Source organism: Photobacterium sp. 53610, assembly GCF_036409375.1.
Taxonomy (GTDB): Bacteria; Pseudomonadota; Gammaproteobacteria; order Enterobacterales; family Vibrionaceae; genus Photobacterium.
The window spans coordinates 461,372-511,669 of sequence record NZ_JAXOFS010000003.1 but is presented as its reverse complement, the minus strand read 5'-3'; the positions used below and the strand labels follow the sequence as shown (position 1 = coordinate 511,669).

Here is a 50,298-nt window from a genome sequence, read left to right as displayed (position 1 = left end):
AAATCTGACGGCTCCGCCTTCGAAGGTTCGAATCCTTCTCCCTCCACCATCTTTTAAGCCAGTGCATTGCACTGGCTTTTTTCTTATGGCTTCCTGTCAGATTTCTTCCACTGACCCATCTCACTTCTGCGACTTTGAGAATTCTGTGCCCGGCACAGCACGCATGCTCAAAAAACCGCCACAAAAAAGGACTAAACTCAAACCAACAATAACTGTGATCCTTATCACTCCAAAGCCGTATGAGGACCGTGGTATGCCTGATAAAGTCCATAAACTGAACCTGACACCGCCTCCATGGCCGACCATGCGCGTTCTGGTGATTGATGATCAGCACAGTGCACAAAGTCTGATGAAAGGCATGCTCCTGCAAATTGGCATTCGTCATATTGATACCGCCTCAAACTATCGTGAAGCGATTCATCATTGCCAGCACACGGCCTACCAGCTGATTCTCGTCGATTATCATCTGGATCACATGCTGACCGGCAGTGAACTCATCAGCCTGCTGCGTAAAAAACAATTACTGAGCCCGGAATGCGGACTGGTCATTTTTTCTGCCGATACCAGCACCCGGGTTGTTCTCACGGCACTGGCTGTTGAACCTGATGCCTTTCTGACACTGCCGATGCCTGTGATCAGCCTGCAAAACAAGCTTTGTCAGGCATGGCAAAACAGTCAGGCACGTCACCCAGTCTATCAGCGGTTAACAGCACAGGGACTGACAGAAGGGATCCGGTACTGCAAGCAGCAACTCCTCAAACATGGTCCGGATTACCAGCTTGAGCACCTGCTGCTGGATATGCTGATGGAGAACAAAGACTGGTCTCAGGCAAACCGCTACGCCAGCCTGTTCAGGAAATATCACCCTTCCGTGAAAGTCTCACTGACTGAAGCTCGCCTGTATACTCAGGCGGGAGACAAGAACAAAGCGATTCAGCACCTACAACAGTTGCTCGAAAAATCCCCGCTGTGCCTGGAAGCACTGGATTTACTGGCAAACTATCAGGCTGAAAATAAGGAAGTGCTTGCGGCACTGGCTACCGCCCAGCGCGCGCTGAAACTATCTCCTTCCGCCAGCCACCGGGCGCTGAAGGTAGCACAGCTGGCTGCGAAAACTGGCCAGAGTGAACCCTTGATGCAGGCAGGTATGACACTGGCAACGCATCTGCCCATCATCGATATCGGGTGGATCATCTGTCTGGCTGAATTCAGTGATACCTTTGAGCAACTGTACTTCACGACGCCCTCTGCGCAGACCAAACGACAGCTCAAAGTGCAGTTAAACAAAATCACGCAGCGGGCCCGTCATCGTCTGCTGCCTGCCCAGCGTCACTTTCTGTACTGCTTTCAACAGCTCGTACAGGCACGCCTGTTGCTGGCACAAGGTTCCGCACTCAAAGCAAAGCGCCGGTTGCTGCTTGGCCTGTCAGGCTATTTCAGCTGCATTCATAAATTACCGTCTGTCATTCTGGCTGAAGCGCTGCCACTGCTTTTGCAATTGGGCGAGACTGCCCTGATTGCCGATGCCTGTCAGGCTCTGAAACACAGAGACCGTTTCGACGGACACAGCCGGCACCGCTTGCAGGCACTGCGAGAAAACAGTCTCGCATTTGACGCCCTCAGATGGCTCGAAACCACGCTGAAAACAGCACAAGCCGCAAGATTAACCCGACCTGCACAAGCGTTGTTTCATTTTGAAACCATTCTCCGCGACTACCCATTATGCAGTGAGGCCCACCTGGGCCGTATTGACTGCCTGCTCAGAATGCCGGGCACTGTTCCTCCCGGGCTGTACCGCCAGAGCCTGAACGCTGTCTGCATGATGCCGCTTCCCGCCGAACAGGCAGCCTGGCGGCATGCCTTAAGTACCGAACTGAAAACCGGAAAACATCTGAGCCATCTGCCTCAAACGGGTCCGCTTTACCGGGAACTGCCGCCCATCCAGATCACCACCTGGTCTCCGCTGCTGCACTAATCTCAGAAATCCCGGCCGTGCGGCGAGTCCAGATCAAGTGCCGGGCCTGCTGGCACAACGCCGGTCGGGTTGATCATCTGGTGACTGAAATAGTAGTGGCGTTTTATCTGCTCAAAATCGGTTGTTTCTGCCACACCCGGGATCTGATAGAGCTCTTTCAAATAACCCTGTAAATTCGGATAGTCCGCAATACGCTGCTGATTACACTTAAAATGACCAACATAAACAGCATCAAAACGGATCAGGGTTGTGAATAATCGCCAGTCCGCTTCCGTGATTTGCTCTCCTGCCAGATAGCGGTTTGATGCCAGATGCACATCGACTTTATCCAATGCGCTGAACAGCTCAGAAAATGCCGACGCGTACGCAGCCTGCGTGCTCGCAAACCCGCAGCGGTACACACCATTATTGATATTCGGATATATGAAATCATTCCAGCGGTCAATTTCATGCCGGAGCGCCAGCGGATAGTAATCATCGTGATTACCGGTGATCGCATTAAATGCCGTATTGAGCATCCGGATGATTTCAGACGATTCATTACTGACGATGGTCTGGGTTTGCTTGTCCCACAGCACAGGGACTGTCACTCTGCCGGTGTAATCCGGTTTGGCTTTTGAATAGAGCTGATGCATAAATTCAAATCCATAGAGAGGCTCTGGCTCAGAAAACTCCCAGCCGTGTTCCAGCATGTCCGGGTCGACAACCGTTACCCCAATATGCCCGGCCAGCCCTTTCAGCTGACGGAAGATCAAAGTCCGGTGTGCCCAGGGACAAGCCAGTGAGACGTACAGATGATATCGTCCGGATTCCGCCGGAAAGCCTTGCTGCCCCTCTGGACCCGGCGCTCCGTAGGCTGTCAGCCAGTGGCGGAATCCCGCATCTTCACGCACAAATTTGCCGTCGTGCTGCTCAGTCTCATACCATACATCGTGCCAAACACCCTTGATGAGCTTTCCCATGATTACCTCGTCGTGAGTCGATTTATTCACCATTATAAGGAAGGTATTTTCATCCGTCGGCGCAGAAAATCCGGCAAAGATCATCAGGATATTCGAACGGACTTTTACAGCGCTTACGCTCATTCAGGCACTATGCTAGGATGACCACATTTCCCACGCTGACAGAACAGAATTCAAATGAAAGTCATCTCATTTAATATCAATGGATTAAGAGCAAGACTCCACCAATTGCAAGCCGTCATCGATAAACATCAGCCGGATGTCATTGGTCTGCAGGAAATCAAAGTTCATGACGAAGCTTTCCCGTTAGAAGACGTTGAAGCTATGGGCTATAAGGTGTATCACCATGGCCAGAAAGGACACTATGGTGTAGCGCTGCTGTGCAAACAGGAACCGGTTCATGTCCGCAAAGGCTTCCCGACTGATGACGAAGAAGCACAGCGCCGGATGATTATGGCTACTTTTGAGCAGGCCAACGGTAAGCAGGTCACCATCCTGAACGGTTATTTCCCTCAGGGTGAAAACATCAATCACGAAATCAAATTTCCGGCCAAAGAAAAATTCTACGCGGATCTGATGACCTATCTTGAGGCGCATCACAGCAGCGATGAAGAGCTGATCGTCATGGGTGACATCAACATCAGCCCGATCGATCTGGATATCGGTATCGGCCCGCAAAATGCCAAACGCTGGCTGCAGACCGGAAAATGTTCATTCCAGCCTATTGAACGCGAGTGGCTGAAAAAGCTGCTGGACTGGGGGTTTGTCGATACTTTCCGTCAGCTGCATCCGGATGCGGATGACAAGTTCTCATGGTTTGATTACCGATCCAAAGGGTTCGACGACAACCGTGGTCTGCGCATTGACGTGGTTCTTGCGACCCCTTCACTGGCAGCGCGCTGCCATGAAGCTGGGATTGACTATGAACTGCGCGGGATTGAAAAACCGTCCGACCACGCACCGATCTGGTCTGTATTCGAATAATCCGGGTATCTCCAATCATCGCACCAATACAGAAAAGCCAGGGATAACCCTGGCTTTTTGATTGACCGGACACAGTTGAATCAGCTCAGCGCTTTCATATGGCGCAGATACCTGCCTTCCAGTTTGCGGAAAGTCCAGATCACGGTAAATGTCAGCACCATGTAACACAAACCGGCAAACAGGAAGGATTCGAACGGTGCGTAATAGCGCGAGTTCACAATCCGGGCAGCGCCGGTCAGATCGATAATCGTGACGATACCTGCCACGGCGGAGCCATGGATCATGAAAATCACTTCGTTACTGTAAGCAGGCAGGGCACGACGCAGCGAGCTCGGCAAAATAATGCGGCGGAATGCCTGCATGTGACTCATTCCGTAAGCTTTCGCGGCCTCGACTTCTCCTTTCGGCATGCTGTTAATCGAGCCCCGTACAATTTCTGCGGTATAAGCAGCGGTATTAAGTACAAAAGCCACCAGCGCACAGAACCAGGCATCTTCCCAGAGGGTGCCCTGAACATTCATAAACTGGCTGACACCGTAATAAATCAGGTACAGCTGCACCAGCAGAGGCGTTCCGCGGAAAAAGTAAATATATGCCCAGGCCGGACCGTAGATCACAGGATTCTTGCTGTTCCGTGCCACCCCCATCGGAATGGCAATCAGAAGACCAATCACCAGCGCCAGCGCAACCATCCAGAGGGTCGTATAAAAGCCTTGCAGGTACAGCTGCCAGCTGTCTGTCAGAATACTAAAGTCCATCTCTTACCTCGTATGGATACTAAACCGACGCTCTGCCCACTTCAGTGCAGAAGTAGAAAGCGAGGTAAACACCAGAAACAGCACAGCGATTGCCATATAGAACGTAAATGGCATCTGGGTGGTACCGGCAGCCAGTGCCCCCTTCCGTACCATGTCATCCAGACCGATAATCGAAACCAGTGCCGTAGTTTTCAGCAGAACCAGCCAGTTATTCCCGAAGCCCGGCAGCGCATGCCGGATCATCTGAGGCAGCAGGACTCGGCGGAAAGACATCGCACTGCTCATGCCATAAGCTTTCGCAGCTTCCAGTTCCCCTTTATCCACCGCCATAATGGCACCCCGAAAGGTTTCCGCCATATAAGCACCGAAGATGAAACCTATGGTCAGAATACCGGCAACAAAGGGACTGACCTCAATATAATCGGGCAGGTAAGATGTCCATTCATGAGCCGGATCCGACGAGGCGAAGTAGTTGTTCAGCCACTCATTGATGCCGTAAAGGCTGTTGTTCAGCAGAACCTGACCGCCGAAAAAGATAAGCATCATCAGCACCAGGTCCGGGATACCACGAATCACCGTGGTGTAAGCCGTAGCCGTCACTCGGGCGGTACGGTATCGGGAGAGTTTTGCCAGTGCACCCAACATGCCCAGCGTCATCGCCAGCAGCAGTGACAGCAAGGCAACCTGCAAGGTTATCCATGCGCCTTCAACCAGCGACCATTCGTATCCTTTTAAATCCAGCAAGGGGTCACTCCTTTAAACTGCAAAGGGTTTGCCATGTAAAAAGTACCGAGCCACCTGTGACCCGGCACTCTCTGATTCATATCGCGTATTTCACCGGGAGACGCATTATTGTCTCGTTACCGGGGGTTACTCACCGTAAACATCGTATGAGAAGTATTTATCCTGAATCTGTTTATAAACACCTTTCTCACGCAGTGACAGAATGGCTTTATCCAGCTTCTCAGTCAGGTCTTTGTCCTGCTTACGAGTCGCAATTCCGAAACCGTCACCGAACCATTTCGGATCAGTCAGCGAAGGACCAATGAATTCATAACCATCGCCGCCATCTTTATTCAGCAGACCTTCTTCCAGCGCAGAAGCATCTCCAAGAACCGCTGCGATACGACCCGCTTTCAGATCCAGATACGCATCATCGAATGAGCCGTAACGAACAATCTCAACGGAATCACCATAGTTGTCTGTCAGGTACTTATCGTGCGTAGTTGCACGCTGAACACCAATTTTCACGCCCTTCAGGCCGTCTTTCGAGAAGTCCAGCTGCGTGCCTTTTTTGGCCACGTATTTATTCGGAATCAGAGCATACTTGTGGGTAAAGTCGACTTTCTTTTTACGCTCATCCGTGATCGACATTGCGGCAATGATGGCATCGTACTTACGGGCCAGCAGAGACGGGATGATACCGTCCCAGTCCTGAGCGACGATCTTACATTTGGCTTCCAGTTCTTGACACAATGCATTGGCCATATCGACGTCAAAACCTTTCAGCTCACCACTGGGTTCAGTCCAGCTGAACGGAGGATAGGCGCCTTCGATACCAAAACGAATTTCTTTCCACTCTTTCGCCTGAGCAGAGGTCACACCCAGAGCAGAAACGACTGCGGCAGCCAAAATCCATTTTTTCATTGTCTTACTCCTGTTGTATTTGCAACAACCCGCCATGTCGTCCGGGTTGAAAGATTCGCTGAATCAGCGAAGTTGTGAGTTATGTCGGTTTGAGTAAAACTCAATCCATATTTTAGTAAATCGACGAAATAAATTGCTTTAATCTTTCTGAGTCTGGGTTTTGGAACAGTTTTTCGGGTGCACCCTGTTCTTCCACCAGCCCCTGATGCAAAAACATCACCTGATTAGACACATCTCGTGCGAATGCCATTTCATGCGTCACCACCAGCATGGTCCTGCCTTCCTGAGCCAGATCCTGCATTACACCCAGCACCTCCCCGACCAGTTCAGGGTCAAGCGCCGAAGTTGGTTCGTCAAACAGCATCACTTCAGGATCAACCGCCAGTGCCCGGGCAATCGCAGCACGCTGCTGCTGACCACCAGACAGATGTCCGGGATAATAATGACGTCTCTCGTACAGGCCGACTTTCTTCAGAAGGGCTTCTGCTTTTTCAATCGCTTCGGCCTTCGGTACGCCCAGTACATGAACCGGCGCCTCAATTACATTCCCCAGAACCGTCATATGAGACCAAAGATTAAAGCCCTGAAAGACCATCGCCAGCCGGGAGCGGATACGCTGAACCTGACGCTCGTCCACAGGTAAGAATTCACCGCGACGGTTGTTTTTCATTTTAATGAGTTCACCGTTGACCCAGATTTCACCCTGAGTCGGTGTTTCCAACAGGTTAATACAGCGAAGAAACGTACTTTTACCTGAACCTGATGAACCAATAATGGAGATCACATCTCCCCGGTGCGCTGTCAGTGAAATCCCTTTCAGCACTTCGTTCTGGCCAAAAGATTTATGTAAATCCTTTACCTCAAGCGCTACTGCATCTGTCATGCGCTTTGTCTCCTGTTGCTTTGTCAAACCCACAGACTGCACTGAAAACTAATCATGCAAATCTGGCTGAATGTACTTAATACTGCCCGCACAAACCTTTATGCACAGCGACAGTAACCTTCAAACCGACACCATTAACACAGTGCCAACATATAAAGAACGGAGAGAACTGATTCTGAAAACGATTCAATGTTTCACACAATTTCTTTATACAGGTAACTTTATTTTATTATCAATCAATTAGAGGACATTCCGTTCTTTCTGCTACAACTGCCTTTACTGCAGAGAGATAGTCTGTTTTCTCATCCCTTTGTCGAAGGTATCACCACGAACTCAGATTGACAACATTTTGTTAACGTTCGGATTTTAGCATTATCAGATGAATAAATCGCATATTTAATCATTAAACACTGCCAATTGATTATTCTGCGAACACAATAGAATCTCATTAATTATAGATAGAAACCCAGTTTCATAGATGTTCCTTTTCTGCCTCTCCGGCCAAAAACAAAGGTACATATGTCAAACACCGGGAAAATAAAGCAACACCGGACGTTCCAGGAAGTCAGAATCAGGGAAGGTATTTGTCGGGTTGCCTTGAAATGTAATCGTTCCCATCTGATGACAGCACCAACGTCTATGCCGATTTCCCCGGATGAGCTGATTTCTCAGACCATCTCAAAGTGGGAAAACATGCAGATTGAGTAACTGATAATGTGCTTCCTAAAGAGCCAGAAAATTAGCCAGAACTTGACGGCGCTTACAGATTTGCCAACATCCGGCATCCTCAAAACTATTCCCGGCATGAAAAAGGGTGATTGTCTCGTCCCTTCCGATGCCCCTATCCCCCGCCAAAAGAACACAACTTACGTAAATTAATTACACAACCTTGTCAGAACGCCCGTATTTCTCGGGACAAAAGATGCATTTCCGTAGTTTTCCTTCATTTGAGAGAAGTGAATGATCAGGATCAAATTTGCTGGGTAAGAGCGGGAGTAAACTAACACCATAATCAATATTCGATGCCAGATGTGCATCCGTACCGGACTCAGGCCCGATCCCCGGTACATATAAAAAGAATTTCTGACTTGTAGAACGAGGCCCGCTATGTCATCAAACATTCAATACGGTGACGTCCATACCGAGGTGGAAACCGATAGTTATTCGGCTCACCATCAACCTGCCAGTGCATTTCCAAACCGCTCACGCTATCTGGATCATGAACTGCAGATCATGAAACCCCGTCGATGGGGACTCAACCTGCCCGGCCGGGATTTCCGGTTTGAGTGGGAAGATTTAGTCCCGGCCATTGCCGGAACCATCGGCATCATCGCCATGTATTCCGCCGTGATGTCTTCCTATGCGGCCGCATTCGGCCTGGGCCCTGACTTTGTGGTTGAAAACGTGCGGGTCGAGATGCTGGTGTCCGCATCCCTCTTTTGTATCCTTGTTTCCGGCTTTTTAAACCCGCGCGCCAACCTGGCCGGTAACCATGGCCCGATGATCCCGATGATTGGCATGATTGCCGCCGCAGGTGGTCACCCGCTGGCACTGGGGATTCTACTGGGCGGTTTCGGCCTGGCGCTCAGCCTGTGCAAAGGGGGCTCAAGACTGGTCAAACTCACCAGTGACGGCGTTGCCGGTGGCCTGCTGATCTTCCTGGGCTTTGTCGGCTCGACCGGCCAGATCAAAAGCCTGCTGAGCTGGGGCAGTGAGATCAACATGGGTTATGTCGCCGTGCTGATTCTTTTTGTCAGTATTGTGCTGTACGCGTTTCTGGCCCGTATCGGCAAACGCTGGCTGGCAATTCCGGTCTGTGCCGTCACCGGAGGCATCATTGCCGCAGTGATGGGGGCGCCTTTCGAATTTCATACCACTCCGGGACTGCCAAACCTGAATCCGGCTTACTGGTGGGGTTCAACTGAAACCGGCTGGAAACTGGGCTTACCGACCATGGAGCATTTCATCGCTTCCTTACCGTTTGCCCTGCTGGCCGTTGCCATGTGGTCTCCGGATTTTCTGGGCCACCGCATTTTCCAGGAAATGAACTACCCTGAGAAAACCGACAAGGTCTTAATGGATGTCGACGACACCATGACCGGCTGTTCTGTCCGTCAAATCGTTGGGGCAGCCTTTGGTGGCGGGAATGTCACCTCATCCTGGGGCACCTATATGATCCCGGCCGCAATTGCAAAACGTCCGATTCCGGCGGGTGCGATTTTACTGGGCAGCATCTGTATTGTTGTCGCCATTATCGGCTACCCGATGGACATTGCGATCTGGCCACCGGTCATGACGATTGCACTGCTGGCCGGGGTATTCCTGCCACTGCTGGAAGCCGGTATGCAAATGGTGAAAGACGCCAAATCCAGCCAGTCCGCCGGGATCTGTATCTTTGCCTCGATGGCCGTCAACCCGGTCTTCGGCTGGGCGGTCACCATGCTGCTGGATAACAACGGCCTGATTGGCGACAAAGATCGTCCGAATCACCTGACACTGGCTGACCGCCTGATTATTCCGGGTCTGACACTGATTGTCTGTCTGGGTGCCATGCTGGCAGTCGGCATGATTCCGGGTATCCCTGCGCTGCTGGGATAATCCTGAAGAATATGAAATATTTAGCATAGCCGTGCGGCACATCAAAGCCCGGCTCAGTGAAAACTGAAATACTGATACACATGCAGCCGCTGCACAATCGGTGCAGCGCCTGTAACACTTTCTACTGACGAATAACAGGTAGGTATACTATGGCAGACCAATTTGCTAACGCTTGGGAAAGCTTTGCTGCGGGTGACTGGCAAAACGAAGTCAATGTCCGTGACTTTATCCAGAAAAATTACACCCCTTACGAGGGCGATGAAGCATTCCTGGTCAGCGAAGGCACGGCTGCAACCCAGCAGCTGTGGGCAAAAGTGATGGAAGGCATCAAACAGGAAAACGCAACCCATGCACCTGTTGACTTTGATACCTCGGTCATTTCTACCATTACCGCTCACGACGCCGGCTACATCGATCAATCGCTGGAAACCATCGTCGGTCTGCAAACCGAAGCACCGCTGAAACGTGCCATCATCCCGAATGGTGGGATCCGGATGGTGGAAAGCTCCTGTAAAGCCTACGATCGCGAACTGGATCCGCAAGTGAAGAAAATCTTCACTGAATACCGCAAAACCCATAACCAGGGCGTGTTCGACATTTATACCCCGGACATCATGAAATGCCGTAAATCCGGTGTGCTGACCGGTCTGCCGGATGCGTATGGCCGTGGCCGTATTATCGGTGACTACCGTCGTATCGCGCTGTACGGTATTGATTATCTGATGCAGGACAAATTTGCACAGTTCACTTCTCTGCAAGCGAAGTTTGAACAAGGCGAAGATCTGCAAATGACCATGCAGCTGCGTGAAGAAATTGCAGAGCAGCACCGCGCCCTGGGCCAGATGAAAGAAATGGCAGCTAAATACGGCTTCGATATTTCACGCCCGGCGGAAACGGCTCAGGAAGCCATTCAGTGGACCTACTTCGGTTATCTGGCTGCCGTGAAGTCTCAAAATGGTGCCGCGATGTCTCTGGGTCGTACCTCGACCTTCCTCGACATCTATATTGATCGCGACCTGAAAGCCGGCAAGATCACCGAAGAACAAGCTCAGGAAATGATTGACCACTTCGTCATGAAGCTGCGGATGGTCCGCTTCCTGCGTACGCCTGAGTATGATGAGCTGTTCTCTGGTGACCCAATCTGGGCAACCGAATCCATCGGTGGTATGGGTGTTGATGGCCGCACGCTGGTATCGAAAACCAGCTTCCGCTTCCTGAACACCCTGTACACCATGGGCCCAAGCCCAGAGCCGAATATCACGGTGCTGTGGTCCGAAAGCCTGCCTGAAGGCTTCAAGAAGTTCTGTGCCAAAGTGTCCATCGACACCTCATCAATCCAGTATGAGAACGATGACCTGATGCGTCCGGACTTCGAATCTGACGATTACGCCATTGCCTGCTGCGTCTCGCCAATGGTGGTCGGTAAGCACATGCAGTTCTTCGGTGCCCGTGCCAACCTGGCCAAAACGCTGCTGTACGCAATCAACGGCGGTGTGGATGAGAAACTGAAAATCCAGATCGGTCCGAAGTCAGCGCCAATGGCTGATGACGTGCTGGACTTTGACAAAGTCATGTCAAGCCTGGATTCTTTCATGGACTGGCTGGCGACCCAGTACGTCACCGCACTGAACTCGATCCACTTCATGCACGATAAATACAGCTATGAAGCGGCTCTGATGGCGCTGCATGACCGTGACGTCCGCCGCACCATGGCTTGTGGTATCGCGGGGCTGTCTGTTGCGGCCGACTCCCTGTCTGCGATTAAGTACGCCAAAGTGAAACCGGTCCGTGACGAAAACGGCATTGCCACCGACTTTGATATTGAAGGCGATTATCCGAAATTCGGGAACAACGATGCCCGGGTCGATGACATTGCCTGCGATCTGGTTGAACGCTTCATGAACAAGATTCGTCAGCTGAAGACCTATCGTAATGCTGTTCCGACTCAGTCTATCCTGACCATCACTTCAAACGTGGTGTACGGGAAGAAAACCGGGAACACGCCGGACGGTCGCCGTGCAGGTCAGCCGTTTGCACCGGGTGCCAACCCAATGCACGGCCGTGATGAAAAAGGTGCGGTCGCTTCACTGACCTCTGTCGGTAAACTGCCGTTCGCACATGCCAAAGACGGTATTTCTTATACCTTCTCCATTGTGCCGAACGCACTGGGTAAATCCGATGATTCTCGCCGCGCGAATCTGGCAGGTCTGATGGATGGTTACTTCCATCATGAATCCGGCCTTGAAGGCGGACAGCACCTGAACGTGAACGTGCTGAACCGTGAAACGCTGGAAGATGCGGTGAAACATCCGGAAAAATACCCGCAGCTGACTATCCGGGTTTCCGGCTATGCGGTACGATTCAACTCACTGACCACAGAGCAACAGCAGGACGTGATTGCACGAACCTTCACTGATTCTCTGTAAGACTGTACCGGGCGGGAAACTGTCCGGTCATCTTGCTCCCCGCGGCTTCCCGGCCGTGGGGAATATACCCAAGTGACCACCGGAACCTGTCTCTTCTGAGCTGCCATCCTGAGGTGACTTGGGTATATTATTGAATAGCGACACCAAGCATTATCGGGGAGCGCGCATATGTCCGTAAAAGGCCGCATTCATTCATTCGAGTCTTGTGGAACAGTTGATGGGCCAGGGATCCGGTTCATCGTTTTCATGCAGGGCTGCCTGCTGCGATGCCAGTACTGCCACAATCGCGATACCTGGGATCTGGAAGACGGCCGTGAAGTGACCGTCGATGAACTCATGAAAGAAGCACTCTCCTATCGCCACTTTATGAACGCCTCCGGAGGTGGTGTCACAGCCTCCGGCGGAGAAGCAATTCTGCAACCGGAATTTATCCGCGATTTCTTCCGGGCTGCGAAAGCCGAGAACATCCATACCTGTTTAGATACCAACGGTTATGTCCGCAAGCATACACCCGTCATTGATGAGCTGCTGGAAGCAACGGATCTGGTCCTTTTGGATCTCAAACAGATTGATGATGAAATTCATCACGATCTGGTGGGCGTTCCCAATAAACGGATTCTGGATTTTGCCCGCTACCTGCACAAAATCGGCCAGAAAACCTGGATCCGTCATGTCGTGGTTCCAGGGTTCACCGATACCGAAACGTCCGCCCGACTGCTGGGCGAATTTATCAAAGACATGGACAACGTTGAAAAAGTCGAACTGCTGCCGTATCACCAGCTGGGCGCCCACAAATGGGAAGCGATGGGTTATGACTATCCGCTGGAAGGCGTCAAACCACCATCGAAAGAAGTGATGGAAAAAATCAAGGGCATCCTGTCGGAGTACCACCCGAACGTGATGTACTGAGCTCGCTGAATCAACGGTGAACCGAACGGCTTCCGTATGGTTCCCGGATAAATGTCCTGCCGGTGCAATCGACTCTCGTCACTCCCGCACCGGCGGGCATCCAACCCCGATTCAGCTCATTTATCCTGCCGGAAAATATAATCCCGATCCGCAAACGTCCGGACCCATTCCGGCTTATAAACCACCAGCAAGGTGGTCGCCATGCCGTTCAGTAACGCCTCAGGAAACAGCAGCAAAGGGATCAGAACCAGATAATTATCAACGATATACTGCCAGCGAAACTCCCCTTCCAGCCAGATCCAGCTCCCCGTCAGCAGCATATGAACCACCTGTGACAGTGCCCCATTAAAAAAAGCAGCCACAAAAATATAAACAAACAAATGACGCGGCAGATAACGGTAACTCAGCAAAAAGACACCATAACTGGCCAAAGCCGGCGCGACCACGCCCGTCAGATTCACCAGCCCAAGATCCTGCCACGCCACAAGTCCGAAAACAGCCAGCAGGATACCCGGTAAAACACTGATCCAAATCGCAATCCGCCAACCGTGTGACAATGTCAGAACAGTCAGTGCCAGAAAATGGACCTGAAGCCCGTCGACCAGTCCGGCACGCAGACTCCATAACAAAAACAGGGCAACAGCCGAGCCTAGCACCAGATGCTGATAGTCTTTCTCCTGTCTGAATTTCGGATAGAACTCTCTGGGATACGAGGCAAGCAAAATCAAAAGCCAGACCGCCCAGCCTATCCAGGAAAGTGTTGTCATCAGTTACATCCTTGTCATCGAAATCACGGTATAGATAGCCCAAATGCCCGGCGGCACAATTATACATCCGCAGCACCGATCATTTGACGAAAAAAATCAGGAATACCCTGTCAGATCAATAGCTGTGCGGTACATCCTGCTAAGCTGTAAACAGTGAAAAAATTGCAGGACATTGCTATGGAAATGACAAACGCCCAACGCCTCATTCTGTCGAATCAGTACCGTCTGATGGCTCAGCTTGATTCAGACAACGCCGCCAAATATGCCCGTCTGCAAACCATTGTCGAACGGGGTTATGGTCTGCAACTGCGAGAGCTGGACAAAGACTTTGGTGCCATTCCCGAAGCTGAATGTAAAGAAATCATCGAAGTGATGGAAATGCACCATGCCATGCAGGAATCCTGTAAGCAGTTGTCCGCAGAAAATCAGCAGCAGATTGACTGCCGTCGGCTCACGTTTCTCGGTTTTGACGCCATCAGCGAACCTCAGCAAATGCACTATGTTCGCTTCCTGGCTGAAGTTGAAAAACTGTATCCGCATTTTCTGCCCTCTGAGCACCACTTCAACAGTCATGTGCCGATGCAGAGCAAATACCGCCGTATGCTGACCGTCTGGCAGAAATGCCCTCGCCAGTATCATTTGTCAGCGACTGAAATTCAGCAAATTCTCAACGCCTGAGCCAGGCAACAAAAGTTACGGAGATTACAAAATTCATCTCCGGGGTGGCAGCACACGCTGCCCCCATCACTCTTTCTCTCATTCACATTGGTATTCATGACGAAAATACGTCAGAGTATTGACACATCTTTTTGCAAATTAAACATTGGCGAATTCTGATGTTCCGGTAGATTTGTGTGATCTAAAACATGCTTTAAGTGAGTTTGGGTCAAAACAGGCCCAAGTAAGCGATCCGGCACAGGAAAATCGATAAGCAATGAATACTTCAGAAAACCGTTTCTGAATTTCCTGTCCCGATAGCAGCAAACTTATATATAAACGCATCAACACGATTCTGCTGATACCTGTAACCAGGCTACACCGGAAAGATGGTTACACACTGAATATCTGTTGTTACATTCGAAAGGACTCGGGTCATGTTATTCAGGCGATTCATCGTACTCATTCTGATCTCCGGCACCGCCTTTGCCGGAAGCAGGGAACAACTGGTGATCCTGACCACTGACAATCCGGCTCTGCTCTCCCCCGGCGTTGAGCTTTTTCAGCAGCATTACCCAAATCTGGATGTTCAAATCCTGCAGCGTCATGAAGCCGATGCTCTGGCCATGCTCTCGGCCCCAAACCATGACGTTGATGTCGTGTCCTCATCATCAATCCGGCTCTTCAGGCCCCTGACAAACCACAATGCTTTGATCCCGGTTGCCCGCCTTACCCCTCACAAAAGCCCGATGGATACAGAATATATTGCGGTTCTGGGGTATTCCGGTTATGGCCTGATCTGGAACCAGCGTCATCTGGATAAGCATCAGTTACCTGCACCACAACGACTGGAAGCCCTGACCGATCCGCTCTACTACAACCATTTGGTCATGAGCAGCCCCTCGCGCTCCGCCACGACGCACCAAATGATCGAGAAGCTGTTGCAACGACATGGCTGGGATCACGGCTGGGGACTGCTGTTGCAGGTTGGCGGGAATCTGGACAGCGTTTCAGCCAGCAGCGAAAAGGTCAGTCATATCGTCGCCAGTGGTCAGGCCGACGTTGGTCTGGTCATCGACAGTGATGCCAAGGCACAGCATGCCCTGTTTCCATTCGTTCATTTCCGCTACCAGCCGGACAGCCTGATCCTGCCCGGTTATCTTGCGGCGCTTTCAACTGACTCGTCTTCCCCGTACGGGAAAAACTTTGTGCAATTCATGCTTTCAGAAGTGGTGCAGAAACAGATCGAAGAGGCGCCGCTATATAAGCTGCGACGACACGCGCGGCCTCAGTTTGAAGTCGCCACGTTCCCGCTCAATCAGGAATTACTGCATCAGCGCGCCATCCTCGTCCAGCAATTGTTCGACATCAGTATCAGCAAACAGCTCCCCTTATTAAATCAAGCCTGGCATATGATTCATGAGGTCCGCCGACTGCCCGGTCTTGAGCCACAGCAGGCAACCCAACTCGCACGAGCGGTAACACTAGCATCGACCCCGGTGATACGGCACGAACAGGCACATCAGCCCGCTTTCGCTGCCTTGCAGGATCCCAGTCGTCACACGGATTCGGCACAAAAACTTGAAAGCTTGCAGGATGCAATGAGCCGTCAGTTACAGGAATCAATTCAGCTGACTCAGGCCATCCTCTTCTCTCAGAAGCAGGTGCCGTAATGCTGAAACGAAAAACGATTGGCAACCGGTTAATCAGTGCTATCAGCCTGATGGCTTTCCTGAGCATTGGCGTCAGCTTGATTGCTCTGATTACCTGGGAAAGCCTGGATGATCAGATTGATGCAATCGTCAGCAAAAACCTGCCCACGCTGCGTGCCAGCTACCATCTGGAACGTGATACCGCAGCACTGAAAGATACGCTGCATAAAATCAGCTTCAACAAAGATCATGCACGCCACGCCGAGCTGAAACAAAAAATTACTGAGGAAGCTGCGCAAATTACCGAGTCCATTGCCAATACGGCCAGCCTGGCCTCATATCCGGCACTGAAAATCGAACTTGAAACCCTGCTCAGTGATATCGAGTCCTACACCAAGCTGCTGAATAAAAGGACCAGCTTGCTGCTGACACTGGCTCAGTCGGAAGCCCGGCTGAACTGGCTGCATCAGAACATCGTTGAAGAGCTGGTCCCGATCCGGCAGGAACTGGAATGGCAGCTGACACGCCTGGATCCCAAGCAGCTGGATGACGGGAAAATCCGGGCAAACATTGATGAATTTTCCCTGTTACAGTCCATCACCATTCAGGAAAACGAACTGCATCAGCTGGTCAAAGATATCTTCCAGCAATATCAAAACCGGGATATTTCCAATAGCTTTCAGTATCTCGGCCACAAGACCGAGCAACTGAAAAGCATGGGCGATGTACTCAGCCACTATCCGTCGACCCTGCTTTTTCTTCAGCACCTCAATGAATTGGTGAGCCTGGTTGAACCCGGCGGTCCGGTGGAAAGACAGCTGCAGACTCTGTCCAGCCTGCAAAAATCTGTTCACATCTATGATAAGCGAATTCAGAACCGCCTGGTTTATCAGGAAGAACTCATTCAGGCCATGGTTGATCAGGCAGACAGCTCGCTGCTGGCACTCAATGATCATACCCGGCAGTCGGTGATCATCAGCAGTTACATCTTATTGGGCGTGGTCCTGCTGGCGATTACATTATCTGTCCTGCTTTCTGTCTATCTGGTCAGCCGGGGGATCGTCACTCGGCTGAACCAGCTCAGCCACGACCTCTATGCCGTGGCACACGGCGATCTGAACGCGACCATTCAGGTTGACGGTGATGATGAAATCGGTCTGCTGGGGGACAGTCTGCGTCAGTTCCGCCAGCAGATGCTGGAAATGCAGCAAACCAATGCCCTCAACCTGATCAATAATACCCAGGCCAGTATCATTACCTGTGACCTGTCCGGTGTTGTGGAGTCAGTCAACCCCAGTGCACAGGCCCTGTTTCAGACCGGCTCCATTCCCAAAGGGCACACCTTATGGTCCCTCTTCAACCACAACACGGAAACACGCCTCAAGCGCCTGTTTCAGAAAGGAAGCCTTTTACAAACGAACAGGGCCTGCAGCCTGACCATCAGGCATACACAGCATCAGGAGCCGCGTTACTTGCGGCTGGACTTCCGTCATTTCAATCAGGGACATGAAGACAAAGTCATCATCACGATGACAGATATTACAGAACAGGAAAGTGCAGCACGCTGGCTGGAAGGAATGGTACATGAAAAAACAGAGTCTCTGACCAAACGAAACCGCCAGTTAAAAGCAGAAATTGAAGACCGGAAACGGATTGAAGCCGATCTGCGGTCAACTCAGGACGAACTGATTCAGGCTGCAAAAATGGCCGTGGTCGGTCAGACCATGACCTCACTGGCTCATGAACTGAACCAGCCGCTATCGGCCATGTCAACGCACCTGTTTGCCACGAAAATGGCCGTCAGTCAGGACAATTATACCCAGCTGCCCGCCAGTCTGGATAAGATGGAAAGCCTCACGGAACGGATGGGCCGGATCATTTCCAGCCTGAGAAATTTCGCCAGAAAACAGTCTGCCAACCGTGCTGTTCAGGCGATCGATATCCAGCAGTCGCTCTGCCATGCCCGGCAACTGATCGAGAGTCGCCTGAAAATACAGCAGACTACGCTGCAGTACCTCGTCGACACCCCCTACCAGGTCCTGGCGGATCCGGTTCAGTTTGAACAGGTTCTGGTGAACCTCTTCGTCAACAGCTGCGATGCCGTAGCGGGCTGTCATACCCGGGAAATCCATGTCGATGTGCTCGACAATCATTCAGACAACCAGTCACTCAGACTGGCTGTCTGCGATACCGGCCCCGGATTTGCGGCCAGTATCATAGAGAAACTCTTTGTTCCCTTCACCACCACCAAAGATGTGGGACTCGGGCTGGGATTAAACATTTGCCGTTCCATCATGAACAGAATCGAAGGCAATATTTACCTTGCTTCAACATTGCAAGGAGGCGCTATGGTCGTTTTGGAGTTAAAGAAGTATGACGATTAACGATAACATTGAAGTGCTGATCATTGATGACGATCAGGATGTTGTAGATGCCTATCAGCACCTGCTTGAGGTGGCTGGTTATCAGGCAAAAACGGCCACAGACCCACTGCAGGCTCTGGCCCTGCTGCACAAAGACTGGCCCGGGGTTGTGATCACGGATATGTATATGCCGGGCACCAGTGGTAAAGATGTCTTACATCAGGTCAAAGCGCTGGATGACAGTTTACCCGTCATTATGATTACCGGGCACGGCGATATTCCCATGGCCGTTGATGCCCTGAAAAATGGTGCCGTCGATTTTCTGCAAAAACCGCTGCAACCCGCCGAACTGATCACCCTGCTTGAGAAACACCTGCCGCAGCGAAAGCAACTCGTCTCTCACCGCAAGAGAGTGCAGCAAACAACCCATGATGTCCTGCTGGGGGACAGTCCGCGTATCGAGAGCATCCGCGAACAAATCACCCTGGCGGCCAATAACAATAAAGACGTTCTGATCGAAGGTGAAACAGGCACAGGCCGCCACACCGTTGCCAGTCTGCTGCACCAGCACAGTGACATCAGCCAGGGACCATTGATTAAGCTGTGTGGCTCCAGAGTGGAGCGGACCCCGGATCTGCAACGGGCCATGATTAACGCGCGTGGCGGCAGCATCTGTATTAACAACCTGCCTGCCATGCCGCCGGAATCACAACGCTGGCTGTGCCGATTCTTACTCGAACAGGAGCGGTTGGGAAAACGGGAAGTCAGAGTGCTGGCGATTCTCGAAGGTACCGCAGAAGGTGCCGTGGAAAATGAGTCTCTGGTGCCGGAGCTGTTTTACTTCCTCAGCCAGGTTCGTTTTATCATGCCACCACTGCGCCAGCGGGTCAGTGATATCACGCCTTTATTCAAATACTTCCTGAATGCCAGTTGCCAGAAGCTGAATAAACAAGTCCCGGTGATTGATAAAGCCTATATCAATACCCTCAACCGCCATCAGTGGCAGGGAAATGTGCTTGAACTCCGCAACGTCGCTGAGCTCTATGCCATTGGTATCGTGAAGCTGACGGGGCAGGAACGTACTAAGCCCTTAGCACAGATGAGCAGTCCGTTGGACGATTTGATCGACAGTTATGAGAAACGGGTCATTGAGGATGCGCTTTACCTGTTCAGCGGCCGTATTAATGAAGTCTCGAACTACCTGCAAATTCCGCGTAAAAAGCTCTATCTGAGAATGAAAAAGCACAGTCTCGATAAAGCAGACTACAAAGCAAGATAAGCGGGACAAGCCCGAAACAAAAAAAGCCGGAGCACTGCCCCGGCTTTTTCGTCACTGAATTCGGGAAATCAGAACTCGTAACGGATTCCCAGCTGATAGAAATCTTCCTCCGCATCACCGAAGTCAGCACCGCCATTGGTGCCATTATCTCCATCACGGAAGACATAGCTGGCAAACAGTGAAGAACGGCTGGTGAGGTGATACTGAGCTTCAAGGGTCGTGTCTTTCAGTTCCAGTTCATCCCCATCCGTGTTCTCCAGGCTGCGGTAACCACCACGCAGGGTCCAGTAATCGTTCAGATCATAGATGGCAACCACTTCCCACACTTCATCTTTACTCTTATTGGCAGCTCCGGTATCCAGCTCATCTTCGGAGTATTCTGCACCCAGAGAGATTGCACCAATCTTATAGGTGGCACCAATCCCCCAGAAGTTATATTCGTTGCCGTCTTTATCTTCACTGTACTGATAAGCCAGTACTGGTGCCAGGCTGCCGCCTTCACCCAAGTCCAGGGTATATCGGGCCGCCGCATTCATACCGTAGTCCAGTACTTCGCCAAAACGGTTGACGTCATTATTGCCAAAAATATAGGCAACCGAGAAATCCAGTCCGTTCACACTGTTCTGGTACTGCAGCGTGGCGTCCTGACGGAAGACCTGTACGGCTGTACCGTCAACCCGGTTGGCCTGACGCGCTGTTGCAATATCAGACAGAGCGAACACGTCCACGATATCGGTGAACATAATGAGACCAGACGCCACACGGCCACCCGTCACTTTACCCAATTCCTTGCCGTCGATACCCGCCCAGACATAACGAGGAGACAGGCTGTCATCGCCTGAGTTTTCAGCTTCAGCTGCACCCACCTGATACTCAGCCCAGCCGATCACAGAAAACTGATCATTAATTGGCTGTGAACCGCCCAGTCCGATACGGGCATCGAATTCACCATTCGTATCATTTTCGTTGGTGTCTTTGTCTGTGATGTTATATCCCAGACGGCCGTACACATTCACTTCGCTGCCATCTTCTCCTTTGTAGATATTGGCTGCGTAGCTCGCACCACTGACACATAAGCTGGAAATAATTGCCGCTGCTAATGTTTTTTTCATCTTTGTTTCCTTGAGTCAATATCCGGGGCTTCCGCCAAATCATCAGGGTCACCCGAAGCGCAAAAAAAAAGGCTGGAAACAGCAGAAGCGGCCTCAGGGAAAGGCAGTTAAAGCCTGAAGCCGGCTCCATTAAATCTTCACAACCTCAAAAGACAGCATAGAGCAGAGATTCACTATATGCACAAACAGAGTAACTTCTTTCCCTGAATATGCCCTTAATAAAACTGTGCCTGTTTCACATTGATCTGCTTAATATTTTTCTGTGAAAAAGATCACTTTTTTCTTTAGCCCGATCGATTATAAAACCAGACCGCAGCGGCCGGTTTTCGGGTTCTCTGCCCGGATAAAACAAGGTACAATCCTGCGTTTTGACACTCGGTGCTCTCTCATGCCTTATCAATGTCCTTTATGCCATCAGCCTCTCGAACACCGGGAAAATTACTGGCGGTGTCAGCAAAACCATCAGTTTGATCAGGCCAAAGAAGGCTACGTCAATCTCATGCCGGTTCATCATAAAAGTTCGAAAAATCCCGGCGACAACAAAGAGATGATGCAGGCCAGAAGAGCATTTCTTGAAGCAGGCCATTATGCGCCGATGAAAGACAAAGTGGTTGCGCTGCTCCACCGGTATGCGCCGGCGAACAGTCACCGTCTGTTGGATATCGGTTGCGGGGAAGGCTACTACACGTCCGCGTTCACGGCTTTAAGCGACCAGCATCCGGCACTGGCAGTACACGGGCTGGATATCTCAAAAGTTGCGGTCCGGTACGCAGCAAAACGCTACAAAGATTGTCATTTCTGTGTTGCTTCCAGCCATCGCCTGCCCTTCGCCGATCACAGCCTGGATGCCATGGTGCGCATCTACGCGCCCTGCAAAGCCGCTGAAATTACCCGCACTCTGAAACCGGGAGCGATTTTGCTGACCGTGACCCCGGCAGCACGACATCTGCATCAGTTAAAAGCCCAGATCTATGATGAGGTCAGGCCGCATGATATTCCGGCAGAATCTCTGCCCGGTATGTCACTGATCCACGAAGAGCAGTTACATTACGAAATGACACTCGACGGCAAAGAAGCCACCGCCCTGATGCAGATGACCCCGTTTGCCTGGAAGACCCCGGATTCGGTCTGGCAATTCCTGGCCCAGCAGCAGGCGTTTCATTGCGAGGCTGATTTCACACTTCGCGTTTATCAGTTGTCGGAAGCTGAAATCTCGCAACCTAATTGAAATTAATTCTCATTACTATTGAGTGTTCTGCCAGTCTTCTCTATCATAGCGTCCATGAAAGAACACACTGAACCGTCCATACTGTGACTGATACGAAGTCAGTACGACGATTCAGGAGAAAGGATGATATGCATGAAGACTGGCTATGCCTTTATACTGACAGCCCTGCTCAGTGGCTGTACAACACCGTCAGCACCGGTTAAACAAGCTCCGCCTGACACATTTTATGATTACACCATTCGCTCACCTCAAGGCGCCTCTCTGACAGAGCAACAGCTTGCTGAGGCGTTGTCTGACGCCGATATTGTGCTGGTAGGAGAATGGCACAGCCATCCGGGAACCCACCTGTTACAAACCCGTCTGCTGGCAGCCATGTATGCCAATCGCCCTGCCCTGGCTCTGTCGATGGAGCAGTTTACCCGGGATAAACAAAGCGTCGTAAACCAGTACCTCAATGGTGAAATTGGTGAACAAACGCTGATTCAGCAAGGCAATGCCTGGCCAAACTATGAATCAGACTACCGTCCGCTGATTGAATTTGCCCGTGAACATCATCTGGATGTCATTGCCAGCAATGCGCCGAAATCGATTGTGCGTTGCGTCGGCCGCTACGGTCCCGATTACCTCAACCGTCTTCCTGCCTCAGAGCGCCAGTGGGTTGCTCAGTCACTTACACTGGAAAATGACCGATACAAAGAAAAATTCACTGCATCTATGCACCATGGTGATCAAGCCCAAACCGAGCGACAATTTGCCGCCCAGACCGCCTGGGACGACACCATGGCCGAAAGCATGGTCGACTACCTGCAAACCCATCCCGGCCACCAGATTCTGCACATCGCCGGTCGGTTCCACACGGCAGAAGGACTAGGAACAGCGTCCCGCATTGCAGCCCGTCATCCCGGACTCAAAGTTGTCATGGTGACTCCGGTCACCCAGGACAGCCCCGTTGCCGAAGGTTCACCTGATTTTCAGGTCGAAGTCCATCCCATGCCGCAACGCTATGTGCAGGAAGCCAATATGAAAGTGGCCTTCTCCAACCTGAAACAGCGCAGCAGTCAATTGACCTGTCTTAGTGAATAATCCCGCGCTCCCCCGGCAGCCGATATCCGGCTGCCTGTTACACCTCCCCTTCTTGTGCATCAACCGTTTCATTCCTGAAGAAATTGTTCACAAAACATGCAACGCGCCAATTTCCGTCACTGCGAGTGAGCGGCAGTTCACTGTAATCACAAAAATACCAATAAAAAATAAGTCACCAAATACCAAGTAAAACGTCTAACTTTTGACCAATAAACAGCCATGAAAGCAATATATAAAACCAACCAATAACCAAAACTCAGTTTATCACCCCCAAACCTTGTTACATTGTTGTTAATTTTTGGATGTTCTTTCTTTTCCCATTGAGCTAAAACATTATGCCAATGACGGGTGTTTTTGATGGCCCAGCCAGTGGCCCGTCTCGTTATCACACCAGAACAAGGATTGGATTATGAAGGGAACCAAACTGCTTTCTGCGGCCTGTATTGCTGCAGCATTGGCGCTCACAGCGACGCCAACGCTGGCTGAGATGGCAAAAGTTGCCGTTTCACAGATCGTTGAACACCCGGCGCTGGACGCAACCCGTCAGGGCTTATTGGATGGCCTGAAAGAAAAAGGGTACGTAGAAGGCAAAAACCTGGAATTCACCTATCAGACGGCTCAGGGTAACCCGGCTATTGCAGTACAAATTGCCAAGCAGTTTGTCGGTGAACAGCCCGATGTTCTGGTTGGCATTGCCACACCGACCGCCCAGGCCCTGGCTGCAGCCACCCGTTCAATTCCCGTTGTTTTCACTGCAGTCACCGATCCTGTCGGCGCCAAACTGGTTCGTAATACCGAGAAGCCGGAACGCAACGTGACCGGCCTGTCAGATCTCTCTCCGGTTGCACAGCATGTCGACCTGATTAAAGAGATCCTGCCAGATGCCAAGCGAATTGGTGTGATTTATAACCCGGGCGAAGCCAACGCCGTCGCTCTGGTTGACCTGCTGCGTAAAGCTGCAAAAGAGAAAGGCATGGAGGTCGTTGAAGGCACAGCACTGAAGAGTGCAGACGTGCAGTCAGCCGCTCAAATCGTTGCTGCGAAATCCGATGCTCTGTACGCCCCGACAGATAACACCGTCGCCAGTGCCGTTGAAGGACTGGTCAATGCTGGTAACCAGGCGGGGATTCCTGTGATTGGAGCATCCACAACTTATATTGAAAGTGGTGCACTGGCCGCACTGGGCTTTGACTATTATCAGGTTGGTGTTCAGACCGCCGACTATGTCGATGCCCTGCTCAAAGGCAAGAAAGTCTCTGAACTGCCAGTCAAAGTCGCGGTCGGTTCCGACCTGGCCCTGAATGAAAAAGTGGCAGCGAAACTGCACATCACTTTGCCGAAATCACTGGTTAGCCGCGCAACCTCAATCACCAAATAACTACACATCTCTCAGGCACCGGCCGACCCGCCGGTGCCAGCAAGGAATAAGGAGCAGTTGATGTCTTTCTTTGCTTTGATCGGTACGCTGGAAATCGGCTTGGTTTATGGCCTGGTTGCTCTTGGCGTTTATCTCACTTTCCGTGTTCTGGATTTTCCGGATCTGTCTGTTGATGGCAGCTTCCCGATGGGGGCCGCTGTCGCTGCGACCGCAATTATCGCCGGAGTCAACCCTTGGCTTGCGACAATGCTGGCGGTGCTGGCCGGAGGAATGTGTGGTCTGGTGACCGCTTTTCTTGCCGTACGTTGTGGGATCCTGCACCTGCTGGCCAGTATCCTGACGATGATCGCCGCTTTCTCGATCAACATCCGTATTATGGGGCGTCCGAACCTGGCGCTGCTGGGCGATGACACCATTCTGACCCCATTCGAAAACTTCGCTTTTGACACCGGAATGGATGCCGGCCTGATCCGCCTGGCGGTCATTCTGGCACTAGTGATCTTCAGCGGCTGGTTTGTGGTTCGCCTGCTGGCCAGTGATTTTGGCCTGGGACTGCGCGCTACCGGCGTAAACAGCCGGATGGTCAGTGCCCAGGGTGGTAATACAGCCCTTTACACCTACTTTGGTCTGGCGCTGTCAAACGCATTTGTCGGTTTCTCCGGTGCGCTGTTTGCACAAACCAACAACTTCGCCGACGTGACCTCCGGGGTCGGTACCATTGTAGTCGGTCTGGCTGCGGTGATCCTTGGTCAAACCCTGATCCCGGGCCGTAAAATCTGGGTAGCGGTTGTTGCCGTAATTCTGGGCTCCGTGCTTTATCGTCTGGCGGTCGCGTTTGCGCTGAGTACCGGCATGTTCGGTCTGAAAGCCTCCGACCTGAACCTGATCACCGCAGTTCTGGTTGCGCTGGCGCTGATTGCACCGAAGATGAAGCGCAATTTTCAGCGGAAGAAAAAACAGGCCGTTGCCACAAAAAAGAAGCTCGCGTAAGCCGGACCAGAAGGTAAGAACACTATGATTGAACTCAACAACATCCGCGTTACCTTCAATGAAGGCACCATTCTTGAAAATCAGGCATTGCGCGGGGTCAACCTGACGGTCCCGGAACGCCAGTTTGTGACTGTCATCGGCTCAAACGGCGCCGGTAAATCCACCCTGCTGGGTGCCATCAGCGGGGAAACCCCGATGTCCGACGGGAAAGTGGTTATCAATGGCGTTGATGTCACCAGCAAAGCGGTGCATGAACGGGCACAGTATGCAGCCCGGGTCTTTCAGGACCCGCTGGCAGGAACCTGCGCCTCACTGACCATTGAGGAAAATATGGCGCTGGCCATGCAGCGCGGCAGCCGCCGTACCTGGAAGCTGGCCTTGTCGTCACAGCGCAGAAAACTGTTTCAGGAACGGATCAGTATTCTGGGCCTGGGACTGGAAGACCGGCTGGGAGACAGCATCGGCCTGTTATCCGGCGGACAGCGTCAGGCTGTCAGTCTGGTCATGGCGACGCTGGCTGACAGTAAGCTGTTGCTGCTTGATGAACATACAGCAGCACTGGATCCAAGAATGGCCGCTTTCGTTCTGGAACTCACCAAGCGCGTGGTCGAGGAATTTGACCTGACTGTGATGATGGTGACTCACTCCATGAAAGATGCCCTCGCCTATGGCGACCGGACCGTCATGCTTCACCAGGGGAATATTGTACTGGATGTGGCAGGTCAGGAGCGGGCCAATATGGACGTGAAACATCTGCTGGAGATGTTCAGCAAAGTGCGGGGCGAAGAGCTGGCTGACGACAGCCTGCTGCTCAGCTGATTCATCAGCTTCGACTCATGAGGCGGAATTTGCCGCCTCATCTTTTTCTGCACTTCCTTGCCACTTCACTGTTCCTGCGCAGATTTACGCAGGACAGCCCCCTGATACCCCCCCAATTCAATGTAATTGATCGGTTCTCCTGTACTGCCGTCATAAAATACCTGCTCATAAGTACCGGGCAGGGAAATGCGCATCGGTCTGGTTTCCAGAAAGCTTTTTTGCCCGGCCTTTTGGATTGCCCGGTAAACCACCAGCCCATGTTCATACCGCCGGGCAATCACCCCTTCTGCCGGCTGTTTGCTGAACCAGCCGCTGCGATAGAGCCAGAACCAGTTCGCAGGCAGCATCTGATGCGGCCCTAACACCGGCTTTCGGCTGTCTCCGCTGAACGGGTCCGCCTGCCACCAGACGACTTTATACCCTTTCGGCGGAGCAACAGGTTTCCCCAGATCGACCCTCAGCATCCCGGATGGCTGATAGACCCAGTTCTTGGGCAAGCCGGGGCGATACCAGTCCCGCACCGTCGTATTGGTGCTGTCATAAGTCTGGCTGTTGCCCCAATTGTGGTAATACGTCAGCCCCGGCTGATTGAACAGGTAATAGAGTGCCAGTCCGGTTTCCGTATCACGCGTCCAGGCATTACTGTCACTGGGGTGTAAATCGCTGTAACCGTCTCGCATCGAAACCATCAGCACACTCTGTACCCCGTCTGCACTCAAAGAAAATTGCTGCCAGCTTTGCTGCAGCTTCGCCAACCCCATCGCCGGGGAGATCAAACGGGGCCGCACCCAGATGTCCACCAATCCTTTCAAGGCAGCTTCCGGTGCATTTTGCTGCCACAGCGAGAGCCCTGAGAATTCGGCAGCAAACACTGGCGGCGAAAACTGATGTTTCATCTTGTTCAGTAATGCCACCAGCATTTCAAAATAGCGGTCTTCGGCCTCTGCTGTCCCTGCCACCAAAGGCAGCTCCAGTAACTGCCCCCCGCTGTCGACCGAGATATTGCTTCCAGCCAGTAATGGCTTCAGTCGTGGCAGGTAGCCACCAGCGACGCCCTCACGGCGCCAATGGTATCGATACCATCTCATCAGCAAAACCTGGATTGCCGGATCGCTCAGATTCGCCCGGTATACACAAGAAGATGCCGGGCGGCGGCCACTGACAAGCACCCGGGCCTGATAGGGAAAGCGGGCACTCGCGGAAGGATTGACCCTGCTCTGGAATTCATCGTCGCTGAGCAATCCGTTCTGATCTTTGTCATTCACCGGGTCCCAGCCGGGAACAAATAAACCATTGGTATCCTGAACCAGCCAGGGCTGTAACCGAACCGAAGCGACACGGGTTTCCTGCGGCCAGCGCAATGCGATCGTCCAGGCAGCCTCTGATGTGGTTCCCGTCAGCACCGCTGGCTGCCATCCGTCTGGCATGGTCAAATAGCCCGTAAACAGGGTTTCGCCCTGTTGCTGCCATCGCACATCAAGCAGCTGCCAGCCAATGGGGCTTTGCCACAGTACTTGCATTGGCGGCCTGCCGGCTTCCAGCTCAAGTACCGTGAACGGATCATCTGCCATCAGGATCAGGGACTGTGATTCCACCAGAGATACCGGCAGGTTTGCCGTGCTGAACTGGCCGTTCAGCTCAGTCCAGAACTGCCGGGGCTGCGGCTCAGGCAGTTCCGGAAAGGGGGATGACGCAGAATCCTGCCAGGACAGGCGGGTATCTTCGGCATAATGCAGAAACAGGCGTTCTGGCTCCACACCCGCCAGTCCTGCCTGACGGTAAAGCCATTGACGCTGTTCATCCGGATGACAGGACAGATTCTGGAGCTGAAACGGAAGGAGTACGTGGCTTTGCTGATTGAGCGCCGGAGACTGCCAGCTTCCGAGCACCAGATCAGCATGGTGCAGTTCCCACTGTTTTACGGCTTCTGCCGAGTGAAAGCGTGACGTCGTCAGCGGTTCTTCCCATCCACCGGGAAAGAGCCACGCAGCTCCCGTTGACGGGTAAACCTGTGCCTTCACAGCACAGGTCAGCAAAATCATCAGTAAACAAATCAGTCTTCCGCAACGCATTCTGCTCCCTCAAGGCAGCGGGAATCAGCTTTAGCTTAGCGTGAAAGACGATACGATGAAGGGTTAAAAATTGGACAAAAAAGCCGTGCACAATGCACGGCTTCACAGAAGGCTTCACTTCGGGACTACCAGCCCATCCAGTGGCCCAGCCCCCACAGCGTAATCATGGCCATGAAACCGGCCAGGATGTCATCGACCATGATCCCCACGCCACCATGGACATTTTTATCCAGCCAGCTGATCGGCCAGGGTTTCACCATGTCGAAGAAACGGAACAGAATAAAACCGCTGATCACCCAGGGCAGGCTCATTGGCGGAGCAATGGCCATCGTGATCCAAAAGCCGACAAATTCATCCCAGACAATACTGCCATGGTCATGAACTCCCATGTCCTGCGCAGTTCTGTGACAGATGTAAATGCCCGCCAGCGCTGCGATCAGGGTGATCCCAAGATAAGCCGCGTAAGGCAACTGGATCAGCAGATAGTAAAACGGTACCGACGCCAGCGTTCCGACTGTACCGGGAATGACAGGTGACAGGCCACTGCCAAATCCGGTTGCCAGCAAATGCCAGGGGTTACTCAGTTTGATATACAGTTTGGGATCTCGCACAACTTACCCCGAGAAATGATCGTATCCATGCAGCTGCCAATCAAGCGGCAGCCCGTTCCTTTCAAGTGTCACACTGTCTCCGGCCCGGATGTTTCCGATACAAGTCGCCTTCACGCCTGCATGAGACAAAGCCACATCCAGTGCACCACGGTGATGGGCCGGAACCGTAAAACAGAGTTCGTATTCTTCGCCGCTGGTGAGTGCCAGTTTCCCGGCAGCATCCTGATCGCCGCCACAGAATGACATCAGTTCAGCAGACAACGGCAGACGGTCAACATCAATCACCGCGCCGACATCCGACCGGTTGAGGATATGGCCCAGATCGGCAATCAGGCCGTCAGAAATATCCAGCGCAGCCGAGGCTATTCCACGCAGCGCTTGTCCGGCTAACACCCGGGGCTGCGGCTGATAATGCCGGTTCAGCAAATGCTCCGCCAGCTCAGGCTTAGTGCCCGTGACCTGCTTCAGTAAGACGGCCAATCCTGCCGCACTGTCACCGAGATTACCGGTGACATAAATCAGATCACCGGCACTGGCGCCGTGCCGGGTCAGCGCTTGCCCCTGAGGTACAAAGCCATGCACCGTCAGCGTCAGGCTCAGCGGTCCCTTGGTCGTATCACCGCCAATGAGCTGAACCTGATAGTAATCAGCCATCTCAAAAAAGCCGTCACAGAAGCGGGCCAGCCAGGATTCGTCCGCTTCAGGCAGAGTGATTGCCAGGGATACCCAGGCCGGTGTCGCCCCCATGGCCGCCAGATCACTCAGATTGGCTGCCAGTGCTTTCTTTGCCACCAGTGCCGGGTCCATACCCGCCAGAAAATGATTCCCGCATATCAGAGAATCGGTACTGACGGCCAGCTGGCAGCCAGCCGGGACTTCAAGCAAAGCACAGTCGTCGCCAATCGCCAGCGCAACATCACTCCGCTGAACCGGCTGACGGGCAAAATACCGGGCGATTAAATCGAATTCGTTACTAGCCATAGAAGGTCAGAAGTTCTTGATGGTCGTTGTACCCAGAAAAAAGGCCAGCAGAGCTGGCCTCAGTTTCGTTTTCAAAAAACGATTATGTTTTTTTACGCAGAACAGGTGCAAGTTTATCCAGCACACCATTCACAAACTTGTGACTGTCTTCAGCACCGAAAACTTTCGCCAGTTCGATTGCTTCGTTAATCACAACTTTGAACGGTACGTCTTCACGTTTCATGATTTCGTACACGGCCAGACGCAGCAGCGCCAGTTCCATCTGATCCAGATCCTGCAGCGGACGCGACAGATAAGGACGCATCTTGCTGTCCAGTTCCTGATGGTTCAGCACCACACCGGTAAACAGATCGCGGAAGTACTCCACATCGGTCTGTGGTGCAGCCAGAACAGGCGCTTCAGCCTGATGTGCTTCTTCTTCAAACTGTTCGCCAGACAGAAAATGCATTTCGATATCGGCAGCATTTCCTTTGGTGATTTGCCAGGAATAAATGGCCTGGACGGCAAAGTGTCGTGCGTTACGACGTGCGGCTGGTTTCACACTAACCCCCATTAGGATTCAATTTGGGACAGGACGTTTACCATCTCAAGCGCGCTGAGTGCAGCCTCTGCCCCTTTATTACCAGCCTTGGTACCGGCACGCTCGATGGCTTGTTCAATTGTGTCTACAGTCAGGACACCAAATGAAACCGGAGTGTTGTACTCCAGAGCCACCTGAGCCAGACCTTTATTACATTCACCGGCAACATACTCGAAATGCGGAGTACCGCCACGGATCACAGAGCCCAGTGCCACGATGGCATCATAACGGTCGCTTTTCGCAACTTGCTGGGCGACCAGAGGCAGCTCATAAGCACCAGGACAACGTACAACGGTAATGTTGTCGTCGCTTACCTGTCCCTGACGTTTCAGTGCGTCCAGCGCACCTTCCAGCAGGCTTTCATTGATGAAACTGTTGAAGCGACTGATAACGATAGCAATTTTTGCGTTGGGTGCCGCGATGGCGCCTTCGATTACCTTCATGGGCCTTCCTGTGACTATGTCTTTTCTTTCCGGATTGAGAAACCGCGGGAGTCTATCACAATTTATACGTGATACCAATTGACTTCACTGTCAAGTCATAAACCGCGGTAAAGTGCGATCCCGATTCCGGCACAGAGATGAATGAAAACAGTATGTTAAACGTATTTCAGGTTCAGGAGCACACCGCTCCTTTCCCCTTAGTTACAAATATATTCCACCACTTCCAGCCCAAAGCCGGACAGTGAATGGTAGCGCTGATTACTGGACGACAGCAGGCGCATCTTGCCAACCCCCAGATCAGCCAGGATCTGCGAACCCACACCCACCTGGCGTGACGGGTTCTTCGGATTCAGCTTCACTCCCGGCTGGCCGTCAGCCTGCGAAGCCATATGTTTCACTTTGGTGATGATGCCATCCTGAGTTTCATGACGATTCAGAATCACCATCACCCCGCCCTGGTCAGCAATCCGCTGCATCGCTGAAGGCAAAGTCCACTGGGACGCGCCTGAATGCAGAATGTCTTTAAAAGTATCCTGCAGATGCACCCGTACCAGCGTCGGGTTATCTTGCGAGACATTGCCTTTCCGCAATGCATAGTGGATCTGGTTGTCGATCGTATCACGGTAAGTGATCAGGTCGAACTCACCGAATTCTGTCGGCAGCACGCACTCGGCCACACGTTCTATCGTTGTCTCGTTGTTATTGCGATACTCAATTAAATCCGCAATGGTGCCCAGTTTCAGGCCGTGCTGAGCCGCAAACACTTCAAGATCCGGACGACGGGCCATGGTGCCATCCGGATTCAGAATTTCGACAATCACACTGGATGCTTCTAATCCGGCCAGACGGGCCACATCGCAGCCCGCTTCTGTATGACCAGCACGAGCCAGCACACCGCCTTCCTGTGCCATCAGCGGGAAAATATGTCCCGGCATCACAATGTCTGCCGGTGAGGCATCTTTGGCAACCGCTGCCTGTACGGTCCGGGCACGATCAGCGGCAGAAATACCGGTTGTCACCCCACGGGCAGCTTCAATGGAAATCGTGAAATTGGTACTGAATTGCTCGGTGTTGTCCTGCACCATCAGCGGCAGTTTCAGCTGCTGGCAGCGCGCCTGGGTCAGCGTCAGACAGATCAAACCCCGGCCATGGGTCGCCATAAAGTTAATCGCATCAGGTGTGATTTTTTCTGATGCGATAATCAGATCACCCTCATTTTCACGGTCTTCGTCATCCATCAGAATGACCATTTTGCCCTGACGGATATCTTCGATAATTTCCTGTGCGCTGCTTAACGCCATGTTGCAATCCCTCACCTTAGTTATTCTTTATGATAGCGGTTTAGCCGAGAAAGCCGCTCCGGGCCAGAAGTTCCATGCTGAGCTCTGACGAACCGCCAGCCTGTGCTGCTTTCTCTCCCAGCATCAGACGCTCCAGATAACGTGAAATGACATCCACCTCCAGATTCACCCGGCGGCCGGGTTTAAACCCGTCCATCGTGGTTTCGCCAGCTGTATGCGGCACGATCGTCAGCTTGAATTCCGCACCCCGCACTGCGTTTACGGTCAGGCTGATCCCATCAATGCTGACAGAGCCCTTCTCAGCAATGTATTTTGCCAGATGATCCGGCGCTTTCACCCAGAATTCAATGGCCCGGCCGGTTTGCGTGCGGGAAATAATTTCCCCCACATCATCTACATGGCCCGACACCATATGGCCGCCAAATCGGGTCGTCGGCAACATTGCCTTTTCCAGATTCACCGCCTGTCCCGGTTTGTAATCTTTAAAAGCAGTCCGGTTCAGTGTCTCCAGTGAGACATCTGCAACATACCCTTGACCGGTGAGGGCCACCACGGTCAGACAGACGCCGTTGGTGGCAATACTGTCACCCAGCTTGACATCAGACAGATCCAGCCGGCCACTGTTCACCGTGACGGAAATATCCTGCCCTTTCACTGTCAGCGCCTGAATCGTGCCAACAGCTTCAATAATACCTGTAAACATCCTAATACTTCCTTACTCTACGGCGCAGGTGTTTTGATACTGCCGCGAATGCGAATATCCTGCCCGACCATCCGAACGTCCTTCAGAACCAGTGACGGCACTTCTGACATCGCAGACAGGCCGTGCAAATCCATCAGGCCGCGGCTGTCGCTGCCCATCAGTTTCGGGGCCTGATACAGGATCAACTCATCCACCAGCCCGGCACGAACTAAAGCACCGGCCAGACCGGCGCCTGCTTCTACCCAGAGATGATTGATATCCTGACGGGCCAATGCCTGCATCAGCGCCGTCAGATCCAGCTGACCATTCTCCTGCACCGGGACAACCAGCTGTGAGACATTTTCCGGCCATGAAAGCGTATCTGCCTGCCCGCGGGCCAGCAGCACTTTCCCCGGCAGAGAAAACAAACGTTGTGTGGACTGAAGACGATTATGACTGTCGATAATCACCCGAACCGGCTGTCGCAATTCAGGCTGAGGATACTCGGATTGCGTCCGTTCCCCCAGCTCCTGCCAGCGAACATTCAAAGACGGGTCATCCGCCAGAACTGTGGCGCTGGTCGACAAGATCGCACCTGACTGCGCACGAAATCGCTGAACATCCGCTCTGGCTTCAGGACCAGTGATCCACTGGCTGTCACCATTGGCCAATGCTGTTCTGCCGTCAAGACTGGCTGCCAGCTTGAGCTGAACATAGGGCAACCCCGTTTTCATGCGTTTGATAAAGCCCGGATTGAGTGCCAGTGCATCAGCTTCCAGCAATCCTGTTTCGACTTCAATTCCAGCGTCTCTGAGCATGGTGACACCCCGGCCTGCAACCTGCGGATTCGGATCAACCATAGCGCAGATCACCCGGGAAACCCCAGCCGCAATCAGCGCTTCTGCACAGGGGGGGGTTCTACCGTAGTGGGAGCAAGGCTCCAGCGTGACATATGCCGTTGCGCCCCGGGCGTTTTCCCCGGCAGCACGCAGTGCAAAGACTTCCGCATGCGGTTCCCCGGCACGATAGTGAAAGCCTTCACCAATCACAGTGTCATCTTTCACGATGACGCAGCCGACATTCGGATTAGGGGCAGTGGTGAAACGGCCACGCCGGGCCAGACTGATGGCGCGACGCATCATGGCGTGATCGGTCGGTGTAAACATCTTGAATTATTTTTCCAGTTTGGCGATCGCTTCACCAAATTCCCGGATGTCTTCGAACGAACGGTACACAGAGGCAAAACGAATATAGGCGACTTTATCCAGTTCGATCAGCGCATCCATCACCAGGTTGCCGATCATATCGGATTTCACTTCGCGCTCTCCGGTCGCACGCAAGCGGGATTTGATCGTATTGATCGCTCGTTCAATGTCATCTGCACTGACCGGACGTTTTTCCAGTGCACGTTCAATGCCACCACGCAGCTTTTCTTCGTTAAACGGCTCCCGGCTGCCATTGGTTTTAATGACATGCGGCATCACCAGTTCAGCGGTTTCAAAAGTTGTATAACGCTCGCTGCACGCCAGGCACTGACGACGGCGCCGGACCTGATGACCGTCAGCGACCAGACGGGAATCGATTACTTTGGTGTCATTGGCACCACAAAACGGACAATGCATCTTGCCTCCTCAATTTCGTCGACTCAGTGTAACCCAAATCAACTGTCTTGAGAGGCGCAAAGCTAAATTTTTTATCAACAAAAACGGCATCCGATGGATGCCGTTTCACTATTCTGACCTAAATGTTGGTCTGTATTCAGCCTGACCTACTTACGCGTAAACTGGCAGACGCTTACAGATATCCAGCACTTTCGCTTTAGTTGCATCGATCACGTCCTGGCTCTCGATGTTGTCCAGCACGTCACAGATCCAGTTCGCCAGTGCTTTCGCGTCTTCCGTCGTGAAACCGCGACGGGTGATCGCTGGTGTACCGATGCGGATACCTGAAGTCACGAAAGGACTGCGAGGATCGTTAGGTACACTGTTCTTGTTCACAGTGATGTTCGCTGCACCCAGCGCGGCATCAGCTTCTTTACCTGTAATGTTCTTATCAATCAGGTCAACCAGGAACAGATGGTTCTCGGTACCGCCGGAAACGATCTTGTAGCCACGCTCCAGGAACTGACCCACCATGGCTTTGGCGTTATCAACAACACGCTGCTGGTAAGCTTGAAACTCAGGCTCCATTGCTTCTTTGAACGCAACGGCTTTGGCTGCGATGACATGCATCAGCGGGCCGCCCTGACCGCCAGGGAAAACGGCTGAGTTCAGTTTCTTGTACAGCTCTTCACCTGCATTTGACAGGATCAGACCGCCGCGAGGACCAGCCAGTGTTTTGTGCGTTGTTGTGGTCACTACATGTGCGTGCGGTACAGGGTTCGGGTAAACACCCGCAGCAACCAGACCTGCAACGTGCGCCATATCAACAAAGAAGTAAGCACCAACTTTGTCTGCGATTTCACGCATGCGCTTCCAGTCAACAATCTGAGAGTAAGCAGAGAAACCACCGATGATCATTTTCGGCTTGTGTTCCAGCGCCAGCGCTTCCACTTCTGCGTAGTCAATCTGACCTTGCTCATCGATACCATAAGGAATGATGTTATACAGCTTACCGGAGAAGTTCACAGGAGAACCGTGAGTCAGGTGACCACCGTGTGCCAGGCTCATGCCCAGAACGGTATCGCCGGCATTCAGCAGGGCCATGTAAACCGCACTGTTTGCCTGAGAACCTGAGTGTGGCTGAACATTCGCGTATTCAGCACCAAACAGCTGGCATGCACGATCAATTGCCAGTTGCTCAGCTTTATCTACATACTCACAACCGCCGTAGTAACGCTTACCCGGGTAACCTTCTGCGTATTTGTTGGTCAGTTGTGAACCCTGGGCTTCCATTACACGCGGGCTGGTGTAGTTCTCAGAAGCAATCAGCTCAATGTGCTCTTCCTGACGGGCTGTTTCTTCCTGAATGGCCGCAAACAGTTCCGCGTCATAATCAGCAATATTCATGTCACGCTTTAGCATCAGTCTCTCCTGACTCAGATAGTTCTCAAATTCGCTCACCTAAGTATCTGACAAAGTCAGACTCTTAGGTCAACGGGAAATAATCTGCATTTTTCCCGATTAGTGCTGAAAACACAACCCCAGACACCACGGCAACGCAAACGTTTTCGTCACGCCAGCAGATAAGTCGGCATTTTAGCGAAAATACTCCTTTTCAGATAGCCCCGAAATCGTTTTTTTATCCCCTTTTTTGTTCGTTTTTCTCATCTGGAAGATGAATTTCTTTCAAGTTTGCACAAACATCCATCAAAAAAATTACATCGTAAAATGTGAACGCAACCATAATGCGAAAATAATGATTTACAAAACCGTAAATTTTAAATTACAAACTGTATTTCTTTACCTTCAGCTCCGGGATTCATTTTTTCCAGCCACGCTATAACATATCGCGCGCATTTCCCCTCCAGTGCCGTCGCACTGACGTCACGCAGTATCAGAGGGGTATTTTTGGAGGTATCGATTGAAACACCGCGGCCACTCTCGCAAAGAAAACCTGATTGCCATTCTGACTGGCACATTCATTGTCGCGCAAGGCGTTTTTTTCTTACAACAGGCAAACTTACTGACAGGCGGAACAACCGGCTTAGCGCTGCTGATGACCCACTTTACAGATTTCAGTTTCGGTCAGCTGTACTTTGTCGCGAATATTCCGTTTTACATCATGGCCTGGTTCCGCATGAACCGCAGCTTTGCACTGACCAGTGTGTGCTGTGGAGCGCTGGTTTCAGTCATTACAGACAACCTGCACCATGTGGTGGCTATCAGCCAGTTTGATCCGGTTTACTGTGCCGTGATTGGCGGCTTGCTGATGGGATTGGGAATGTTGATTCTGTTCAGGCATAACACCAGCCTGGGCGGGTTTAACGTATTGGTGCTTTATCTGCAGGAAAAATTCGGCATTTCAGCAGGCAAGCTTCAGATGGGCATCGATATCTGCATTCTGATTTGCTCTTATTTCCTGATGACACCGACTATTCTGCTGTTGTCACTGCTGGGCGCTGTGATGCTGAACCTGGTTCTGGCCATGAACCACAAACCAGGCCGGTATCACGATGGCAAAGCCACCGCGGCCGTGACGAACGACTGATTACACAACGACTGGCTCATGCAGCAAACCGGCATGAGCCAGCTTGTCCAGCAAGACATCTTTTGCCTGACGGCGTAAGTCGCGATCCAGCGCATTGATATTTACCGCGAGCTGCAAAGGCTTCCCTTCCGCACACTCAACCTGCAGTTTCAGCTGATTTTTCACCATGGATACCGCAGAAATCTGAGAAAAAGGAATGCGATAGCAACCAAGCCAGGGATTGGGGGTGATAAACAACGCTTCAGGCGTAACCATCAGTGCCGTTTTCTTTTTCCCTGCCAGATTCCGGGCAAAAATAACCAGACCTGCCAGCACAGCCAGGCCGCCTAAAGGCATCCCCACAATCATCATCAGAATCCCGACGCCAGCCAGTCCGAAGGCCAGCGGATCTTCATCGCAAAAACCAAATTGCGGGTTTTCCGGCTTCAGTTCAGATTTCACATCCTGTACCTGCCGCAGCCGCCAGCGCTGCGCATCAGCCCAATAGCAAATATGGAAAATCAGCCCCAGCGGAAAAAGTACCACTGTTGCGAACAGGACCAGACACTTCCCCAGGAAAGCAGACTTTGTCAGCAGCTTCAGACTCAGAATCTGAGCAAAAACCGCCGCTGCTGCCAGCCATGGCCAGTATGACCATATTTCTGAAGAAATCGGGAGGACAGAAAAGGGAAAAAACTTCGGATTTGAGTGAATCAGTTTCGACATCAAAGGTGCAACGACGATCACCACTGCCGCAGCTGTCAGTACGGAGATGGCAAGGCCGCCATAAGTCGACAGGGACACGCGTTTCATGATGACTCTCCTTGCAGACATTGAAATAAACTTTCGGCCGTTGCGTCATTCCGATATCCGCGAAGACAGCCTAAGGCAACAATGCGACAGGGAAAATTGGATATTAAATGATCAAATCAACAATCAGAGACCGCTTCACAATCAGAGAACATCAAAAAAAGCACAGCCCCGGACAAAGCCGGGGCTGCAGCGGTGGGAGACATTGTGCGTCTCCGGAAATTCTTGCATAAATACAATCAGATGGCGTCTTCGTCTTCTTCACCGGTACGAATCCGGACTACGCGTTCAATATCAAACATGAAGATTTTACCGTCGCCGATCTTACCGGTTTGCGCCGTTTCAATAATCGTCTCGACACACTGCTCTGCCACATCATCACTGACCACAATTTCCAGTTTTACCTTCGGCAGAAAGTCGACCATATATTCCGCGCCACGGTATAACTCCGTGTGGCCTTTCTGGCGACCAAACCCTTTGACTTCGGACACAGTCATTCCCGTGATCCCCACCTCTGCCAGGGCCTCACGCACATCATCCAGTTTGAATGGCTTTATAATGGCTTCGATTTTTTTCATCTCACAATATCCTTTGCTGAGGGTCTGTTGACCCTGAGGTCTGCTGCCCCCGGGGCGGGGTCTCGGCGTGCAATCACCGATACCGGAAAGCCCCCATTATCACCGATTTTTCATTGAAAACTCAACGGCTCGCTGACAGACGGCCCATGATTTCCGAGCCGCCGGTAATTCCCGTCCCCATAAAAAAACCGCTGCACCTGGCAGCGGTTTGAGAATCAGCTGTCCGGCACGCAGCCAGCAGTGTTTTAGCCCAGATTGACACGGGCATTACGGAACATCCGCATCCACGGACTGTTCTCATTCCAGTCGTCCGGATGCCAGGAGTTCGCCACGGTACGGAAGACCCGCTCCGGGTGCGGCATCATGATGGTCACACGGCCATCCTGAGTCGTCAGACCGGTGATCCCATTCGGTGAACCGTTCGGGTTGGCCGGATAGTTCTGAGTCACCTTACCGTAGTTATCGAGATAACGCAGGGCAATGGTGCCAGACTGCTCAATCGCAGACAGGTGTTCCGCATTGCGTACTTCAACCCGGCCCTCACCGTGAGATACGGCGATTGGCATCCGGGAACCCGCCATCCCGTTGAAGAACAGCGAGTCGCTCTGCTGAACTTCCACCAGACTGAAACGTGCTTCGAAGCGCTCAGATTCGTTGCGGACAAAGCGCGGCCACAAATCTGCACCCGGGATCAAGTCACGCAGATTGGACATCATCTGGCAACCATTACACACGCCCAGTGCGAACGTATTGTCACGATGGAAGAAACGCTCAAACTGATCACGTGCCATGCTGTTAAACAGGATGGACTTCGCCCAGCCCTCACCGGCACCCAGGACGTCACCGTATGAGAAGCCGCCACAAGCCACCAGACCGTTAAAGCCGTCCAGCTCAACACGACCGGACAGAATATCGCTCATATGCACGTCACGGGCATCGAAACCGGCGCGGTCAAAAGCCGCCGCCATTTCAACATGGGAGTTCACACCCTGCTCACGCAGAATCGCCATCTTCGGACGCGCACCCGTCGCAATAAACGGCGCGGCGACATCTTCATTAATGTCAAAGCTCAGTTTGATGTTCAGGCCCGGGTCCTGACTGTCTTTCTTGGCTTCGAATTCCTGCAGGGCACCCGCTGGATTGTCACGCATAGCCTGCATCTGATAAGTCGTTTCAGCCCAGATTGTACGCAGTTCAGTCCGGTTCTGTTCCAGTACCCTATCGTTGCCGTTCCAGATACGCACGACATCTTCATCGACGACCGTACCCATCACATGGCTGCAGGCTTCCAGACCGAATTTCGCCAGCACATGCTCCACATGGGCCAGATCTTCCGTACGTACCTGCAGCACCGCGCCCAGCTCTTCGTTGAACAGGGCCGCCAGCACATCATCACAGGCATCAGCATCTGTGGTGTTCAGGTCGACTTCAACCCCGGTGTGACCGGCAAAGGCCATTTCAGCCAGCGTCACGTACAGACCACCGTCACCGCGGTCATGGTAAGCCAGCAGCTTCCCGTCGCGCAGCAGACTCTGAACGGCATGGAAGAAGCCTTTCAGCAGCTCAGGGCTGTCCACATCGGCTGGCTGGTCACCCAGTTGCTTGTAAACCTGTGCCAGCGCGGTCGCGCCCAAACGGTTCTTACCGCAACCCAGGTCAATCAGGATCAGGCTGGATTCGCCCTGGTCTGTCCGCAGCTGTGGTGTCACTGTTTTACGGACATCTTCCACACGGCCGAAAGCGGTGATAATCAGGGACAGCGGAGAGGTGACTTCTTTTTCTTCACCGTTCTCTTCCCACTTGGTCTTCATCGACATGGAGTCTTTACCGACCGGAATCGTCAGACCCAGCGCAGGACACAGCTCTTCGCCGACGGCTTTCACCGCTTCATACAGACCAGCATCTTCGCCCGGGTGACCGGCCGGAGACATCCAGTTTGCAGACAGTTTAATCCGCTTCAGATCGCCGATGTCGGCACTGGCAATGTTAGTAATCGCTTCACCGACGGCCAGACGGGCCGAGGCCGCAAAGTCCAGCAGGGCAACCGGCGTGCGCTCACCCATTGACATGGCTTCACCATGGTAAGTGTCGTAGCTTGCTGCCGTCACCGCACAGTTCGCAACCGGTACCTGCCAAGGACCCACCATCTGGTCACGGGCAACCAGACCGGTCACCGTGCGGTCACCAATGGTGATCAGGAAAGTTTTCTCGGCAACGGCCGGCAGGCGCAGCACGCGGTGTGTCGCTTCTTCCAGCACAATACCGCTGCGGTCAATGGCCGTTCCCTGTGCTTTTTGTGAGGTCACATCACGATGCATTTTCGGCGGTTTACCCAGCAGAATATCCATCGGCATATCAATCGGCGTATTGTCGAAGTGGCTGTCATCCAGTGTCAGATGACGCTCTTCTGTCGCTTCACCCACAACCGCATACGGTGCACGCTCGCGCTGACAGATAGCATCGAATACGGCCATCTGTTCCGGTGCAACTGCCAGTACATAACGTTCCTGGGATTCGTTACACCAGATTTCCAGCGGACTCATGCCCGGTTCATCGTTAGGTACATCACGCAGCTGGAACTTACCGCCACGCTCACCGTCGTTCACCAGCTCAGGCAGAGCATTCGAGATACCCCCAGCGCCGACATCGTGGATAAAGGCAATCGGGTTGTCATCGCCCAGCTGCCAGCAACGGTCGATCACTTCCTGACAGCGACGTTCCATTTCCGGGTTTTCACGCTGAACCGAGGCAAAATCCAGATCTTCGGCTGACTGGCCGGAAGCCATGGAAGAGGCCGCGCCGCCGCCCAGACCGATATTCATCGCCGGGCCGCCCAATACGATCAGCTTGGCACCGACTGGAATTTCTTTCTTCTGAACGTGCTCATCACGAATATTCCCCATACCACCGGCAATCATGATTGGCTTGTGGTAACCCCGGATTTCTTCGCCGTTATGAGAAGAAACCATTTCTTCATAGGTCCGGAAATAACCCAGCAGGTTCGGACGTCCAAACTCGTTGTTGAACGCCGCGCCGCCCAGCGGGCCTTCCAGCATGATATCCAGCGCCGTCACAATTCGGCCCGGCTTGCCAAAGTCGGTTTCCCAAGGCTGCTCAAAACCCGGAACGCGCAGGTTTGACACGGTAAAGCCAACCAGACCAGCTTTCGGCTTACCGCCGATCCCGGTTGCGCCTTCGTCACGGATTTCACCACCGGAACCGGTCGAAGCGCCCGGCCATGGGGAAATGGCTGTCGGGTGGTTGTGGGTTTCCACTTTCATCAGGATATGAGCCGCTTCCTGATGGTAGTTATACTGACGGTTTTCCGCATCCGGGAAGAAACGACCCACTTCAGAGCCCACCATGACTGCAGCATTATCTTTGTATGCTGACAGAACGTAATCGCTGTGTTGCTCGTAGGTATTTTTGATCATCTTGAACAGCGACTTTTCCTGATCGACACCGTCAATCGTCCAGTCTGCATTGAAGATCTTATGGCGGCAGTGCTCGGAGTTCGCCTGTGCGAACATCATCAGTTCGATGTCGTTCGGATTCCGGCCCAGTCTGGTGAAGTTTTCAACCAGATAATCAATCTCGTCTTCAGCCAGTGCCAGCCCGAGAGACAGGTTCGCTTCTTCCAGCGCCTGACGGCCACCGGACAGAATATCCACACTCTGCATCGGCGCAGGTTCAGCGTGTCGGAACAGGGCTTCTGCCTGACTGAAATCATCAAACACGACTTCCATCATGCGGTCATGCAGCAGACCTTGCAGCGTTGTTTGCTGGGCCTCGCTCAGCGCAGAGGAGGTCGCGACATAATAAGCCGTACCGCGCTCAAGACGTTTGATTTGTTGCAGACCACAGTTACGGGCAATATCCGTTGCTTTGGAAGACCATGGAGAAATGGTGCCTGGACGTGGGGTAACCAGCAGCAGCGTGCCGCTTGGTTCATGCTCGGCAATCGTAGGGCCATAGGTGAGCAGGCTGGTCAGGGTTTCCAGTGCCTGGCTGTCGAGCGGCGCAGCCAGCTCAGCAAAGTGCATGTACTCGGCATAAATACCTGTGACAGGCAGACCCGAGGCTTGGCAACGCGCCAGCAGTTTATTGACACGAAACTCAGACAGTGCGGGTGAACCACGCAAAATTTCCATGTGCGTACGACTCTCGATTAGCAATTGAATGAAGGTGATATTGGCCTGATCCCCACCCCGGGAGCCACGTCAATGCCACCTTGTTCAGCGCTGATTTCCCCCTTCGGTTCAGAGGAACGGCGGTAGTATACGGGAAAAGCGGGTGTGACGTAACACCTGACGCAACCGTTTGCGCGATTTTTTTTTCAATCCGTCGCCGATCGACAGCGATCTTTGACCACCTGCCCAAAAATGCGCAAATTTTCACCTATTATCCGGTCGCCGGATAAGATCAAATGGGGCTCAGCTTTGCCCGGAATGCGACCTTTGGTATAAAGGACCACTAAATAGACAGATGAGCATGAATTATTGAGACGGTTAGCTTTTTCCGCCAGACTGCGGAACCTGGTCGCTATCTTATTGACAAGCTTGATATTATCGGGATGTCAGTGGGAAAATGACACCCGCACAGAGTTGGAACGGATCCGCGACAGTGGCGTCCTCCGCGTCGGGACACTCAACAATCAGATTTCCTACTACATTGGTCCGGACGGCCCGACCGGACTGGACTATGACCTTGCCCAGCGTTTCGCCGACAAGTTAGGCGTCAAACTGGAAATGCAGCCGGTCTTCTCTCTCTCAGGTCTGTTCCCGGCCCTGACCCGCGGCGATGTCGATCTGCTCGCCGCCGGGCTGACCATGACACCGGAACGGGTCCGGTCTTTTCGTGCGGCACCCGCCTACTACTATGCCAGTCAGATTCTGGTCTATAAGAAAGGGGAGTGGCGCCCGCGTGATGTCGACGATCTGGCCCAGAATAAAGGCCAGCTGGTTGTCGTGCGGGATTCCAGCCATGAAAAGAACCTGCTGGAGCTCAAAAAAGATCACCCGGCCCTGACCTGGCATGCCGTTGATGAAGTCGACAGCGAAGAGCTGCTCAGACAAGTCGCTGTCGGCGAACTGGATTATACCGTCGCTGATTCTGTGGATGTTGCCCTGAGCCAGCGGATTCATCCGGATATCGCCGTTGCGCTGGAACTGACCGATGATCAGCCGATCGGCTGGTTCCTGAACCCGAGCAATGACGACAGCCTGTATGCGCTGCTGATTGAATTTTTCGGCGAGCTCAAACAGAGCGGCGAACTGGCGAAACTGGAAGAAAAGTATTTCGGCCATGTCGATCAGTTCGACTATGTCGATACCCGGGCATTTCTGCGCGCTCTGGAAAGTAAACTGCCGCGCTGGGAAAGTATCTTCAAAAAGTACGCCGACGAGTTTGACTGGCGCCTGCTGGCGGCGCTTTCTTATCAGGAATCGCACTGGAACCCGAGGGCCGTTTCTCCGACAGGTGTCCGCGGCATGATGATGCTGACACTGCCAACCGCGAAATTAGTCGGTGTCCAGAACCGTCTGGATCCGGAACAAAGTATTCGCGGGGGAACGGAATATCTGAGAAAAATGATCGCCCGAATCCCGGACAGCATTGAACCGCATGAAAAAGTCTGGTTCGCGCTGGCGTCATATAATGTCGGATATGGCCATATGATGGATGCCCGTCGTCTGACCAAGAAGCAAGGGGGTAACCCGGACGCCTGGAGTGATGTCAAACAGCGGCTGCCGTTACTGCGCCAGCGGAAGTTCTACCGCCAGACCCGCTATGGTTACGCACGCGGTGATGAAGCCCTGCTCTACGTGGAAAATATCCGCCGGTACTATCAGAGCATCATCGGCTATGAACAGGCACACAGCCAGCCCCTGAACAGTGAAGGGATCCGGCTGGTTGACGACTGGCAGACCATTGCCCCGGTTGAAACGAATGACAACGGGACGACCCTGCTTGAGCAGGCGGCAGACAATGCTATCGAAGCCGTGATCGAAAACACCCAGCCTCAAAAAAACGTGAGTCGCTGATCAACCCCGACCGGGGGGCTGCCAGGCCACCCGGCATTTAATCTTCCTGATGATTGTCCTGCGGTTCTGCAAGCCGGCTGGCTTGTTTCAGTGCTTTTTTCTCGGCACGGCGCCGTTTAAAAAAGGCCTGCAGCTGCTGACGGCATGCATCTTCCAGCATCCCACCCTGAAACGCCACATGATGATTCACCCCGGTATAACTGAGCATGTTCATCACACTGCCCGCTGCACCGGTTTTGGGATCCGGTGCGCCGTATACCACCCGGCCAATCCGGCTGTGCACCATGGCCGCTGCACACATCGGGCAAGGTTCCAGGGTAACATAGAGCACGACATCCAGCAGACGATAGTTAGCCAGCACTTGACCAGCCTGACGTAACGCCATGATCTCGGCATGCGCCGTGGCATCATGCTGACCAATCGAGCGGTTCCAGCCTTCACCAATCACTTCACCATTGAGGACAGCCACAGCCCCGACCGGCACTTCACCTTCGGCTTCTGCCCTGCCCGCCAGCTCAATGGCCCGCTGCATGAAAAATTCGTCCTGACTGCTTGTGTCGCTCACTTTGGTTCTCTGCTGTGACTTCCGGGGCGTCGGATTATAAGCGATGCGCCTCACGCCCACCAGCATCGTCCAGCAATCCGGCAGGCTCCACATTAGGCACAACGCGTAATTCTCACCTACTTTATATGAATCATGACAATGACAAAGTGAGCATGCCATGGAAACGATCAAATCCCGGGCTGCAGTCGCCTGGGGGCCCAACCAGCCTCTGACCATCGAAGAAGTCGATGTTGAGCTTCCCAAAGCCGGGGAAGTGCTGGTTCGTATTGTGGCATCCGGAGTTTGCCATACCGATGCCTTTACGCTGTCTGGTGAAGATCCGGAAGGAATATTCCCGGCCATCCTCGGTCACGAAGGCGGCGGTATTGTCGAAAAAGTCGGCCCGGGGGTCACCACGGTTCAGGTTGGGGACCATGTGATTCCCCTCTACACACCGGAATGCGGCGAATGTAAGTTCTGTTTATCCGGCAAAACCAACCTCTGCCAGAAAATACGCGACACCCAGGGCAAAGGCCTGATGCCGGACGGCACGACCCGCTTTTCTCTGAACGGTGAACCGATATTCCATTACATGGGATGCTCTACTTTCTCGGAATACACCGTGCTGCCCGAAATCTCCCTGGCCAAAGTCAATCCGGCGGCGCCACTGGAAGAGATCTGCCTGCTGGGCTGCGGAGTCACCACCGGCATGGGCGCCGTACTCAACACCGCCAAAGTGCATCCGGGCGATACCGTGGCAGTCTTCGGCCTGGGCGGTATCGGCCTGTCGGTCATCCTCGGGGCAACCATGGCCGGCGCTTCGCGCATCATCGGGATTGATGTGAACGAACATAAATTTGCCCTGGCAAAAAAATTTGGCGCGACAGACTGCATCAACCCCAACGAAAACGACAAGCCCATTCAGGACGTGATCGTTGAACTGACGGACGGCGGCGTCGACTTCTCTTTTGAATGCATCGGCAACGTGAAGGTCATGCGTGCAGCACTGGAGTGCTGCCATAAGGGCTGGGGCGAGTCGGTGATCATCGGGGTCGCCGGAGCCGGACAGGAAATTTCGACCCGTCCTTTCCAATTAGTCACCGGCCGGGTCTGGCGCGGGACAGCCTTTGGCGGCGTGAAAGGCCGGACACAACTACCCGATATCGTCGAGCGATATCTGAACCATGAATTCCAGCTGCATGATTTCATCACGCACACCATGCCGCTGGAGGACATCAACCAGGCATTCGAATTGATGCATCAGGGAAAGAGTATCCGTTCCGTCATTCACTACTGAGTTGTGAGGATGGCATGAAGAACGAACTTGTCAGCAACAACAAAAGCTTTGGCGGCTGGCACCAGCAATGGCGGCATGTGTCAGATGATCTGAAGTGCACGATGCGCTTTGCCATTTATCTTCCGCCGCAGACAGAAATAGGAGAAAAAGTGCCCGTGCTCTACTGGCTGTCGGGCCTGACCTGCACCGATGAAAATTTCATGCAGAAAGCGGGGGCGCATCGGGTCGCTTCCGAACTGGGCATCGCCATTGTTGCACCGGATACCAGTCCGCGAGGCGAGCAAGTTCCGGATGATCCTGAACAGGCATACGACCTCGGCCTCGGGGCCGGTTTCTATGTAAATGCCACCGAGCCCCCCTGGCAGCAGCACTATCAGATGTATGACTATGTGGCCGATGAACTGCCCGCGCTGATCGAAGCACAGTTTCCGGTCACGCAGCAGCGGGCGATTGCCGGGCACTCCATGGGCGGCCATGGCGCACTGGTGATCGCATTGCGCAATCCATTACGATACACCTCTGTATCTGCCTTCAGCCCCATCAGCCATCCGATAAAGACCCCCTGGGGCCGGAAAGCCTTTGCGAATTATCTGGGTCCGGATGATGGCGTCGTCTGGCAACAGTATGATGCCTGTGAGCTGCTCGCCCTGAGTACACCCCATCTGCCGGTACTGGTGGATCAGGGAACCGCGGATGAATTTCTCAGCCACCAGCTCAAACCCGGCGCCCTGCTGAAGGCCGCCGAACAGGCAGACTATCCGATTAACCTGCGCATGCAACCCGACTATAATCACAGCTATTACTTCATAGCCAGTTTCATCGAAGACCACCTGCGATTTCATGCCCAGTATTTCAGACCATGAATCGAAAAACGCCCGGCATCAAGCCGGGCGTAACCATTCAGAGTCTGATGATTTCTTCGCTTTAGAAACCCAGTGGCAGACTAAAGGCAAAGAAGATCACCAGCAACGCCGACCACAACACCAGGAATGCAGCGGAGTAAGGCACCATCATGCTGATCACATCCCCAAACTTCAGTTCAGGTTTGTACTTCCGCATAAAGGCCAGAATCACCCCGGCATAGGTCATCATTGGTGTGATGATATTGGTGGCAGAGTCCGCGACACGGAAGGCCGCCGTCACCATGTCCGGCGTCATGTTTGGATTCACCTGATACAGCATCGGCACGAAGATCGGTCCCAGCAGCATCCACTTGGAGGTCATCCCGCCCACAAAGAGGTTGATGAATGCAGTCGTCAGAATAAAGCCAATGATCAGCGCAATCGGGAACGACTGTAACCCCAGTGAACTCAGGAAAGTCGCCCCCAGGTAAGTGACGTAAGTACCCAAACCGGAATAGCTCAGCATCGCCAGAAAGTTGTAACAAAAGAAGGTCAGCACCAGGATGTATCCCATGGTGTTCATCTGTTTCACCATCGCTGTCACGACATCCTGCAAAGACTTGAACTTCCGCGTGGTAATGCCGTAGCACAGACCCACAACGACAAACACAAAAGAGATCAGCAGAATGACATTGTCCAGATATGGTGTGACTTCGCGGCCGGCTGCATTGGTATAAGACGCCAGCGGACCGGTTGCCAGCAGGTAAATCCCGAGCAGCGCCGCAAGCAGGCCAAGACCAGCCATCCGCAGACCTTTCTGCTCACGATCCGTCAGCTGAAAATCATCCAGTTTCAGATCATCCGGCAGCTGATAGTCCATTGAAGACAAACGCGGGGCAATAAAGCGGTTGGTGATCCAGCCACCAATCACGGTCAGCACAATGGTCGAAACAAAAATGAAGTAATAGTGCATGGTTGCCGGGTTCAGCGGCTCACCGCTGGCCGTTGTGAACGGAACGCCCTGTGCTTCTGCAAAAATACGGGCGTTCACGCCCAGAATCACATCAGAAGGCGTCGCCGGGATCAGGTTGGCACTGAAACCAGCCGAAACACCGGCAAAGGCCGCCGCCATACCAATCAATGGGTTTTTACCCAATCCGGCATACAGCAGACCCGCCAGCGGGATCAGCACCAGATAACCGGCATCGCTGGCAATCGAGGACATAATCCCCAGGAAAACCACCATATACGGCAACCAGCGATCACTGATGCGCAGGCCAACTTTCTTGATCAGTGCCGACAACAGACCCGAATGCTCTGCAATCCCTACAGCCAGCATCACAATCAGAATGACACCCAGAACACCACGGCCAAAAGCCAGCCAGTTTTGCAGCAATGCATTGTCAAACAACCAGCGAACATGCTCAGTATCCGTCATGCTCTTGATAGTATGAGTCACACTACCGCCATCGGCGCCCATCACTTCAAACTGCATGCCACCAATCAGGCTTGTCAGAACCAGAATGAAGGCGAAAAGAAACATGAAGATCACGACAGGATCCGGAATTTTTTGTCCCGCACGTTCTATGAACTTAATCACGCCCCGCGAGTTCTTCGCCGGGCTCAGGAGCTCACTCATAGTTGTACTTCCTTATTAAATCGAATGAGTAGAAAGCTGGAGAGTACTCGATTGTCATAATTCAGTAAAACTAATCCAGATGCATTTTTTAGTTATAAAGCCCACATTAACAAATTATTACAGAATAATTATCCACACATTGATTTATTAAAAGATTGTTAAACCAACATCTGAGCCGTCTCTTTTCGGGCGTTGCCGTCAACCCAAAAGGCACCATCAAAGCACCTTGATTCAATAAATATGAACCGAAATGAATATAAAAATACCTGCTCGATTCTGTCTCCGACAACAATCACCATTACTTTATTGCCGATTTGCAGAAATAACCTCGGGTGCCAAGGTCGTCCGATCGCCTGCAAAGCATAGCAGCAGGCCTGAAACCATCAGACAGAGTATCCCTGCACAGAACATGACGAAACCAAAGCTGTCTGCCATCGCAGATTGATAGAGAGAACCATAATGTTCGGCCAGCCGGTCTGTGTGCACCGGAAAAATGTTATCTGTCACTGCCCGCTCTGCCATTTCGGCAGCGTCAGCTAATCCAGCCACTTTTCCGGCAACCGTCAACGTATGAACAGCATGAATGCTCATGATGCTGCCCAAGAGGGCAATCCCCATTGTCATGCCGGTTTGCCGCAATGCATTCATAGTAGCTGAAGCAATGCCAGCACTTTTCGGCGGGGCTCCGCCCATCACCATCATGCCAGTCGCAGGGACCGACAACCCAGTGCCCAGCCCCAGTAAGGCGAAAGTCACTGCGATAACACCAAATGAGGTGAACGGCGTGAAGCTCACCATGACACACAAGGCGACCCCGACACATGTGTAACCTGCGACCATCAGCAACTGAAGGGAAAAACGGGCTGCGAGGCGCCCAAACATCAAAGAGGCCACAGCCATAACCGAAAATTCCGACATCATCTGCCACCCGGTCTGCGCAGGTGAGTATCCTTGCGCCTGCTGGAGAAACAGAGACAGGAAAAAAAGGCTGCTGTAACTGGAGAATCCGAGTACAAACGACGCTGTATTGGCAAGTGCCAGAGATCGATTCCGGAACAACCGGACTGGCAATAACGAACGCCGGACGCGACGCTCTACCCAGATAAAAGCACAGAAACCTGCCAACGCAATACTCAGCGACACCAGTACATCATCAGATAAAGCTCCTTGCTCACCGATTTTGATCAAACCATAACTGAGCATGCCCAGCCACAACATACTGAGCACCTGCCCTGCCGGATCAAATGCGGCCAGTTCCGGATGCTTACGCTCAGTAATC

41 protein-coding genes (1 of these 41 running past the window's edge) are annotated in these 50,298 nt (G+C 52.7%); 18 read left to right on the top strand and 23 right to left on the bottom strand.

What is annotated here, in order from left to right; translation table 11 throughout:
• Positions 1-253 precede the first annotated feature (253 nt).
• Positions 254-1,975 (top strand): response regulator, encoded by a 1,722-nt coding sequence (locus SPK40_RS12110; protein ID WP_330960619.1) that lies wholly within the window; start codon positions 254-256, stop codon positions 1,973-1,975.
• 2 nt (positions 1,976-1,977) lie between these two features.
• On the opposite strand, the gene SPK40_RS12105 is transcribed toward SPK40_RS12110, so the two are convergent.
• Entirely contained in the window at positions 1,978-2,937 is a 960-nt protein-coding gene (locus tag SPK40_RS12105) for a glutathione S-transferase family protein (RefSeq protein ID WP_330960628.1), read from the bottom strand.
• 177 nt (positions 2,938-3,114) lie between these two features.
• Between SPK40_RS12105 and xthA the strand changes: the two genes are divergently transcribed.
• Complete coding sequence (xthA, locus tag SPK40_RS12100; protein ID WP_248141159.1) at positions 3,115-3,921, top strand: exodeoxyribonuclease III; 807 nt, start codon at positions 3,115-3,117, stop codon at positions 3,919-3,921.
• Positions 3,922-4,001: 80 nt separating this feature from the next.
• Here the strand turns inward: xthA and SPK40_RS12095 are convergent, their stop codons facing one another.
• From SPK40_RS12095 to SPK40_RS12080, 4 genes are all read right to left on the bottom strand, one after another.
• Complete coding sequence (locus SPK40_RS12095; RefSeq protein ID WP_248141160.1) at positions 4,002-4,679, bottom strand: ABC transporter permease; 678 nt, start codon at positions 4,677-4,679, stop codon at positions 4,002-4,004.
• A gap of 3 nt (positions 4,680-4,682) precedes the next feature.
• Positions 4,683-5,423: an ABC transporter permease gene (locus tag SPK40_RS12090; RefSeq protein WP_248141161.1), complete on the bottom strand. Its 741-nt coding sequence runs from the start codon at positions 5,421-5,423 to the stop codon at positions 4,683-4,685.
• Between the two features lie 126 nt (positions 5,424-5,549).
• Complete coding sequence (locus tag SPK40_RS12085; RefSeq protein WP_248141162.1) at positions 5,550-6,326, bottom strand: ABC transporter substrate-binding protein; 777 nt, start codon at positions 6,324-6,326, stop codon at positions 5,550-5,552.
• Between the two features lie 112 nt (positions 6,327-6,438).
• A complete protein-coding gene (locus tag SPK40_RS12080; protein ID WP_248141163.1) occupies positions 6,439-7,209 on the bottom strand; it encodes an ABC transporter ATP-binding protein in 771 nt (256 codons plus the stop codon).
• A gap of 1,107 nt (positions 7,210-8,316) precedes the next feature.
• On the opposite strand from SPK40_RS12080, the gene SPK40_RS12075 reads away from it, so the two are divergent.
• The 3 genes from SPK40_RS12075 to pflA all read left to right on the top strand — a co-directional run bounded on the left by SPK40_RS12075 (position 8,317) and on the right by pflA (position 13,142).
• Positions 8,317-9,807: a DUF3360 family protein gene (locus SPK40_RS12075; protein WP_330960618.1), complete on the top strand. Its 1,491-nt coding sequence runs from the start codon at positions 8,317-8,319 to the stop codon at positions 9,805-9,807.
• A gap of 149 nt (positions 9,808-9,956) precedes the next feature.
• Positions 9,957-12,233: a formate C-acetyltransferase gene (pflB, locus tag SPK40_RS12070; RefSeq protein ID WP_330960617.1), complete on the top strand. Its 2,277-nt coding sequence runs from the start codon at positions 9,957-9,959 to the stop codon at positions 12,231-12,233.
• Between the two features lie 168 nt (positions 12,234-12,401).
• Positions 12,402-13,142 carry a pyruvate formate lyase 1-activating protein gene (gene pflA, locus SPK40_RS12065; protein ID WP_248141166.1) on the top strand — a complete coding sequence of 247 codons (741 nt, stop codon included), beginning with the start codon at positions 12,402-12,404 and terminating at the stop codon, positions 13,140-13,142.
• Between the two features lie 116 nt (positions 13,143-13,258).
• On the opposite strand, the gene SPK40_RS12060 is transcribed toward pflA, so the two are convergent.
• Complete coding sequence (locus SPK40_RS12060) at positions 13,259-13,909, bottom strand: energy-coupling factor ABC transporter permease (protein ID WP_248141167.1); 651 nt, start codon at positions 13,907-13,909, stop codon at positions 13,259-13,261.
• Between the two features lie 177 nt (positions 13,910-14,086).
• On the opposite strand from SPK40_RS12060, the gene SPK40_RS12055 reads away from it, so the two are divergent.
• The 4 genes from SPK40_RS12055 to SPK40_RS12040 all read left to right on the top strand — a co-directional run bounded on the left by SPK40_RS12055 (position 14,087) and on the right by SPK40_RS12040 (position 19,860).
• Positions 14,087-14,587, top strand: a complete 501-nt coding sequence (locus tag SPK40_RS12055) for a YfbU family protein (RefSeq protein WP_248141168.1) — start codon at positions 14,087-14,089, stop codon at positions 14,585-14,587.
• 416 nt (positions 14,588-15,003) lie between these two features.
• Positions 15,004-16,239, top strand: a complete 1,236-nt coding sequence (locus SPK40_RS12050) for an ABC transporter substrate-binding protein (protein ID WP_330960616.1) — start codon at positions 15,004-15,006, stop codon at positions 16,237-16,239.
• Positions 16,239-18,602 carry an ATP-binding protein gene (locus tag SPK40_RS12045; RefSeq protein ID WP_330960615.1) on the top strand — a complete coding sequence of 788 codons (2,364 nt, stop codon included), beginning with the start codon at positions 16,239-16,241 and terminating at the stop codon, positions 18,600-18,602. The genes SPK40_RS12050 and SPK40_RS12045 overlap by 1 nt, the downstream gene beginning before the upstream one ends.
• Positions 18,592-19,860, top strand: a complete 1,269-nt coding sequence (locus SPK40_RS12040) for a sigma-54-dependent transcriptional regulator (protein WP_248141171.1) — start codon at positions 18,592-18,594, stop codon at positions 19,858-19,860. Before SPK40_RS12045 ends, SPK40_RS12040 begins: the two co-directional genes overlap by 11 nt.
• 68 nt (positions 19,861-19,928) lie before the next feature.
• Here the strand turns inward: SPK40_RS12040 and SPK40_RS12035 are convergent, their stop codons facing one another.
• A complete protein-coding gene (locus SPK40_RS12035; RefSeq protein WP_330960614.1) occupies positions 19,929-20,972 on the bottom strand; it encodes a porin in 1,044 nt (347 codons plus the stop codon).
• A gap of 388 nt (positions 20,973-21,360) precedes the next feature.
• Between SPK40_RS12035 and rlmA the strand changes: the two genes are divergently transcribed.
• The 5 genes from rlmA to SPK40_RS12010 all read left to right on the top strand — a co-directional run bounded on the left by rlmA (position 21,361) and on the right by SPK40_RS12010 (position 26,470).
• Positions 21,361-22,200 (top strand): 23S rRNA (guanine(745)-N(1))-methyltransferase, encoded by an 840-nt coding sequence (gene rlmA, locus SPK40_RS12030; RefSeq protein WP_330960613.1) that lies wholly within the window; start codon positions 21,361-21,363, stop codon positions 22,198-22,200.
• Positions 22,201-22,332: 132 nt separating this feature from the next.
• Entirely contained in the window at positions 22,333-23,283 is a 951-nt protein-coding gene (locus SPK40_RS12025; protein WP_330960612.1) for a ChaN family lipoprotein, read from the top strand.
• A 409-nt stretch (positions 23,284-23,692) separates the two neighbouring features.
• Positions 23,693-24,661 (top strand): ABC transporter substrate-binding protein, encoded by a 969-nt coding sequence (locus SPK40_RS12020; protein WP_248141175.1) that lies wholly within the window; start codon positions 23,693-23,695, stop codon positions 24,659-24,661.
• 60 nt (positions 24,662-24,721) lie between these two features.
• The gene (locus tag SPK40_RS12015) at positions 24,722-25,651 is read left to right on the top strand and encodes an ABC transporter permease (protein ID WP_248141176.1); all 930 of its coding nucleotides are present in this window, start codon (positions 24,722-24,724) and stop codon (positions 25,649-25,651) included.
• A 24-nt stretch (positions 25,652-25,675) separates the two neighbouring features.
• A complete protein-coding gene (locus SPK40_RS12010) occupies positions 25,676-26,470 on the top strand; it encodes an ABC transporter ATP-binding protein (protein ID WP_248141177.1) in 795 nt (264 codons plus the stop codon).
• A gap of 65 nt (positions 26,471-26,535) precedes the next feature.
• On the opposite strand, the gene SPK40_RS12005 is transcribed toward SPK40_RS12010, so the two are convergent.
• From SPK40_RS12005 to glyA, 10 genes are all read right to left on the bottom strand, one after another.
• The gene (locus SPK40_RS12005; RefSeq protein WP_330960611.1) at positions 26,536-28,542 is read right to left on the bottom strand and encodes a hypothetical protein; all 2,007 of its coding nucleotides are present in this window, start codon (positions 28,540-28,542) and stop codon (positions 26,536-26,538) included.
• Positions 28,543-28,667: 125 nt separating this feature from the next.
• On the bottom strand, positions 28,668-29,153 hold the full coding sequence (gene pgpA / locus SPK40_RS12000) for a phosphatidylglycerophosphatase A (RefSeq protein ID WP_330960610.1): 486 nt from the start codon (positions 29,151-29,153) through the stop codon (positions 28,668-28,670).
• Between the two features lie 3 nt (positions 29,154-29,156).
• Entirely contained in the window at positions 29,157-30,134 is a 978-nt protein-coding gene (thiL, locus tag SPK40_RS11995; RefSeq protein WP_330960609.1) for a thiamine-phosphate kinase, read from the bottom strand.
• Positions 30,135-30,216: 82 nt separating this feature from the next.
• On the bottom strand, positions 30,217-30,687 hold the full coding sequence (nusB, locus tag SPK40_RS11990; RefSeq protein ID WP_330960608.1) for a transcription antitermination factor NusB: 471 nt from the start codon (positions 30,685-30,687) through the stop codon (positions 30,217-30,219).
• Positions 30,687-31,157, bottom strand: a complete 471-nt coding sequence (ribH, locus tag SPK40_RS11985) for a 6,7-dimethyl-8-ribityllumazine synthase (RefSeq protein ID WP_036749961.1) — start codon at positions 31,155-31,157, stop codon at positions 30,687-30,689. The genes nusB and ribH overlap by 1 nt, the downstream gene beginning before the upstream one ends.
• Before the next feature lie 197 nt (positions 31,158-31,354).
• On the bottom strand, positions 31,355-32,458 hold the full coding sequence (gene ribBA / locus SPK40_RS11980; protein ID WP_330960607.1) for a bifunctional 3,4-dihydroxy-2-butanone-4-phosphate synthase/GTP cyclohydrolase II: 1,104 nt from the start codon (positions 32,456-32,458) through the stop codon (positions 31,355-31,357).
• A 40-nt stretch (positions 32,459-32,498) separates the two neighbouring features.
• Positions 32,499-33,161, bottom strand: coding sequence for a riboflavin synthase (locus SPK40_RS11975; RefSeq protein WP_248141183.1), 663 nt, complete (start codon positions 33,159-33,161; stop codon positions 32,499-32,501).
• A gap of 17 nt (positions 33,162-33,178) precedes the next feature.
• Complete coding sequence (gene ribD, locus SPK40_RS11970; protein WP_330960606.1) at positions 33,179-34,306, bottom strand: bifunctional diaminohydroxyphosphoribosylaminopyrimidine deaminase/5-amino-6-(5-phosphoribosylamino)uracil reductase RibD; 1,128 nt, start codon at positions 34,304-34,306, stop codon at positions 33,179-33,181.
• Positions 34,307-34,312: 6 nt separating this feature from the next.
• Complete coding sequence (nrdR, locus tag SPK40_RS11965) at positions 34,313-34,762, bottom strand: transcriptional regulator NrdR (protein ID WP_330960605.1); 450 nt, start codon at positions 34,760-34,762, stop codon at positions 34,313-34,315.
• A 150-nt stretch (positions 34,763-34,912) separates the two neighbouring features.
• The gene (glyA, locus tag SPK40_RS11960; protein ID WP_248141185.1) at positions 34,913-36,163 is read right to left on the bottom strand and encodes a serine hydroxymethyltransferase; all 1,251 of its coding nucleotides are present in this window, start codon (positions 36,161-36,163) and stop codon (positions 34,913-34,915) included.
• Between the two features lie 499 nt (positions 36,164-36,662).
• On the opposite strand from glyA, the gene SPK40_RS11955 reads away from it, so the two are divergent.
• Positions 36,663-37,289, top strand: a complete 627-nt coding sequence (locus SPK40_RS11955; RefSeq protein WP_248141186.1) for a YitT family protein — start codon at positions 36,663-36,665, stop codon at positions 37,287-37,289.
• On the opposite strand, the gene SPK40_RS11950 is transcribed toward SPK40_RS11955, so the two are convergent.
• From SPK40_RS11950 to purL, 3 genes are all read right to left on the bottom strand, one after another.
• Entirely contained in the window at positions 37,290-38,081 is a 792-nt protein-coding gene (locus tag SPK40_RS11950; RefSeq protein ID WP_248141187.1) for a hypothetical protein, read from the bottom strand. It lies immediately after the preceding gene.
• 236 nt (positions 38,082-38,317) lie between these two features.
• The gene (gene glnB / locus SPK40_RS11945; protein WP_248141188.1) at positions 38,318-38,656 is read right to left on the bottom strand and encodes a nitrogen regulatory protein P-II; all 339 of its coding nucleotides are present in this window, start codon (positions 38,654-38,656) and stop codon (positions 38,318-38,320) included.
• A gap of 245 nt (positions 38,657-38,901) precedes the next feature.
• On the bottom strand, positions 38,902-42,807 hold the full coding sequence (purL, locus tag SPK40_RS11940) for a phosphoribosylformylglycinamidine synthase (protein WP_330960604.1): 3,906 nt from the start codon (positions 42,805-42,807) through the stop codon (positions 38,902-38,904).
• Positions 42,808-43,206: 399 nt separating this feature from the next.
• On the opposite strand from purL, the gene mltF reads away from it, so the two are divergent.
• Positions 43,207-44,697 carry a membrane-bound lytic murein transglycosylase MltF gene (gene mltF / locus SPK40_RS11935; protein WP_248141190.1) on the top strand — a complete coding sequence of 497 codons (1,491 nt, stop codon included), beginning with the start codon at positions 43,207-43,209 and terminating at the stop codon, positions 44,695-44,697.
• A gap of 37 nt (positions 44,698-44,734) precedes the next feature.
• On the opposite strand, the gene tadA is transcribed toward mltF, so the two are convergent.
• On the bottom strand, positions 44,735-45,262 hold the full coding sequence (gene tadA, locus SPK40_RS11930; protein ID WP_330960603.1) for a tRNA adenosine(34) deaminase TadA: 528 nt from the start codon (positions 45,260-45,262) through the stop codon (positions 44,735-44,737).
• Positions 45,263-45,419: 157 nt separating this feature from the next.
• Between tadA and SPK40_RS11925 the strand changes: the two genes are divergently transcribed.
• Together SPK40_RS11925 and fghA are read left to right on the top strand one after the other, a co-directional pair.
• Positions 45,420-46,538 carry an S-(hydroxymethyl)glutathione dehydrogenase/class III alcohol dehydrogenase gene (locus SPK40_RS11925; protein WP_305885149.1) on the top strand — a complete coding sequence of 373 codons (1,119 nt, stop codon included), beginning with the start codon at positions 45,420-45,422 and terminating at the stop codon, positions 46,536-46,538.
• A 14-nt stretch (positions 46,539-46,552) separates the two neighbouring features.
• Entirely contained in the window at positions 46,553-47,401 is an 849-nt protein-coding gene (gene fghA / locus SPK40_RS11920) for an S-formylglutathione hydrolase (protein ID WP_330960602.1), read from the top strand.
• Positions 47,402-47,462: 61 nt separating this feature from the next.
• Here the strand turns inward: fghA and SPK40_RS11915 are convergent, their stop codons facing one another.
• Positions 47,463-49,019 (bottom strand): AbgT family transporter, encoded by a 1,557-nt coding sequence (locus tag SPK40_RS11915; protein ID WP_330960601.1) that lies wholly within the window; start codon positions 49,017-49,019, stop codon positions 47,463-47,465.
• A 303-nt stretch (positions 49,020-49,322) separates the two neighbouring features.
• On the bottom strand, positions 49,323-50,298 hold the 3' portion of the coding sequence (locus SPK40_RS11910; RefSeq protein WP_330960600.1) for an MFS transporter. The gene runs 548 nt beyond the window's last position; 976 of the gene's 1,524 nt are visible here — the last part of the coding sequence; its start codon lies beyond the right edge, outside the window; the stop codon is at positions 49,323-49,325.

What these genes read in the sequence shown, in the direction of transcription:
- SPK40_RS12110 (WP_330960619.1), top strand. Translation starts at nt 254, where the DNA reads ATGCCTGATAAAGTCCATAAACTGAACCTGACACCGCCTCCATGGCCG.
- SPK40_RS12105 (WP_330960628.1), bottom strand. Translation starts at nt 2,937, where the DNA reads ATGGGAAAGCTCATCAAGGGTGTTTGGCACGATGTATGGTATGAGACT.
- xthA (WP_248141159.1), top strand. Translation starts at nt 3,115, where the DNA reads ATGAAAGTCATCTCATTTAATATCAATGGATTAAGAGCAAGACTCCAC.
- SPK40_RS12095 (WP_248141160.1), bottom strand. Translation starts at nt 4,679, where the DNA reads ATGGACTTTAGTATTCTGACAGACAGCTGGCAGCTGTACCTGCAAGGC.
- SPK40_RS12085 (WP_248141162.1), bottom strand. Translation starts at nt 6,326, where the DNA reads ATGAAAAAATGGATTTTGGCTGCCGCAGTCGTTTCTGCTCTGGGTGTG.
- SPK40_RS12080 (WP_248141163.1), bottom strand. Translation starts at nt 7,209, where the DNA reads ATGACAGATGCAGTAGCGCTTGAGGTAAAGGATTTACATAAATCTTTT.
- SPK40_RS12075 (WP_330960618.1), top strand. Translation starts at nt 8,317, where the DNA reads ATGTCATCAAACATTCAATACGGTGACGTCCATACCGAGGTGGAAACC.
- pflB (WP_330960617.1), top strand. Translation starts at nt 9,957, where the DNA reads ATGGCAGACCAATTTGCTAACGCTTGGGAAAGCTTTGCTGCGGGTGAC.
- pflA (WP_248141166.1), top strand. Translation starts at nt 12,402, where the DNA reads ATGTCCGTAAAAGGCCGCATTCATTCATTCGAGTCTTGTGGAACAGTT.
- SPK40_RS12060 (WP_248141167.1), bottom strand. Translation starts at nt 13,909, where the DNA reads ATGACAACACTTTCCTGGATAGGCTGGGCGGTCTGGCTTTTGATTTTG.
- SPK40_RS12055 (WP_248141168.1), top strand. Translation starts at nt 14,087, where the DNA reads ATGGAAATGACAAACGCCCAACGCCTCATTCTGTCGAATCAGTACCGT.
- SPK40_RS12050 (WP_330960616.1), top strand. Translation starts at nt 15,004, where the DNA reads ATGTTATTCAGGCGATTCATCGTACTCATTCTGATCTCCGGCACCGCC.
- SPK40_RS12045 (WP_330960615.1), top strand. Translation starts at nt 16,239, where the DNA reads ATGCTGAAACGAAAAACGATTGGCAACCGGTTAATCAGTGCTATCAGC.
- SPK40_RS12040 (WP_248141171.1), top strand. Translation starts at nt 18,592, where the DNA reads ATGACGATTAACGATAACATTGAAGTGCTGATCATTGATGACGATCAG.
- SPK40_RS12035 (WP_330960614.1), bottom strand. Translation starts at nt 20,972, where the DNA reads ATGAAAAAAACATTAGCAGCGGCAATTATTTCCAGCTTATGTGTCAGT.
- rlmA (WP_330960613.1), top strand. Translation starts at nt 21,361, where the DNA reads ATGCCTTATCAATGTCCTTTATGCCATCAGCCTCTCGAACACCGGGAA.
- SPK40_RS12025 (WP_330960612.1), top strand. Translation starts at nt 22,333, where the DNA reads ATGAAGACTGGCTATGCCTTTATACTGACAGCCCTGCTCAGTGGCTGT.
- SPK40_RS12020 (WP_248141175.1), top strand. Translation starts at nt 23,693, where the DNA reads ATGAAGGGAACCAAACTGCTTTCTGCGGCCTGTATTGCTGCAGCATTG.
- SPK40_RS12015 (WP_248141176.1), top strand. Translation starts at nt 24,722, where the DNA reads ATGTCTTTCTTTGCTTTGATCGGTACGCTGGAAATCGGCTTGGTTTAT.
- SPK40_RS12010 (WP_248141177.1), top strand. Translation starts at nt 25,676, where the DNA reads ATGATTGAACTCAACAACATCCGCGTTACCTTCAATGAAGGCACCATT.
- SPK40_RS12005 (WP_330960611.1), bottom strand. Translation starts at nt 28,542, where the DNA reads ATGCGTTGCGGAAGACTGATTTGTTTACTGATGATTTTGCTGACCTGT.
- thiL (WP_330960609.1), bottom strand. Translation starts at nt 30,134, where the DNA reads ATGGCTAGTAACGAATTCGATTTAATCGCCCGGTATTTTGCCCGTCAG.
- nusB (WP_330960608.1), bottom strand. Translation starts at nt 30,687, where the DNA reads ATGGGGGTTAGTGTGAAACCAGCCGCACGTCGTAACGCACGACACTTT.
- ribH (WP_036749961.1), bottom strand. Translation starts at nt 31,157, where the DNA reads ATGAAGGTAATCGAAGGCGCCATCGCGGCACCCAACGCAAAAATTGCT.
- ribBA (WP_330960607.1), bottom strand. Translation starts at nt 32,458, where the DNA reads ATGGCGTTAAGCAGCGCACAGGAAATTATCGAAGATATCCGTCAGGGC.
- SPK40_RS11975 (WP_248141183.1), bottom strand. Translation starts at nt 33,161, where the DNA reads ATGTTTACAGGTATTATTGAAGCTGTTGGCACGATTCAGGCGCTGACA.
- ribD (WP_330960606.1), bottom strand. Translation starts at nt 34,306, where the DNA reads ATGTTTACACCGACCGATCACGCCATGATGCGTCGCGCCATCAGTCTG.
- nrdR (WP_330960605.1), bottom strand. Translation starts at nt 34,762, where the DNA reads ATGCATTGTCCGTTTTGTGGTGCCAATGACACCAAAGTAATCGATTCC.
- glyA (WP_248141185.1), bottom strand. Translation starts at nt 36,163, where the DNA reads ATGCTAAAGCGTGACATGAATATTGCTGATTATGACGCGGAACTGTTT.
- SPK40_RS11950 (WP_248141187.1), bottom strand. Translation starts at nt 38,081, where the DNA reads ATGAAACGCGTGTCCCTGTCGACTTATGGCGGCCTTGCCATCTCCGTA.
- glnB (WP_248141188.1), bottom strand. Translation starts at nt 38,656, where the DNA reads ATGAAAAAAATCGAAGCCATTATAAAGCCATTCAAACTGGATGATGTG.
- purL (WP_330960604.1), bottom strand. Translation starts at nt 42,807, where the DNA reads ATGGAAATTTTGCGTGGTTCACCCGCACTGTCTGAGTTTCGTGTCAAT.
- SPK40_RS11925 (WP_305885149.1), top strand. Translation starts at nt 45,420, where the DNA reads ATGGAAACGATCAAATCCCGGGCTGCAGTCGCCTGGGGGCCCAACCAG.
- fghA (WP_330960602.1), top strand. Translation starts at nt 46,553, where the DNA reads ATGAAGAACGAACTTGTCAGCAACAACAAAAGCTTTGGCGGCTGGCAC.
- SPK40_RS11915 (WP_330960601.1), bottom strand. Translation starts at nt 49,019, where the DNA reads ATGAGTGAGCTCCTGAGCCCGGCGAAGAACTCGCGGGGCGTGATTAAG.